The following is a 57671-nucleotide window of genomic DNA, read 5'->3' as shown; positions in this document are numbered from 1 at the left end:
AACGCCCGAATAAGCGCCCCGTTATGTCTGATTTAAGAGAGTCGGGTAGTATTGAGCAGGATGCCGACGTGATTATCTTTATTTATAGAGATGAGGTGTATAACGAGGATTCTGAAGCAAAAGGCGTGGCAGAAATTATCATTGGTAAGCAGCGTAATGGCCCCATCGGAACGTGCCGTTTGACCTTCTTAGGGCAATACACGCGGTTTGAAAATCTTGCAAATGACTCGTACATTGATGATGAGTACTAACTCGACTCATTATTCACGCTAACGAAGTCCTACGTTAAACATGTCTAGCCATACTAAGGTCATTATTGACTTATCAGCATTGAGGCATAATGCTTCCATTGCTCGTCAAGCCGCACCGCATTCAAAGTTAATGGCGGTGATTAAAGCGGATGCATATGGACATGGCATGTTGGCGGTTGCGCAAGCCTTATCTGATGTTGATGGTTTTGCAGTAGCACGGTTAGATGAGGCGATAGCACTTAGAAATGCAGGCATTACCACGCCTATTTTAGTACTGACCGGTTTTGTTTCGGTGGATGAGGTTGTACAGTTTTCTAGCTATGACTTAGACGCCGTTATTCATAGTGAGTATCAGTTGGAGTTGTTGAATTTAAGCAGCCTTTCAACACCAATTTCGGTTTGGTTAAAAATAAATACGGGGATGAATCGCTTGGGTGTCGACAGCTCGACTGTGAGCAGAATTCACGATGCGCTGCAGTTAACGGGTAAAGTACGTTTGCCGATTAAGTTGATGACGCATTTAGCCTGTGCGGATGATATGGATTCAGTGTCAACCGAAAAACAAATTGATTTGTTTGACCAAAGTATAGTGGGCTTAAGCGGTGAGCAAAGTATTGCTAATTCAGCGGGTCTTCTTGGTTGGCAACGTGCACAGCGGCATTGGGTGCGCCCGGGGATTATGCTCTATGGCGGTGGTCCGTTTTGTAACGTAGCGGCGAATACTGATGACTTACAAGCCGTTATGACGCTAAAAAGCAGTGTCATCTCACTTCGAACGGTTAAAAGAGGCGAGTTTGTCGGTTATGGTGCGGTTTGGCAGGCAAAAAGAACTAGTTTGATAGCAACCATTGGTATTGGTTATGGCGATGGTTATCCGCGTCATGCGGCAACCGGAACACCGGTGATCGTTGCTGGACAAAAAGCCCCGCTGGTAGGGCGAGTGTCGATGGATTCTATTAATGTGGATGTCAGCCAATGTGTGAATATCAAAGTGGGTGATGAGGTTGTTTTATGGGGCGATGGACTGCCGGTTGAGGAGGTTGCTGAAAAAAGCGATACGATTTCCTATGAGTTGATGTGCGGCATTACCGATCGAGTCACTAGAATTATAAGAGAGTCTGTTGATGGCGAGTAAACCAAAAACCGTGTATAGCTGCCGTGAGTGTGGTTCGAGTGCCTCAAAGTGGGCAGGCCAATGCCAAGATTGTGGTGGCTGGAATACCCTAGATGAATCAATCGTATCGAGCTCTTCGAAAGTAAACCGTTTTAGTGGCTACGCAGATCAAACAAGTTCAGCTGAGGTGCAAATATTATCGGCGGTGGAAGCGCAGTGTATTGAGCGGGCTAAAAGCGGGCTAGATGAGTTGGACCGAGTATTGGGTGGCGGTATTGTGCCTGGCTCAGCTATCCTCATTGGTGGTGATCCTGGTATTGGTAAATCAACGTTATTGCTGCAGTCGTTAGCCAGTTTAAGCCAACATACTAATACGCTATATGTTAGCGGTGAGGAATCTGCTCAACAGGTGAGTATGCGGGCGACCCGGCTCCAACTTTCGGTTGATAAAGTAAATATTTTATGTGAAATTTCACTGGAAACTATTTTGGCAACGGCTGAAAAAATGTCGTCAAAGGTGTTGGTGATCGACTCAATTCAAACCGTGTTTAGTGATGAGTTGGCATCTGCCCCAGGCTCAGTTGGTCAAGTTAGAGAATGTGCTGCGCGCTTGGTTCGTTTTGCTAAACGGACTAATACGACTATATTTCTAGTAGGCCACGTGACGAAAGAGGGTGCGATCGCAGGGCCGCGAGTACTGGAACATATGGTGGACTCTGTTTTATATTTTGAGGGTGATTCAGGCAGCCGCTTTCGAGTCATTCGCGCAATCAAAAACCGCTTTGGTGCGGTTAATGAATTGGGCGTTTTTGCAATGACTGAGAAAGGGCTGCGAGAAGTAACGAACCCGTCGGCGATCTTTCTTTCACGACACGAACAAGAAGTGCCTGGTAGTGTGGTGATGGTTACTCGTGAAGGGTCGAGGCCATTATTGGTTGAGGTGCAAGCGCTGGTGGATGAGTGCCGGCAAGGCAATCCTAAACGAGTCACCGTGGGTATGGATCAAAATAGGTTGGCAATGTTGCTGGCGATTTTGAATCGACATGGGCAGTGTTCTTTATTAGATCAAGATGTATTCGTGAATATTGTAGGTGGTTTACGAGTTATGGAAACGGGCAGTGATTTAGCGGTAGTAGCTGCGTTATTATCCAGTTTTAAATCTAAAAATATCCCGAAGGACTGGGTCGTGTTTGGCGAGCTGGGCCTGTCAGGCGAAGTACGCCCTGTGCCGAATGGTGAAGAGCGCCTGAGGGAGGCTGCTAAACACGGCTTTAAGTTTGCTTTAGCGCCGAAAGGTAATATTCCTAAAGGCGGCATTGATGGTTTGAAAACTCACCCAGTGAGTGTGCTGCGAGATGCCTTAGAGTTTTTCTAAGGGTCTTCATCTGATCCAAGTGAGCTAAGAGATAATAAGTTTCTTTCTAGCATGGAGGTGTCGCCCATATTGAGTTCCACCAGTTTTCTCAATGCGGTAACGCTATCAATATCAATTTCGTCAAATTGAAAGCCTAGCTGCTTGTATTTGCCGATGAAGACGATGTGCGCTGATACTTCAATACCGATCTGTTCGCCTAATATAATGTCGATAGTGAGCTTGTCTTGTACTTGAAAGTTAGCCGTGTATTTACTACCAGATATTAAACAGCCGTTAAACGAAATATCCAATAAATTGCACTGTACGGCGCTGCCATCCTCGGCAATTAAGTGAGTGCTTGCATCATGGAAGATGCGCTTGAAGCGTCTTTTTTCTTTATGATCATCGTTCACATTTATGTCCTATTCTATGAAGTAAATATATTTCTTTTCGCCAATTTGTATCGGGGTGTTGTTATTTAATATTGTCTCAGCTGAGATGGCGACACCATCAACATGGATCTCTACATCATCCGCCAATCTAGAGATATAGTAGCCATCGTTTCGTTTGACAATAATGGCTGGGGTGCTGTCGGCAATATTTATTTCGTTAACAACTTTATTCAAGCTAACGACTAAGCCGATATCAGCACCGTTCATAATTTGTATGTTAGCTGTACCTAGGTTGCTTGCTGACTTAGGGGCGAGTTGCTCAGTTGCTGAAGAGTTTTCTGCTTGAGTGTTGTCCAGTATTGAGAAGTCAGAGGTGTGTGAGTAAAAAAGTGTGTGTTTTCCGATAGTGATTTTGTCACCTTGCCGGATGACACTTCTATTAATAAGGTGGTTATTTATGAGTGTTGAAAACTGCTCAGATGAATTTTCGATAAAATACTCATCGGCGATAAGTGTTATTTTTAGGTGTGTTGGAGCAATGGCAAGGCTGTCGATAACAAACGTGTTAGACGAATCTCTACCGAGCGAGGATATACTTTGTTCTAGATGAAAAACGTCAATGGGTCTATTGTTGAAAAAAAGGGTTAGCTTTGCCATAGGTGGTATTCCATTATTTTCCTAAGTATAGATCAGTTAAATCATAGCGCTATTTTTTTAATGACCTTATCTGATTGAAATTTAGCAAGTTTAACGGCGTTGCCTTCCATTTGAACAATTTCAATGGGGTGGTTGTATAGTTTAAGACTAGTTCCTTGTTTTGGAATAGACTCGAGGTACTCGATAATAAGCCCATTTAATGTTTTTGGCCCGTTTGTTGGCAAGTCCCATTCCAATGAACGATTTAGTTCTCTGATGGTTATATTGCCACTGATTAGCAATGTGCCATCGGCTTTTTTCTGAATGTCTGGTGAGCTGTCTGAAGGGTCCGTGGTGAATTCGCCAATGACTTCCTCTAAGACATCTTGTAATGTGATTAGGCCAAGAAGAGAGCCGTATTCATTCACAACAAAAGCAAACCGTTGCTTATTCTGTTGGAAGTTAATCAGTTGCTTGTAGAGGCTGGTATTGTTTGGAACAAAGTATGCGTCTCGTTGCACATCGAGTAACTTTTGCTGGTTGAAATCCTCGTCATGTATCAAGCTAAAAAGATCTTTTGTTTTTAGGTACCCTTGAATGGAATCCATGTTGGTTCTGAAAATAGGCAAATTTGAGTATGAGGAACTCAATAATTGCTTTTTGATATCACTTACATCGTCATCAAGGTCAATGCCATGTATTTCATTAATGGGCGTCATGATGTCTTCAACGGTCGCTTGTTGAAGATCCAGAATACCGAGCAACATGTCCTTGTGTTCATCAGGGATAAGACTGCCAGCCTCAGTGACGACCGTACGGAGTTCTTCATGCTGCATTGCTGTGTCGGCATCATGACGCACATGGATGCCGAAGGCTTTAAGCAGTAAGTTGGACAAGGTATTAATGATCCAGACAATCGGATACAGCAGTTTTAATAGCGGCGTGTAGATGATGGAAGCGAAAAATGCGAGTCGCTCAGGGTGGCTTGCGGCCCATGTTTTTGGTGCGACTTCTGAGAAAATTAGAATCACGAAAGTAAGTAACCCTGCAGCAATGGCTATACCTGCTTCACCATATAAGCGTAACGCAATAATCGTTGAAATGGACGAAGCCAAAATATTAATGAAATTATTGCCGAGTAAAATTAGGCCAATTAAACGGTCGGGTTTTTGAAGGAGTTTGTGTGCTAGTTTTGCACCCAAGTGCTCGCCCTTAATAAGGTGTAATAGGCGGTAGCGATTTAAACGCATTAAGGCAGTTTCAGAGCCTGAAAAGAATGCAGATAATAAAATGAGGATGGCTAGGGTACTAAAAAGAAAGCCCAATGAAAGATCAGTCACAGCGTAGCTTGGATTAAATATTAATATAATTACTTTCTAAAACTTGTTCGGTTAACTGTCAAGCTAAAACGTAATTCATGTACTAAAGTCGGTGTTAGTTTATAAAAACCTGCAAATAGTGTCGGTTTTTTGACATACTAAAGGACATACGGATATAAAAAAAATAATAGGTTGTAGGTTTATGGCATTACAAAAAGTGTTTGTGATAGATGATGATAAAAGTCGTCGTTCTGAGGTGTCCACAATACTGAGTTTCTTAGATTACAAGGTTAAATTATTAACACTTGATAAGCTGAAAGCGGCTGTTAATATCGATGATTCTCCTCTTGTCGTGTTGGCAGAAGGGGTCGATGTCGACGCTGATGTGATTCATGCGTTTTTTGCTGAGCGTAAACGCCAGCAGCCATTTTTATATATCCACAACAAAGGTAAAGCACCAAAAATAGCCAAAACATTGTTGGGTTATTTAGTCCCTCTAGAATGGCCAACGACCTATCAGAACTTTGTAAATGGCATCCGTCAGTTGCAGTCTGCAGCAAATTCACTGAACGAAGACTTGTCTCAAAGGGCTTCTGAGCTCTTTAGAAGTTTGGTGGGTAATAGCCAGGAAGTGAAACGTGTTAGACAGTTGATCCAACAGGTGTGTGTTTCAGATGCGACGGTTTTAATTCTGGGCGAGTCAGGCACTGGTAAAGAAGTGATTGCACGAAATATTCACTATCACTCGACTCGTCGACAAAAAGCATTCGTGCCTATCAATTGCGGTGCGATACCGGCTGAGCTGATTGAAAGTGAGTTGTTTGGTCATGAAAAAGGAGCTTTTACGGGCGCGTTAACAGCTCGGCAAGGGCGTTTTGAGTTGGCAGAGGGAGGCACGTTATTTCTTGATGAAATTGGTGATATGCCCATGCAAATGCAAGTTAAGCTATTGCGCGTATTGCAAGAGAAAGTTTTTGAGAGAGTGGGTGGTAATAAGACTATTGAGTGTAATGTTAGGATCCTGGCAGCGACACATAGAGATCTCAAAAAAGAGATTGAAAAAGGTAGTTTTCGTGAAGACCTATTTTATAGGTTGGATGTGTTCCCGATTACTATCGCGCCATTAAGAGACCGGGCTGAAGATATTCCTATGCTGGTGAGTGAGTTAGTGCAGCGGATAGAAAAAGATAAAAAAGGTTCTGTGCGCTTTACCTCTGGTGCGTTAATGGTGTTATGTCAACACGACTGGCCGGGCAATGTAAGAGAGTTAGCCAACATGGTTGAGAGGCTCACGATTATTCATGCCTATGGTGTGGTTGATGTGAAGGATTTACCTGATAAATTTCACAAATATTCCGATCAGCCTGTTATCAGGCAAGAAGAACTTAGCCTCGAGCCGGATATGCCTGTGGCGCAAAGTATATCCGGCAATGATTTCTCTGCGCAAGAGAACAGTCATGCCGCAACGGGTATTTTACCTGGGCAGGGAATTGATCTAAAAGAGCATTTGAATAAGTTAGAGTGCTCGTTGATTCAACAAGCGTTAGACGATTCGAAAGGTGTGGTGGCTCATGCGGCAAAGAAGCTTAATATGCGCCGTACAACGTTAGTCTAAAAAATGCGAAAACATGATATGCAGCGTCATGATTGAGTGACTGTTATTTGACGGGGTATGAAATAGATAAAATAACATCATGTTTTAGAAGTAAAAAATAATCTGGCACGTTTCTGGCATTGGGTCTAGTACCTTAATTGAGATGACAGAAAATGAGCTTACTTGCTACACCAGAAACGCCCCATAAGAGCCAGCCTCTCGAAGATGCGTTTCTTGCGTTTAATCAAATTTCTCAACACCTAACAGACTCTTATCAACGTTTAGAGCGGCAAGTCAGTCTGCTCGGCAAAGAGTTAGCGCAGTCAAACTCGGAAAAAAGTCAGTACCTATCAGATAAGGAAGCCTTAGCTAGTCAACAAGAAGGTTTGATTGAAGCGATCCCCGGAGCATTGGTAGTTTTAAATACTCAGCACATTGTTATAAAGGCAAATGCCTGCGCAAGGTATTGGTTAGATGATGACATTATTGGACTAAGCTGGGGCGCTGTACGAACAAAACATTTGATCAGTCAAGACACATTCGGTGATCAGTTTAGTCTGAAAAGCGGACAGGTTGTGGCGCTATCAACAACCAAATTAATGGGGCAGTCAGGGTATGTTGTTTTATTAAGTGATATTACTCAGCAACAAGAGTTGTATCAGCAGCTTGAGCATAAAAAGAAATTGGCGGCGATGGGTGAATTTTCAGCAAGTTTAGCTCACCAAGTCCGCACGCCCCTAGCCTCGGCATTGTTATATGCCTCTCAACTCAATACGGACGCATTAAGCGCTGATGCGCAACAAAAATTCTCTGCAAAGTTACTTGAGAGCTTGAGGTTTTTGAATTCACAAGTGACAGATATGCTGAATTATTCACATTGCGGTGAATTTATAAAAGAGTCGATTACCTTAGAACGGTTTATTGAACACATAAAAGCACTTTATCGAGATAAAGCTGTTGATTTTCAATTCGCCGATATTAATAAGCCAGCGCTGGTTTACATCAATAAAGAAGCACTCAGTGGAGCGGTGAGCAATTTGCTCGACAATGCGTTAGATGCCATTGGCTACGATGCTCGTGTGACATGCAACATTGGCTTAGACGATATTAATAATCTGACCATTGAAGTTGTGGATCTAGGGGTCGGTTTAACGATAGAGCAGCAGCAACGAATATTTGAACCGTTTTATACCAACAAAACGAATGGTACTGGATTAGGGCTAGCGGTTGTTAACGAGGTTGTTAACGCGCATGCCGGTGAGATCAAATGTTTGTCAACAATTGGTGTTGGAACAACCATGGAATTACGGTTACCAGTGGTGGCCTCTTCAATTAAGAAATTAAACAGGAGTTTATAGCGTGATAAAACAAATAGATGTATTAATTGTTGAAGATGATTTGCCGTTGCAAGAAGCCATTAACGGTGCGCTAACAACCTATGGTTATAAAACCAAGTGTGTTGCGAATGGTGTTGAAGCGTTAAAAGCGTTAGAAGTGTATCAAGCGCGATTGGTCATCAGCGATGTTCAAATGGATCAGATGGGCGGTCAGGAGCTTCTTGTGGAACTCAAGGCGCGCTTCCCCAGTTTACCCATTTTATTGATGACGGCGCATGCGACGGTTGAAAAAGCGGTTAAAGCAATACAATCGGGCGCAGCAGATTATCTAACGAAGCCTTTTGAAGTGGACCAACTAATCGTTAACGTCGAGCAGACCATCGCGCCAGAAGCAACGACATTTGGTGAATTGCCCAGTAATGACAGCAGTATGAAAGACATCGTTGCTTTAGCCGGTAGGGTCGCTAAGAGCGAGGCGACGGTTCTTATTCAAGGTGAAAGTGGAACGGGAAAAGAGGTGCTGTCACGCTTTATTCATAAAAACTCAAGCAGAAGTAAAAAATCATTTATTGCCATTAATTGTGCGGCGATTCCTGAAAATATGCTCGAAGCAATGTTGTTTGGTTACGAGAAAGGCGCGTTTACGGGTGCCTATCAGTCATCAGCGGGTAAATTTGAGCAGGCTCAAGGCGGCACCATCCTGCTTGACGAAATATCAGAAATGAATATTTTATTACAAGCTAAGTTATTGCGTGTTTTGCAAGAAAAAGAAGTGGAACGATTGGGTGGAAAGAAAACGATCGCTTTGGATGTACGCGTGCTAGCGACGACCAATAAGAACCTTAGAGAGATGGTGAACGAAGGTAAGTTCAGAGAAGATTTGTTGTACAGAATTAATGTTTTTCCTATCAATATTCCGCCACTAAGGGAACGTAAGTCAGACGTTTTGGCGCTATCTAAAACGATGATCGCTCGGCATTATAGCGGCGATCAATCTACGCCTAAGTTATCGGCAGGCGCTATTAAACTGCTTGAGAACCACAGCTGGAAAGGTAATGTAAGAGAGTTGGAGAACGTTATTCAACGAGCTTTGATCATGGCGACAAGCTCAATTATTGACGCGAACGATTTAATTTTCGAGTTAGGGCAAACGGTCTCCATGCCGCCGTCAGAAAACGTCAGTTTAGCTGTTGAAAGTGACTTGAGTGATGGAGTCAGAGCGGTTGAAGACAAGCTTATTCTTGAGACCTTAGTGAATTCAAACGGTAGCAGAAAGAATACGGCAGAGCGCCTAGGTATTAGCGCTAGAACATTGCGTTACAAAATTGCGCGGATGCGTGACGCGGGTGTAGAGATTCCAGCGTGAGATATTTAACGAGCATTAAAAAATTTAAGGGGAATAATGATGAGTGATATGCAAATAAGTGGTGTGCTAGCCCAAATGAGAGCGATGTCAGTTCAGGCTTCAAGTGCTGTGGTTGAAACAAAACCAACGAACTCATCGGATTTTTCCACCATGTTAAGTCAGTCTATAGAGGCGGTGAATAAAACGCAGAAACAAGCTGGCGCACTGTCAACGGCGTTCACTACTGGCGAAACAGATGCTAGTTTGGCTGAGGTGATGGTGTCGTTACAAAAGGCTAATTTATCTTTTCAGACAGTTTTACAAACTCGAAACAAATTGGTCGATGCGTACAAAGATGTGATGCGGATGACAATGTAGGTTCGATCAATTATTTCATAGACAGATTAAAATAAGGACAGGTTTAAAATTATGGGAACTCCCGCAGGTCAAATGCAAGTGCAGATACCCCAAGGCAATATGATGGTGCGTCAGCTAGGCGTCATGGTGGCACTAGCGATTAGTGTCGCATTAGGCGTTGCGGTCGTGTTGTGGTCGCAAACGCCAAACTACAGTTTGTTATACAGTAATTTAGGTGATCGTGAACTGAGCGCTGTGGTGTCAGGTTTGCAGCAGTCAGGCGTTGAGTACAAGTTAGACGCGGGTTCAGGTGCCATTTTAGTACCGTCATCAAAAGTGGATGAATTACGCTTACAGTTGGCAGGCTTAGGTTTGCCGCGCGGTGGTGGTCAAGGGTTTGAGCTGTTAGAAAAAGATACAGGTTTTGGTGGCAGTCAGGCGATTGAGAAAGCGCGTATTCAACGTGCGCTTGAAGGTGAAATTGCCCGATCAATTGTGACCATTCAAAGTGTGCGCTCGGCCCGTGTTTTACTGGCGATACCGAAACAATCAGTTTTTTTAAGGCACCGTAAAAAACCGAGCGCGTCTGTTGTTGTCGATATGCATCAAGGGCGTGAGCTTAAAAAATCTGAAGTAGCTGCTATTTTACATTTAGTGTCTTCGGCTGTACCAATGCTTGATGCTACGCAGGTCACGATCGTTGATCAAAAAGGCTCGCTTCTAAGTTCTAAAACGTCAAATGACACGATGTCTATGACGAGTAATCAATTTGAATATAAGCAAGGTGTGGAAGAGCATCTTATTGGGCGTGTTGAAAATATCTTATTACCGATTGTAGGTATGGGGGCTATTCGTGCATCAGTCTCTGCGGATGTTGATTTTACGATAACAGAACAAACGCAAGAACAATACAATCCTGATTTGCCGGCCTTGAGAAGCGAACAGGTGACCGAAGAGCAGAGCAGTTTGGCCGGAGCGCACGGCATTCCAGGGGCCTTATCAAATCAGCCGCCAGTTGCGGGAGTGGCGCCAGAAGTAGTCGCTGGTGGTGAAGCGGCAAATGAGGCGCCTGCTGCATCGATGAACGTCAATAAGAGGGCGATTAAAAATTATGAATTGGATAAAAAGATTAGTCACACCAAGCTATCAACGGGGCGTATAAAACGGGTGAGCGTTGCGGTGGTTATTGATAATAAACAAGGTGCGGTGACAGCTGAAGGTGTAGCAGGGGCATCGGTGGCGTATACGACTGAAGAAATCGCTAAGTTCACCCGCCTAGTTAAGGAAGCTGTTGGTTTCGATGAACTGCGTGGTGACAGTGTTACCGTGACTAATTTAGCTTTTATCCAGCCAGAGGTGCCGGCCGCTTTACCTGAAATACCTTTATGGGAGCAAGCGTGGGTGCTGGATATCGCTAAACAAGCTGTAGGTGGAATCTTTGCACTGATCTTAATATTCGTTGTGTTAAAGCCAACCATTAAATCATTATTAGAAAAGCCAACCGTTGCAATGGTGACTGAGGGAGCGCAAGGTATGGTAATGGGGGCGGATGGAAACATGGTGGCAGCTGGCGGTGGAATGGCGCAAGGCAATATGGCTTCAGCCTCGGCAGGTGGTGCACCATTAGCGCTTGAGTCGGATGAAGAGTTGATGATGTTAGAGGCACCTAAAAGTTATGAGCAACGGCTCGAAATGGCGCAAAAGATTGCAGGGGAAGACCCTAAACGAGTTGCACAAGTTATGAAAACATGGATACAAGAATAATGGCTGAAGAACAAGCAACAGAATTGAGTGGTACGGCAAAAGCTGCTGTGTTGTTGTTGTCGCTGGGTGAAGATCACGCGGCGGGTGTGATGAAACATATGGGGCCGAAAGAAGTTCAACAAGTGGGTTCTGCGATGGCGACCCTGGAGAACATCACCACAGAAACACTCGATTCAGTAGTTGGGTATTTTATTACTACTATTGGTGGTCAGACAGCGTTAGGCATTGATTCGGATAAATACATCAAAAATGTATTAACCAATGCATTGGGCGTTGATAAGGCCGGCGGTGTGATTGATCGGATTTTATTGGGTAGAAATTCTAAAGGTTTGGAGCAATTAAAATGGATGGATCCTCGTACGATCGCTGAATTAATCAGGCTAGAACATCCGCAGATTATTGCCATTGTTTTATCGTATTTGGATAGTGATCAAGCGGCTGAAACGTTGGGTTACCTTGCGCCAAGACTGCGGCCTGATGTGCTAATGCGTATTGCTGTATTGGAAGGGGTGCATCCGGATGCGTTGCAAGAGTTAGACGCTATTATGGAGAAACAACTGTCGGGTAATTCTGGCGCGCAAACCGCTCAAATGGGCGGTATTCAAACGGCGGCAAATATTTTGAACTTTATGGAAGGATCTGTGAGTGCTGAATTGATTGATGCAGTGGTCGATTCCGATGATGAAATTGGGCAGTTAATTCAAGATAAAATGTTTGTGTTTGATAATCTTATTGACGTGGATGATCGTGGTATTCAAGGGTTATTAAAAGAAGTTTCAACAGACGTGTTAACGCTTGCGCTACGTGCTGCAGAAGAAGCGTTGAAAGAAAAAGTATTTGCCAATATGTCTAAACGTGCGGCGGAAATGCTGCGTGATGACATGGAAGCAGCGCCTCCCGCAAAAGTGAGTGACGTTGAGGCGGCACAAAAAGAAGTGTTGGTTATCGCAAGGCGTTTAGCAGATTCAGGTGAAATTTCATTAGGTGGCGGCGGAGGTGATGATTTTGTCTAAATCATCAGAAAAAGAGGATATTACCTCATGGAACTTCCCTTCATTTACAGGGGCGACATCCGTTGATGTTGAAATTGGCAATGTGAAAGCGCCGACTGCCGGTGAGCTTGAAAAACTACAGCAACAGACCGTACAAGAAGCGTCTAAAAGAGGCTATGAAGAGGGCTTTGCGAAAGGTTTGAAGGCGAGTGAATCGCAAGTTGCGCAGCAGGTGGCATCACTCAAATCGGTTGTTCAGTCATTAGCAAGTCCATTTGAAGAGTTTGATGAGCGAGTAGAGAATGAAATTGTAGCGTTAGCGATTCAAATTTCAAAACAGTTGATTCGGCGAGAGTTGAAAGTAGATTCTGGACAAGTAGTGGGTGTGGTTAAAGAGGCGTTAAAGGCGCTGCCTTCAAGTTCTCAAAACATACAATTATTTTTACACCCTGATGATGCTAACTTGGTTAAATCAGCTTTTTCTCTAGATGATGAAACTCGCTGGAAAGTGGTTGAAGACCCCGTTATTACACGTGGTGGTTGTCGCGTATCGACTGACGCTTCTACGATTGATGCGACGATCGAAAACAGGCTACTAGCTATTATTGCGCAAGCGCTTGGTGATGAAAGGGCGACTTCGTGAACGCTCAAACTTTTGTAAAACAGCGTGCCAACAAATGGCTTTACCGTCTGGAGGGCTATAAAGAGCGGATAAAAGACCCCCAGCCCATGTTGGTAGAAGGGCGGTTGACCCGTATGGTGGGTTTAACGTTGGAAGCGGTGGGCTGTCGTTCAACAATTGGTGGTCGTTGTATGATCGAAACAGTCGACGGTAATCGTACGGAAGCGGAAGTGGTTGGTTTTTCAGGCGAGCGCCTTTATTTAATGCCAACCGGCGATATTAGAGGTCTTGAGCAAGACTGTCGTGTTATCCCGATGGGCTTAACCAGTATGGCGCACGTAGGTCCTGGGTTATTGGGTCGTGTGATAGATGGTGGCGGCAAGCCGTTGGATGGAAAAGGCCCAGTTCACACGACCGACACCATGCCTTTGCATGGGCGAGCTATGAACCCATTGGGCAGGAGAGCCATTACAGACCCGCTTGACGTGGGAATTGGCGCGATCAATTCTTTGTTGACTGTTGGCCAAGGGCAGCGGATAGGCTTGTTTGCTGGTAGTGGAGTGGGTAAAAGTGTGTTGCTGGGCATGATGACAAAATATACTAAGGCCGACATTGTCGTTGTTGGTTTGATCGGCGAACGTGGTCGAGAAGTAAACGAGTTTGTGAGTAAAACACTTGGTGCAGAAGGGATGGCGCGTGCTGTTGTTGTGGCTTCACCAGCTGATGCTCCGCCACTAATGCGGATGCACGGTGCGATGCTGGCGACGAGTATTGCAGAATACTTTCGAGATCAAGGTAAAAATGTTTTATTGCTGATGGATTCGTTAACGCGATATGCGCAGGCGCAGCGTGAAATTGCTTTAGCCATTAATGAACCACCTGCTACCAAAGGTTATCCACCTTCTGTTTTTAGTAAGTTGCCCAGCCTAGTAGAGCGTGCGGGTAATTCGGATGTGGGTGGGGGCTCTATTACCGCCTTTTATACGGTGTTAACAGAAGGCGATGACGCTAATGACCCTATTGCTGACGCAAGTCGAGCGATCCTAGATGGGCATATTCACTTGTCTCGAAGTTTGGCTGAAGCGGGGCACTTTCCAGCAATAGACCTAGAGGCGTCGGTCAGCCGCTTGATGACAGAGGTAGTTCCTGAAGAGCACCAAGATATGGCGCGTGAATTTAGAAAAATAAACTCAAGGTATCAACAAAATGCAGATTTAATTAATGTGGGTGCGTATCAACCCGGTACAAATTCGCTGGTCGATCAAGCCGTTGATATGCATGAATCGATGCTAGAATTTCTTCAGCAGCGAATAACAGAATCGGTCAGTTTTGATGAAAGCATTAATGGCTTGCAAGCCGTGTTGAAACAAGGGAGGTCGGTTGCTATGCCGGTGGTATCATAAATGGGAACGGTATTGAAAAAATCAAAAAGATTCGAGCCAGTCAAAAGAATTGCTGAAAATAACGAAACAGCCGCGGCTGTAAAAATGAGTCAATCGGTTCAAGAGCAAAAAAATTCTCTTAGTCAGTTGGAAAAACTAAAAGAGTACCGTGATGACTACGTTGCCCAGTTTAAGATTAAAGGGCAAGGCGGTATGTCGGCGTCAAGGTTACAGGGCTACCAAGCGTTTGTACAAAAGTTGGATGGTGCTATAGAGGAACAGATAGGGGCCGTTCAAAGAATGAAGGTGAAAGTTGGGGAGCACCAACAGGCTTTCCAAAAAACAAATAGTAGAAAAAAAGTGGTCGAAAAACTCATCGAGAAATCTAAGCAAGAAGAGTTAGCCGAAGTAGGCCGCCAAGAGCAGAAAGACGCTGATGACCGAGTGCTTAAGGGTGCTCAATTTGATTGAGGGTCATGTGTTGCGCAACTAATTCATTAAACGGGCGTATATTTATTTTATATTTCTGCGGTTGGTGCCTTATAATGCTCGAATGAATGTTTCAAATTTATTAGAACAAGGTGTCGAACTAATGATGCTTGGGATGGGGATGGTTTTCTTTATCTTGGGCTTGTTAGTTTTTGTTATTAAAGCAGTTTCTTTTTTTGTTGAGCGATACGAACCCGTCGTTGAACACAGTGCTAAAGTTCCTGTTTCCAAAGGTATTAATGAAGATGTCGTTGCGGCAATTACCATTGCTGTTCAACGTTTTCGCTCTAAATAAACTCAAAAATCATAATGAACCCATTAAAAATTACTGACGTCGTTTTACGCGATGCACACCAATCCCTTTTTGCAACACGCTTGCGAATTGAAGACATGTTACCGATTGCAGAAAAGCTGGATAAAATCGGTTATTGGTCACTAGAAACATGGGGTGGCGCAACATTTGACTCCTGTATTCGTTACTTAGGCGAAGATCCTTGGGAGCGTTTGAGGTTGTTAAAAGCAGCTATGCCTAATACACAACAACAGATGTTATTACGTGGCCAGAATTTACTCGGTTACAGGCATTACGCTGATGACGTGGTTCGGAAATTTGTTGAACGTGCGGCTGAAAATGGTATGGATGTGTTCCGTATTTTTGATGCGATGAATGATGTGCGCAACTTGGATACTGCTATTAAAGCAACGGTAGAAGTTGGTAAGCACGCGCAAGGTACTATTTCGTATACTGAAAGCCCGGTGCATACCCTCGATGGTTGGGTTGATATGGGTAAACGTTTAGAAGATGCGGGCTGTCATTCAATTGCGATTAAAGATATGGCCGGTCTTTTAAAACCTTATGTGGCAGAAGAGTTGGTTAAGCGCTTAAAAGCTGAGTGTGACGTGCCTATTGCGTTGCATAGTCATGCTACAACAGGGATGAGTGTTGCTACTTGTTTAAAAGCAGTTGATGCTGGGCTAGATATGCTGGATACGGCTATCTCGTCTATGAGTATGACCTATGGTCACTCACCAACAGAAACCTTTATCGCGATGCTTGAAGGAACCGATCGTGCAACAGGGTTAAATATTGAAAGTGTTGAAGAAGTGGCTGCATACTTTAGAACTGTCCGCCCGAAATACGCAGAGTTTGAAGGCTCACTGAAAGGTGTGGATTCAAGGATCTTAATTGCTCAAGTACCTGGTGGTATGTTGACCAACCTTGAGAGTCAATTAAAACTACAAAATGCGGCTGATAAAATCGATGAAGTATTGGCTGAAATCCCATTGGTTCGTAAAGACCTAGGGTATTTACCATTGGTAACACCGACATCGCAAATTGTAGGTACGCAAGCGGTGATGAATGTTTTGATGGGTGAACGTTATAAATCAATCAGCAAAGAAACCGCGGGTGTCCTAAAAGGCGAATACGGCGCAACACCTGCAGCTGTAGATGCAGAGCTTCAAGCACGCGTTTTAGAAGGGGCAGAAGTGATCACTTGTCGCCCAGCTGACTTAATAGATGATGAGTTAGATAAATTAGCATCAGAGCTAGAAGCTAAAGCGAAAGAAGAAAACTTAGAGTTAGCGGACCAAGTGATTGATGACGTACTAACGTATGCGCTATTTCCTCAAGTTGGTTTGGACTTTATTAAAAATAGAAATAACCCAGACGCTTTTGAACCCGTACCAACAGGTGTTGTTGCAGTTGCTGCGGCTGAGCCTGTGGGTAGTGAAACATATGACGTGGCTGTTAACGGCAAGCTCTATCAAGTTGAAGTGGGCCCAAGCGGCTCAATCGACAACCTGAAAGCGGTAGCTGCTCCTAGTACTCCTGCTGCTGCCCCAAAAGAAGTTGAAGCATCGGGTGCTTATTGCCAAAATGAGCCTTTGTTGTCTCCTATGGCTGGCAATATTATTAGAATAGCAGTCGCAACAGGTGATGATGTGCATGAAGGTGATGTAGTTATCACCTTAGAAGCGATGAAGATGGAAACGGAAGTAAGAGCGCATATTGAAGGCCAAATATCCGATGTTTTTGTTAAAGAAGGTGAATCAGTTCCTGCTGGTGCACCATTGATCCTAATTTGTTAAGGGTTTAGATAATGGATAGCGGCATATTACAAATTTGGCAATCGACTGGCATCGCAAATTTCGAATGGGGAAATATCTTAATGATAGCCATTGGTCTATTATTAATTTATTTAGCGATTGCTAAAAACTTTGAACCTTTATTATTACTACCGATTGGTTTTGGTGGTATTTTAGCGAATATTCCCATTGCGGAAATTAGTGGGCCAGAGGGCTTGTTAGGCATGTTGTACCACATGGGTGTTGATACGGGTTTGTTTCCGTTACTGATTTTCATGGGAGTGGGGGCGTTAACAGACTTTGGTGCGCTTATTGCGATGCCAAGTTTATTAGTGCTTGGTGCGGCAGCACAATTTGGCATTTTTGCCACTTTGCTCGGCGCATTAGCCATGAATATGATTCCGGGTATGGAATTTAGTTTAGCAGATGCTTCGGCTATCGCCATTATTGGTGGTGCAGATGGGCCGACGGCTATATTCTTGGCGTCCAAACTAGCACCTGATTTATTGGGCGCTATCGCTGTGGCGGCTTATTCTTATATGGCTTTAGTACCGCTTATTCAACCACCGATAATGCGCTTTTTGACAACTGAATCAGAGCGTAAAGTTGAAATGAAGCATCTAAGGCACGTCAGTAAGAAAGAAAGGATTATTTTCCCCTTAGCAATACTGACCGTTGTCATTTTGTTTTTACCGGCGTCAGCGCCACTGATTGGCATGTTGGCCTTCGGTAATTTAATGCGCGAAAGTGGCGTGGTTGATCGTCTAAGCTCAACAGCTCAAAATGAACTGATTAATATCGTAACGATTTTCTTGGGGTTGGCAGTGGGTTCAAAACTGTCAGCTGATAAGTTCTTAACAGCTGAAACACTGGGTATTTTAGTATTAGGTATGGCCGCTTTTTCAATCGGTACAGCAGGCGGCATCCTAATGGGTAAAGTGATGCATAAAGTAACAGGTGGAAAAGTTAATCCTTTAATTGGTGCGGCCGGCGTATCAGCGGTTCCAATGGCGGCGCGAGTGGTGAATAAAGTCGGGCAAGAAGCGAACCCACATAATTACCTGTTGATGCATGCAATGGGGCCTAACGTAGCAGGTGTTATTGGTTCTGCTGTTGCGGCCGGTGTATTGTTAGCCGTAGTAGGCTAGGCTGGTATTCTAAATATTCATTGGCTTAGCGGCTTAATGTATTGGCCTTATTGCTGTCAGCTACCTTGGCGACAGTGAATACAGTGGCTAATCTTTACTCGTAAATAAGCGGGTTCGGTGTATTAGTTAAGATGTTCTGTCTCACTTAACTTTTTATATCGAGCCCTTATTTCGTTCAGTTCGCGAGTTTGCTCAAGCAGGAAACGCTCGCTGGCTTTGTTTGTAGTGAGGTCACGAATGATTAAGTTGTACCGACTGTCACCAGATACACCAGTATCTGCTATCGATAACAGCACGGGCAGCAACCTTAAATTCTTGTGGATAGCGGCGTCTTCGAGGTAAGGCCCTTCGTTGTTTTTTTCAAAGTCACTCTTTTCATTGAGTATGAGTAAGTAGTCAAAGTCGATCGTTAGCAGTGAATTTATGTGTTTATTTAAGAGTTCAGTTTGTGTGTAACCAAATAAATTTGATGCGCCCTCATTAAAAACAGTAATGGTACCCTTGTCATTTGTAACAATGATGGCGTCAAGTGCGGAATCGATAAGGTTTTTATTTAATACTGTTTTTTTAGCTATCAATAGATCACGATCTTTTAGCAGCTGAATAAGGAGTGTTATTAAGCTGATGGCAAAGAGACTTAATAACATGCTAATGAAGAATGTTATTTTTTGATTTTTACTGATACGGTTTTGAAGCTCGTCTAGTATGAGTTTGTTTTCTTGTTCGACCAAATCAACAAAGGCATTTATCAGAGACGTCATTGGGGCTTGGTTAGGAATAGCGGTATCAAATAATAACGACGTAGCTTGAACTTTATGCTCATTGATCAATAAATTGGCAACCTCGATTTGTTTCTTAGAGTTAGCGCCAGTGAGCTCAAGCAATTCATTTAATGTGTGAGTCTGTTGTGCTGTCAACGGAATTTCTTTGAGGGCATCACGGTTAGTTCTAAACAAAAAAGCGGTATGGAAAAGCTTCTGGTTGAGCTTATCTAATACGAAAGGATCCTTTTCGTTCAGCATACTTAATAAAGTATAAGAACGAGAACGGATATTGCTTGCCATGCCATTCACGAAATGGTTTTTTTGCTGCATTTTGATAATCGATATAGTCGACTGTTTCTGCAGTTCGTTCGATTGAAGCTTGATGTAATATAATGCGCCACCAGCAAAAAAAACAAATACAAGTAAGGCTAGAATATATGAGCCTCTATTTGTTTTGCTTGTCGTTCGCGCAGTGGACATTTTAGTAGGATATTCTTATATTCATTTACATATGCTTAATCTTAGCAAAGAAATTTATTATCACACGACACTATTATGAATAAACAGTTATCCGTAGCGCCGATGATGGATTGGACGGATCGGCATTGCCGGTACTTTCACCGTTTACTGTCTCCGCATGCTTTGTTGTACACAGAGATGGTGACCACGGGTGCGTTATTGTACGGCGACAAGCAACGGTTTTTGGAGTTCGATAATGCCGAACAACCGGTAGCACTTCAACTGGGTGGTAGTGATTCTTCTGCGATGGCACAGTGCGCGGAGTTCGCGCAGAAAGCTGGCTACCAAGAGGTGAATATCAATGTGGGCTGCCCGAGTGATCGTGTGCAAAATGGACGTATCGGCGCGTGTTTAATGTCCGAGCCCGACTTGGTTGCGGCATGTGTTAGCGAGATGAAAAACAAGGTTGATATCCCTGTGACAGTTAAAACGCGCATTGGTATAGATGATTTTGATTCGCCTGAGTTTTTATTGCAATTTGTTGAAACAGTTTCTAAAGCAGGCTGTAATACGTTCATTATTCATGCACGTAAAGCAATATTAAAGGGCTTATCACCAAAAGAAAATAGGTCAGTTCCGCCATTAAATTATGATCGGGCGTATCTGGTTAAACGCGAATTTCCGCATTTGTCTGTTGTCGTCAATGGTGGCGTTAATACGGTAGAGGATATTCAACAGCATTGGGCTAAGTTAGACGGTGTGATGATAGGCAGAGAGGCTTACCATAACCCATTTTTCTTGGTAGATATTGAGCATCAATTATGTGCTCAACCGATGAAGGATAGAGTGGATGTATTACACCAATTCATACCTTACGTTGAGCGGCAGTTAAATAGGGGTGTTGGCTTACAAAGTATCACGCGGCATATTCTTGGTTTGTTTGCTGGGCAGCCGGGCGGCAAAATTTGGCGGCGTTATTTGAGTGAGAATGCGCGGTCTAAAAATGCAGGGCCTGATGTTTTGTTAGCGGCACTGAATAAAATGCTTCCTTATCAGCCAAACTTATTGGCTTCAAATAACTAATATAACGGTATACTTGGCAAAATTTTAACGGCCTTTGAATGATGGAAAAACTCTACAAACAAATTATAAAAGATATTGGTGAAGATACTGAGCGACAAGGCTTGGTTGAAACACCGAAACGCGCGGCAAAAGCGATGTCCTTTCTAACCAGTGGGTATCAACAATCGCTTGAGCAGATTGTTAATGGTGCGGTTTTTGATTCTGACGCCGACGATATGGTCATTGTGAAAAACATTGAATTGTATTCAATGTGTGAGCACCATTTGTTGCCATTTATTGGTAAGTGCCATGTGGCATATCTGCCGGCAGGTAAAGTGCTAGGTTTGTCTAAGGTGGCGCGGATTGTTGATATGTTTGCACGTCGCTTGCAAATTCAAGAGCAGCTAACGACTCAAATTGCAGATTCCTTATTAGAAGTAACAGGTGCAAGAGGTGTAGCGGTTGTGGTCGAAGCACAGCATTTGTGCATGATGATGCGTGGTGTTGAAAAACAGAATTCGCAAATGACAACGTCGAGTATGTTAGGGCAATTTCGTAAAAACTCTGAAACTCGGGCAGAATTTTTGAGCTTATTACGGATGGCTCATTAGTTGTGAATGGTATTCTAGAATGAAAAAGACGGCCGTTATACTGATTAATTTGGGAACACCTGAGGCACCTACAGAAGAGGCTGTTAGGGAGTACTTGCGTGAATTCTTGTGGGACCCGCGAGTGGTTCAAATACCGCGCTTGCTTTGGTGGGTCATTCTGAATTTCTTTGTATTGAAAAGCCGTCCTGCGCAATCAGCAAAAGCCTATCAAAAAGTTTGGACCGAAGACGGCTCACCATTAATGGTGTATTCCAAACGCATTCAGCAGGCATTACAGTCAATGTCTGATAAGGAGTCAGAAGGGAAGTATGACGTTAGGTTGGCGATGCGTTACGGCCAGCCCTCAATTTCATCAGTATTAGAAGAGGTTAAAGAGGAAGGCGACGCAGAAAATATTATTGTACTGCCCTTGTATCCTCAATTTGCAACGTCGAGTACTGGAACAGCTTGGTACGCTTTTCGACAAGCTTATCTAAAATGGGAGGGTGCTCCAAGTTGTAGAACGATTACTGATTATCATGATGATGATGGTTATATAGATGCATTGGTAGAGAGTGTTCAACGGCATTGGAGCGAGCACGGCAAAGGCGACTGCTTGCTATTGTCATATCACGGAGTACCCGATAGAACGATTAAACAGGGTGACCCCTATTTGGAACACTGTACGAAAACGACTGAATTGTTGGTTGAAAAGCTGGAGCTAGAGCCACTGGAATGGCGCATGGTTTTCCAATCTCGATTTGGTAAGGCTAAATGGGTTCAACCCTATTGCGTGGAAACATTAGAAGAGTTGGCGCAAGAAGGCATTAAAAATGTAGATATCATTTGCCCCGGTTTTGTGGTCGACTGTTTAGAGACACTTGAAGAAATTGCTATGCAGAATCGTGATGTTTTTATGAAAGCTGGAGGCGAGAATTACCGTTACATTCCCGCATTAAATGATAATGATGCGAATATTCGTGCGCTTTTTTCTTTAGTGGAAGAAGAAAACAAAGGTGACGACTCAATACCGACTTAGGAGATGGTTGAAATGCCAAAGATTTTTGGACCGGGTTCAGATTGTGGTTTTTGTAGAATGATGCGGAGTATGGCGTTTAGTGGTCTTGGGGCAGCTATGGGTGCTGGTGTCGGAAGCTTATTGGGTTTGCAACGGTCAGACGTATGGTTATGTGCCATTGCGGGGGCTTTTGTAATGGTGTTCCTTGTATTAAGAAAATTGGAAAACTCATGAAATATATAGTGTTACTGGCTGTGATATTGCTTGCTAGTGGTTGCTCTGAAGAGCAGCAAAATAAAATTTCTCGCTTGGGCGTTAGTTGGCTTGAAGGTGACTATGAAGTGACCTTTTATGAAGGGCAGCATAAAAAGTCATGGATGGTTTTAGACAGTAAAGTAACGTCTGACCCACAAAAAGGCTACTATTATTTTTGGGTTACAAAAGACGGTAAGAAAAAATACATTCAAGTTCCGATAGCACGCACAGTGATAGAGGAGTTGTAATACTGCAGTATGTGCGAACTGTTAGGGATGAGTGCGAACGTACCAACGGATATTTGCTTTAGTTTTAGTGGACTCATTAAGCGTGGTGGAGAAACAGGTTCGCATAAAGATGGCTGGGGTATTGCGTTTTATGAAGGCAGAGGATATCGGTCTTTTCATGACCCAGTGGCGAGTGCGGATTCCGAAGTTGCAAAATTTATTCAGCAATATTCAATAAAAAGTACTCAGGTTATTTGTCATATTAGAAAAGCTAATAGGGGCCGTGTGTGTCTGGAAAATACGCACCCGTTTTCACGTGAATTATGGGGTCAAATGTGGTCATTTGCTCATAACGGCCAATTGAAAGGCATTAAAAAGAAAGAGCTTCATGGTTATATCCCGGTTGGGACGACAGACAGCGAATATGCCTTTTGTTGGATATTGGGTCAACTTCATGAAGAGTTTCCCATTAAACCGAAGAGCAAGGTAAAACTTAGAAAAGCCATAGAACGTTTGTGCCGCGAACTGGCTACTCATGGCATATTTAATGTACTCATGAGTAATGTGGATAACTTATATACTTTTTGTAACACTAAATTGTCTTGGTTAACTCGGCAAGCGCCTTTTGTTGAAGCTCAACTAGTCGATGCGGATTTGTGTGTCGACTTTAAAAAAGAAACATCAAACACTGATGTGGTTACGGTGATAGCAACAGAGCCATTAACGTCAAATGAACAGTGGACGAAAATGGCGATAGGTGAGTTTAGTGTCTTTCACCTCGGCTTAAAAGAGTTTACAAGTGTTTGTTAGCTAAAAAACATCGCATAGGTGTGGCTAAACTGTTCATTTACTTGGGCAGAAGCAGGTGTAACGATGCCGTAAGGTATATTGATGTTTTCCCATATTTCATCTTCAGGCAGTATTGTTGCGCTTATTGTTTCCTCGGACGTTGTGTCTGCATGGGCTAGCAGATTTGCAAGGTAGATGATATTGGTTTCATCTTGATTGCTAGTCGCCATTTCTGGTTGATGGTGAAAAGACGCTGCACTTTGAATGGACTCTGGTATTTTCCACATCTCTAGCAATGCGCCACCCAGTTCAGCGTGGTTAAAGCCAAAAGTTGATGACTCTGCTTCAATTTCGCTGACCTTATTGGCTTTGACAAGTAAGGCTGCCGCGCGAGCAAGGTCTGGCGCTTTAGTGTATAAAATTAAACGTCCAATATCATGCAGAAGCCCGCTAATAAAAACAGATGATAGTTGGCGTTTTTTAGGGTGGTTATCAGCAAGGAATTTTGCAAAAAGAGCCGTTTTTAGGCTATGAGCCCAGAACTCGCGCATATCTAAAATGGAATTAGGCATGCTTGAGAATTTCTCAACAACGCTAGTGGTCATAACAAGCATGCGGATTTCACGGTTTCCCAAAATAGCAATGGCGTGATCAATCGTTTTAACAGTAGCGGGAAAGCCAAAAAAAGCTGAGTTAACAATTTTCAACATTCTGGCCGCTAACGAAGGGTCCTGCTCGATAATGTTTGCAACATCTTTAGCATTTTTCATGGGGTCATCAAGCGCTTGTGTAATGCGCATGAAAACCTCAGGTGGGGAGCAAAGTTCTATCTCACCTGTTAAAAAATCGTCAAGAGTACAAATATTTGCTGCTGTCCGTGTCATGTTTTACTATCCTAGTAAGTAATTTTTAAAGGTAATAAGCATAGTGAAAGGTGTAAGTTTATCTAAGCCTCATGAAAGTTATATAGGCTAAATGAAAAGGTGAAAGCTACCCTTACTAATAACGGATATTCTAAGGCCTTCTTATTAGGAATATCAAGCTGTTATGAAATTATTGTTGACATTTGGTTAAGAGTGGGCGTAAAGTTCTTGATAGAAAAGAAAAAAATTATTTCCACATGGTTGTTTCCAGGATGAAATAGCGACTATGTAAACTGAACAAGGCCACTGACATGAAGAGCTTGGGACAAAAAAAGCAGCATATCCTCATCATCGAACACGATGAAGAGCGTTTGTCAGCACTCCAGAAGATTCTGTCGTTGGGTGGTTATAGAAATTTCATCTGCGCTTCAAAACAAGACCAAGTGTTTGAGTTGATACGTCCATTTCAAGGGCGAATTGATGAGATCGGCGCGATCCTTCTCAATTATGAATTACCTCAGAGTGACACACTAAAATTTAGTCAAATACTGACAACCTTAGATGGGCATGACGGTATCCCATTGATCTTTTTGACGAATAAAACAACAAAGATTAATGATGCGTTTATGCTTAAGTGCCACGAGGCTAATGCCGCGACGGCTATTCATTATCCAATGGAAGGTGGTGACCTAATACCGGTGATGGACTTAGCGTTTGCGCTTAAAAGTGAACGTGATGACCGAATTGAAAATGAAGAGAAGTTGGTAAGGGAGTTATCAGAGCGGCGGATTATGGAGGCTCGACTTCAATACTTAGTAGCGCATGATGAACTGACGGGCTTGTCAAATCGAAGCGGTTTGGAGAAAACGTTGGATTTTGCTATTTTAAGGTGTAATAACTTTAAGCAACATGGTGCTTTATTGGATATCGACTTGGATCAATTTAAGGTCGTTAATGATGTTGAAGGGCATGAAGTAGGCGATCGGCTGCTGATAGAAGTAGCGGTGCTTATTCGTTCTGCTCTCGATACCCAAGCTTTTATTGCGCGTGTTGGTTCAAATTTATTCCAGGTTTTTATCGGTAAAACAACGAAAGTGAAAGCATTGGAAATGGCTGAAAAAATTAGACTCACCATTGACGAGTTTGATTTTAAGTCCGGTTCTAATATTTATAATATTTCAGCCAGTATTGGTGTCGCCATGCTGGAGCCACTAGAGTCTATTAAACGCCCGAGTGAACTGATGTCTAGAGCGCATCATGCTTGCTATTCAGCTAAAACATTAGGCCGCAACCGGGTTAACTTGTTTGAAAGCGATAATGATGAGCTGATCATCTTAAGGGATGATGCGAAATGGGTGCCTAAAATACGCCATGCGTTGAGTGAAGATTTATTCAAAATGGTCTTTCAGCCGGTTGTTGACGTTTCAAATGGAAAGGTTTCGCATTATGAAACCTTGCTTCGTATGATTGGTGATGATGGTGAGCTATTAAGCCCAATTAAATTTATTCCAGTTGCGGAGCGTATGGGGCTTATCCACCATATTGATCTATGGGTGGTCTCTCACGCGATCGATTACATTGCAGCCTTACCTAAAACGCAGGAAGATATTTGTTTTACGATCAACTTATCAAGCCATGCTCTACAAGGTGATTACTTGTTACCGGTTATTAAGAAAAAACTTGAAACCACATGGATTTCACCTTCTCGTTTAACGTTTGAGATTACAGAAACCGCTGCGGTATCAAATTTTGATAAAACACGTCAGATGGTGTCAAAAATTCGTGCACTAGGCTGCCGTTTTGCGTTAGATGACTTTGGAGCTGGGTTTAGTTCGTTTAACTATATTAAAAACTTTCCAGTTGACTATTTGAAAATAGATGGTCAATTTATCAGTAACTTAGCGGTTGATCATGCAGATCAAGTATTAGTTAAATCGATGATCGAAGTGGGCGCATAGCTTGGGTAAAAAAGCGATTGCAGAATACGTCTCTAATGCTGAAATACTCCGTGTTTTAAAAGAACTGGGTGTTGATTATGTTCAAGGTTATTTGTTGGGCAAGCCCGAAGAAGAGCTGTTGCCAGAGCAGTTTATTTCGTTAGATAAGCTATTAAATAAACCGCTGGATATTGAGAAATTAATCACCCTGTAGAAACCAGTCTATGACATGATGGCGCAAGTGTTTGCGGTGCAAACTGCTTAACTTTGTGAATCTGTTAAATCGACTATGGCTAAGTCCAGAACTAAAGCAACCCCTCCCAGAAAGAAGCCTGTCCGGCGACAAAAAAAACAATCATCAGGTTTTTTTAAACACGTATTTCTAAAGGCGTGTTTGTTATTCGTGATCGTTTTAACCGTATTTGTTTTCTACTTAGATAATGTTGTTCGAGCTCAATTTGAGGGGAAACGTTGGGAATTACCCGCACATGTTTTCGCTAACCCAGTAGAAATCTATCAGGGCTTGCAACTGTCCACTAATAAATTTGAGGCGCTACTCAAAGACCTGCATTATCAACGCTCCTCTAAATTTACCTCTGGGGGGCAGTATTATCGTTCTGGCTCGACATTTACCATTAAGACGCGTGTATTTAATTTCTTTGATGGACAAGAACCCTCAAAAATGGTCAAGATCAACTTTAGTATTAACCGCGTCAGCGCAATTAGGAACGTTAATTCGGGTTTGAATGAAGCACTGCTTCGGCTAGACCCGGTACAAGTAGGAAGTTTTTATCCAAGCCATAAAGAAGACCGAATACTAGTTAAGCTTGACGGTGTTCCGCGTACATTAATTGATGGCTTAATTGCAGTTGAAGACCGTGATTTTTATTATCATTATGGCGTGTCAGTCAAGTCTATTTTGCGTGCACTGTGGGCGAATATCAAAGCAGGCGGCGTTGTACAAGGTGGCAGTACGTTAACTCAACAACTGGTTAAGAACTTTTATTTAACGTCAGAGCGAAGTTTATGGCGAAAAATAAAAGAGGCCTTGATGGCGGTTATCCTCGAGGTTCGTTACGGCAAGGATGAAATTTTAGAGGCGTATATCAACGAAGTGTTTCTGGGTCAAGATGGCGAACGCTCCATCAATGGTTTTGGCATGGCCAGTGTGTTCTATTTTAATAAGCCGTTGATCGAGTTAAAGCCACATCAAGCAGCTTTGTTGGTTGGGTTGGTGAAAGGTCCGTCTTATTATGATCCGAGACGACACCCTGAGCGTGCAGTAAAACGTAGGAATTTAGTGCTCGATGAGATGACTCGTTTCGGTGTGTTACCTGAGCAACAAAGGCGGATTGCAAAGCGATTTAATGCCGATATTTCGCCATTCAAACAAATTAAAAGTTCGCGTTTTCCCGCTTTCTTAGATCTGGTAAAGCGTCAGCTCAGTCGAGATTATAAAGACGAAGACCTCCGTTCTGATGGCTTAAATATTTTCTCAACGCTCGATTATAATATTCAAACGACGGCTGAAAAGCTGTTTAAGCAGAAGCTTGAAGCGTTGAATAAGCAGTACGGCATTGAGAGGGGAAAACTGCAAGGCGCGATGGTGATTACGCGTCGTGAAGGCGGTGAAATTGTTGCTGTTATTGGCGATAGGAATCCTATGTTTAGTGGCTTTAATCGAGCCTTAGACGCGATTAGGCCGATTGGCTCGTTGGTCAAGCCGGCGGTGTATTTAACAGCACTGTCTCAACCATCCAAATACACATTAACCAGTCTTATAGATGATGCGGCAATAAGCTTGAAGCAACGCTCGGGTGAACTTTGGATGCCACAAAATTATGATAAAGTTGAGCATGGCGAGGTGCCACTGCATGAAGCGCTATCGCATTCATACAATTTAGCGACTGTTCGCTTAGGCATGGAGCTTAAAGTGCCGAACGTAAAGCGAACGCTCGAAGAATTAGGTGTTAGGCGTCCAATTAAGCCGTACCCATCGTTATTACTGGGTGCGTTGTCGTTATCGCCTATTGAGGTAACACAAATGTACCAAACGTTGGCGGGTGAAGGGTTTTTTACGCATTTACGCTCTATTCAATCGGTTACCTCTAGTGAGCATTTGGCGTTGCAACGTTACCCCTTAAGTGTGCGGCAGGTGGCAAACCCATCAGCTGTGTATTTAGTTAATACCGCACTACAAGAGGTGATGACCAAAGGCACGGGGCGCTCAGCTTATAGGCAGTTATCGGTTAATTATAAATTGGCGGGTAAAACGGGTACGACTGATGAATTAAGAGATAGCTGGTTTGCTGGGTTCAGTGGTGATTATTTGGCGGTTGTATGGTTAGGTCGTGATGACAATAAACCGTCCAAATTGACAGGGGCTACAGGTGCCTTGCAAGTTTGGTCAAGTGTGATGAGTGCTATTTCCAAGGAAAGTGTGCAGCTGACTAAACCAGATGACGTGGTGTATAACTGGGTCGACCGGCGGGGCTATCGTGCTAATGAATTTTGTACAAATGCTGTACAATATCCATTTATAAAAGGCTCTTCACCCGTTGAATTTTCACCGTGTGTAGGGGCTGTTGGCAGGACATTGGAGCGCACAAGGAGTTGGTTCGAGAGCTTGGGTAATGACAGATAAAAAAATTATAAAATTAATAGCCCTCATCGTGATGACGTTGGCTTTATCGGCGTGTGCAGATTTTTCGATGTACAACCAAGAGCCCGCGCCCATAGGCCGCTCGGGTGAGGCGGCACGCTACCCATCGCAGACACTCCCGCAGCAGGTAAAAACATTCCCCATTGAAGAACTGCCCGCGCACGGTGATGTTGAACTTCCTTACAGCCAAGCCAGTGATAATTCATTGGGATCTCAGAACCCAGCGGTGATTGCTTTACTGGATAGCGCGTATCAACAAAGTGAAACCGGCCAGCTAGATATTGCGGCCTCTAAATTGGAGCGAGCCGTTCGCATAGCGCCGCGAGACCCAGAAGTTTGGCACGCGTTAGCCAACGTTCGGTATCAGCAAAATAAACACGTATTAGCGATCAGCTTAGCGAAGAAATCTAATTTATTATCAGACGGTAATAGAAAGTTACAGCGTAATAATTGGTTGCTGATGGCTGCTTGCTACGATAGTTTAAGTAACGACAGCGCTGCGCTGGAAGCTCGCACTCATGCGGCTAGGTTGTTCTAAGATGACTACGCCAACGAGTGTTTACTCAGTCGATAAATTGATAGAGCAAGCTAGGCAGTTAGCGACAGACTTTAAACGAATGACTGGTAAACCACTGCCGGGTGTTAGTAATGAAATCGCAGAGCACGATGCCTGCAAGCTACTGGGGCTGGAGTTGTGTGATGACCGCTCACAAGGTTTTGATGCCAATCGTGTAACGACGCGAGGGCCAAAGCGGGTACAAATTAAAGCACGTACCATTTTTAACGATAACTATAGAGGGCAACGGCTAGGGCAGCTCAAGCTTGATAAAGAATGGGACTCGGTAGTGCTGGTTTTGATGAACGAAAACTATCAGGCGTTCGATATATTCGAAGCAACGCGTGATGATATTTTTGATAATCTTAACGAGAGTTCTAGCCGGATGAAACGCGGAGCGATGTCAGTTGCACGCTTCCGCAATATTGCTACGCTAGTATGGACAAAAGAAGACGGTTTGGATGTCACGGCGTGGCGTGATTGGACCTCATAAAAAATTAACGCGGATACTTTCTTGTACGACCTTGACAGCATATTTGGCTCAGATGGTGAGCTAGTAAAACACATAAAAGGCTTCCAGCCACGCCAAGGGCAGTTGTCCATGGCGCGTGCTATTGAAACTGCCATTAGTCAACATACGCACCTTGTGGCAGAAGCTGGGACAGGTACGGGGAAAACGTTTGCCTACCTAATTCCTGCGATTTTATCCGGTAAAAAAACCATTATTTCAACAGGTACGCGTAACCTACAAGATCAAATTTTTGAAAAAGATTTCCCGCTGATTCGTAATGTTTTGAATGTCCCTGTTCAAGGAGCAGTGCTGAAAGGGCGATCAAATTATCTGTGTTTATATCGCCTTGATCAGGCGCAAATGCAAACGACTAGTTTTGATAAAGAGTCAGACGCAGAATTAGCGGAGATAGAACGTTGGTCAAACCAAACAATTGACGGCGATATTGCTGAAGTAACATCGGTGGCTGAAGACTCGTTTGTATGGCAGCAGGTGACATCAACAGCCGATAATTGTTTAGGGCAAGAATGCCCAATGATTAGTGAGTGCTTTCCATTGATGGCTAGAAAAAAAGCGCAAGAAGTCGATGTGCTAATTGTTAACCATCACTTGTTGTGTGCGGATTGGTCTTTAAAGGATGACGGTTTTGGCCAATTATTGCCGGAAGCAGAGCTGATTATCATAGATGAAGCACATCAGTTGATTGATACGGCATCACGGTTTTTAGGGGTGTCGGTGAGTGCGCGCCAAATTCTGTCTTTATTAAGCGACGTGAGTTCTGAACAATTAAAGTTAGCCGCGGATATGCCGTCGTTGATCGATTTAACGCACGTCATTAACGAAGATATTCGTGAAATGCGTAAGCTGTTACCCGAACAGTCGATAAAAGGCTCTTGGGATGAGCTGGAACAACTGAAAGACTTTTTACACGCGCTCGACTGTTTGATTGACCGCATTGAACAATTGTTCAAGGTGTTAACGGAGGTTGCTGTACGTTCGAAAGGCTTGGAAGCATGTTGGAAGCGTTGTGAAGATGTCTTGCTGCGTCTAAGGTTGTTCGCAAATCAGGATACAAGCGACTGGATACAATGGTTTGAAACGTTCCACCGGACGTTTACTTTTAACAGGACGCCATTGGATATTTCAAAAGCCTTTGCTAGTTTCGCTTTTACCAGCGATGCAAGCTGGGTGTTCACTTCGGCTACGTTGTCGGTAAACAATAAATTTGATTTTTTTACTCAACGGCTGGGTTTACAGGAAGCTGAAACCGGCCTCTGGGAAAGCCCGTTTGATTTTGTGCATCAGTCCTTAATGTATGTGCCAACAGGCATGCCAGAGCCTCGGGATTATAACTACACCGCAACGATGATTGAAAAAGTCATCCCAGTACTTGAAGCCAGTGAGGGTAGGGCCTTTATTTTATTTACTTCTCATAAGGCACTTCAAGAGGCGGCGAATATTTTATTGGCGGAAACAAATTTTAAATTGCTTGTGCAAGGCGACCTGCCTAAACAACAAATGCTCGAGTCTTTTAGGCGTTCAGAAAGAGCCGTTTTGCTGGGTACCGCCAGTTTTTGGGAAGGTGTTGATGTGCGAGGTGAGGCGCTATCCTGCGTTATTATTGATAAGTTACCCTTTGCCTCTCCAGGAGATCCGGTGACCAAGGCGCGACTTGAATATATGACTGATAATGGCCAGTCACCTTTTTCAGAGTTTCAATTGCCATCGGCTGCGCTAACCTTAAAACAAGGGGCGGGGCGACTCATTCGTGATATTGAAGATAAAGGCGTGCTGGTATTGTGCGACCCTCGGTTATCAAGCAAGGGTTACGGCAAAGTATTTATTCAATCCTTACCGGCGATGCCGATTACGCAAGATATTAATGATGTGAATCGTTTTTTCCGCCGTATTAATAACTCAAAGCTTAATCTTAAAGACCAAGTAAAAAAATCAGCATGAAAATTTTAGCGATTGAAACCGCAACAGAAGCCTGTTCTGCGGCATTATTAGTAGACGGCGACATCATTGATCGTTTTCAAGTCGCCCCACGTCGGCACGGGGATTTAATTCTATCGATGGTCGACGAGTTATTGAACGAAGCGGGCTTTAAATTACAACAAATGGATGCACTTGCTTTTGGTCGTGGCCCCGGATCTTTTACCGGCGTTAGAATGGCAACTGGTGTTATTCAGGGTCTAGCTTTCGCAACGGATTTGCCCGTCGCCCCAGTGTCAAGCTTAGCGGCTCTGGCGCAGCAAGCTCTCCCCTTGACGGAGGGTAAAACAGTTTACGCGGCGCTTGATGCAAGAATGGGAGAGGTGTATTGGTGTGAATATGAGGTTATTAACGCCGCCCTTAAACAAGTATCGGATGAGTCAGTCATCGCGCCATTAAAAATACAGACGCAAGAGGGCAAGGATGCGGTTGGTATTGGCCATGGTTGGGACACTTATGCCAGCGAGTTGACGGCTTTGGTTAATGCGCAAAGCTTAGTTTTGGCAGCAGACGGTTTACCAAGGGCTAGAGAAGTGGCGCAATTAGCGGTCAGCCTTGTCAATGATGGACAAACGGTGCCAGCCGAGCATGCATTGCCCGTGTATTTACGTGATAATGTGGCAAAGAAAAAGGCACAACAATAAAGATGGCTCAATATTTCAATATCCACCCAGATAACCCACAACAGCGATTAATAAAACAAGCGGCTGATATTGTTCGACGAGGTGGTGTGATCGCCTATCCAACAGACTCTTCGTATGCCTTAGCGTGTCATTTAGGGGATAAGCAGGCGATTGATCGTATTCGCCAAATCCGTCGTATTGACGATAAGCATAACTTTACCTTGGTGTGTCGTGATCTAACTGACATTTCAATGTATGCCCAAGTGAATAATGATACTTATCGTTTACTCAAATCGCTAACGCCGGGTGCGTTTACTTTTGTGTTGAAAGCAACTAAAGAAGTACCTCGCCGTCTTCAGCACCCGAAACGAAAAACGGTCGGTATTCGTGTTCCTGATAATTTGGTGGCACAGAAAATTCTTGAAGAACTTGGCGAACCGATGCTGAGTAGCACCTTGATTTTGCCAGGTGAAACGGAAGCGATAGCTGATCCATACGATATAAACGATCAATTGGATCGAGTACTGGATCTCGTGGTTGATGCTGGCGTTATACCGTATGAGCCAACTACAATGATCGTTTGGGATAACGATTTCCCTGAAGTGGTGAGAGAAGGTAAGGGTGAGGCCGACTTTATTACACGAAAGGACGATAACTAATGCCGATGGATGAGTTGACCTTAGCCGGTCGAATTGCTGTTTGGGCGTTACCCGTTATTTTTGCGGTCACGGTTCACGAAGTGGCGCATGGCTGGGTTGCCAATAAGTTAGGCGATAATACAGCGAAAAGCTTAGGTCGATTAACTTTGAACCCCCTTAGTCATATGGACTTGGTTGGAACAGTAATTGTCCCCGCTGTTTTATTGTTTTTAGGTGGTTTTATATTCGGTTGGGCAAAGCCTGTGCCGGTAAATTGGAATAATTTAAGTAATCCAAAACGCGATATGGTTTATGTGGCAATAGCTGGGCCGCTAGCCAACTTAGTGATGGCTATTGCATGGGGCGTTTTAATGAAGATCGGTTTTATCATTGGTAGCGATAATGAGTCTATTTCGATGCCGCTTATTTACATGGGCTATGCGGGAATTTTTATTAACTCGGTATTAATGATGTTGAATTTATTACCGATTTTACCACTCGATGGCGGGCGCGTATTAGCCGGTTTATTACCTCGTAAGGCAAGTTATGAGTTTAGTAAATTAGAAAGATACGGGCTTCCAATCTTAGTCGTTATAATTGCAATGGGTTGGTTATCTAAAATATTAGGCCCGCCCGTTTATTTTTTACAAACCAGTATTTTTAAAATACTTGGTCTTTAGGAGGCAGTGTGAGTTCAGAAGTTCCAGCGCAGTATCGTCGTGTTCTATCGGGCATGAGGCCAACCGGTCGATTGCACTTAGGTCACTATCATGGTGTGCTAAAAAATTGGGTTGAGTTGCAACAAGAATACAAATGTTATTTCTTTGTGGCCGATTGGCATGCGTTAACAACGCATTATGAAGATCCCTCGATCATTGCTGATAGCACATGGGATATGGTGATTGACTGGTTGGCTGCAGGTGTTGACCATGGCTTAGCCGATTTGTTTATTCAGTCGAGTATTCCAGAACACGCTGAACTGCATTTATTGCTTTCTATGATGACGCCTTTAGGCTGGCTAGAACGTGTGCCAAGTTATAAAGATCAACAAGAAAAATTAAAAGAAATGGACTTGGCTACCTATGGGTTTTTAGGCTATCCATTGCTGCAAAGCGCCGATATTTTGATGTACAAAGCAGGTTTAGTACCGGTTGGGGCCGATCAGGTAGCACACGTTGAATTAACACGTGAAGTCGCCAGACGTTTTAATTATTTATATGGTCGTGGGCTGGATTTTGAAGAAAAAGCAGAAGCCGCGATCAAGAAAATGGGCAAAAAAAATGCAAAAATGTTTAATAAGTTGCGTAGTGCTTACCAAGAAACTGGTGATCAAGAAGCCCTTGGTGTGGCGAGAGCTTTATTAGAAGCGCAACAAAATATTACCGTTGGAGATAAAGAGCGCTTGTTCGGTTATTTGGAAGGAAGTGGTCGTGTCATTTTGCCAGAACCTAAAGCGTTGCTCACGAAGGCCTCTAAAATGCCGGGGCTGGACGGACAAAAAATGTCCAAATCCTATAACAATACGATTGCCTTACGTGACGAACCCAGTGATGTTGAGAAAAAAATTCGTACAATGCCGACAGATCCAGCGCGCGTTCGTCGAACAGACCCGGGTGATCCAGCTAAATGCCCTGTATGGCAGTTTCATGAAGTGTATTCTGAAGAAAGTGTTTGCGAGTGGGCTAAGGAAGGCTGCAAAACGGCGGCTATCGGTTGCTTAGATTGCAAACAACCGGTGATAGATGCAGTTCTTCGAGAGCTTAAACCCATGCAAGAAAGAGCGCGCGAATATACAGAACAGCCAGAGCTCGTTCGTTCCATTATTAGCGAAGGGACGGAGAAGGCGCGGGATGTCGCAAAAGAGACACTCGAAGAAGTGAAATCCGCGATGGGTATGAACTATTTGTAATCTAGTGGTAGACAATACTTAAGGAAGCGAAAATGTCAGAATTTAAAAATGTAACAATTGTTAAAAAAGCTAATGTGTATTTTGAGGGTAAGGTTGTTAGCCGAACCGTTAACTTTGAAGATGGCTCAATGAAAACATTAGGCTATATGATGCCGGGTGAGTACGATTTTAATACCGCGGCAGCTGAAGTAATGGAAATATTGGCCGGTCAATTAGATGTGTTATTGCCGGGCTCTGAAGAATGGCTAGCGATTAACGGTGGCGAGTCTTTCGATGTACCTGCTAATTCAAATTTCCAATTAAAGGTTCATAAGGCAACGGACTACTGCTGCTCGTTTGTTGAGTAAAGCGCTTTATTGCTAGGGTTGACATCGAATTGTCATTAACAGTCTATACACTAATGCTTATCTTCAAATGGAAAGTAAGGCATGACTGATTATAAAAAACCTAGACGGACAAAAATTATTGCAACACTAGGGCCAGCAACCGACGACCCTCTCGTTTTAGAAGGTTTGATTAAAGTGGGCGTTGATGTGGTGCGGCTGAATTTCTCTCACGGTGATGCCGAGGAGCAAGTGCAACGTGCTAGAGCAGTTCGGGATATTGCAATAAAATTGGGCCGTCATGTCGGTATTTTGGCCGATTTACAAGGCCCTAAAATCCGTATTGCTCGCTTTAAAAATGACAAAGTAATGTTAGAGGAAGGCGCTAAGTTCACGATTGATGTGGAGTTGGAGGCAATGGCTGGTGATGAAACACAAGTGGGTTGCTCATACAAAGCCTTAGCGAGGGACGTATCTGAAGGTGACCGCTTATTATTGGATGATGGACGGATTGTATTCGATGTTGAGCAGATCGATGGCTCTAAAATACATTGTAAAGTGGCCGTTGCTGGGCTGTTGTCAAATAACAAGGGCATCAATTTACAAGGCGGTGGCTTATCGGCTAATGCGTTAACGGATAAAGACAAACAAGATATCAAGACGGCGGCTGAGATTAACGTGGATTTTGTGGCTGTCTCGTTTCCAAGAAATGCCGAAGATATGCATCAAGCGCGTGCATTGGTGGAAGCGGCGGGGAGTCATGCTCACCTTGTTGCCAAAATCGAGCGAGCGGAGGCGTTAGACGTTCTCGAAGAGATAGTTGATGCGTCTGATGTTGTTATGGTGGCTCGTGGCGACTTAGGTGTGGAAATTGGTGACGCGAACCTGCCACCTGTTCAAAAGAGTCTTATTAGAATGGCGCGTGATAGGAATACGGTGGTCATTACTGCAACGCAAATGATGGAGTCGATGATTCACAATCCAATACCTACGCGTGCAGAAGTGTTCGATGTCGCCAATGCGGTTGCCGATGGCACCGATGCTGTGATGTTGTCGGCTGAAACATCAATCGGAAAATACCCGATAAAAACGGTTGAAGCGATGGGTCGAATTTGTGAAGAGACAGAGCGCCAGCCGAGGACGATTCGCTCAAGGCACCGGGTTGGTAAAGAGTTTGGTAGAATTGACGAGGCCATTGCATTGTCAGCCATGTATGTGGCCAACCATGCAGATATAAAGGCTATCGCGGCATTTACCGAGTCTGGCAGTACGCCGATGAGAATGTCTAGAATTAGTTCTGGAATACCTATTTTTGCCATGGCAGCGGATGAGAATATTTGTCGCCGTGTGACCTTGTATCGCGGTGTTACGCCCATTCTTATTGTTATTCCTCAAGATGGCTTGATGGACGTTAATCAAGCGGCATTGACTAAATTAAAGCAGCTGAAAATAGCTAATCAAGGTGACTTGGTGATTATCACAAAAGGTGAAATGAGCGGCAGTCAGCGAGAAACAAATTCGATGAAAATTTTGCAGGTTGGGTAGCCGCTTTAAGCAGATATTTGCTGTGGTAGACTAAGTGTTTATTGGCCTTTTCTACACTATATAAATGAAAAACATAGCGGATAATGTCGAGCCAATTCAGCAGACTTTGGCCTTGGTTGATGGCAAGCCATTTCAGGAATTACCTGAAGACCTCTATATACCGCCGGATGCCTTAGAGGTTTTTTTAGAAACATTTGAAGGCCCATTAGACTTGTTGCTTTACCTCATTAAGCATCAAAATTTAGATATTCTTGATATCCCGGTGTTAAAAATCACCGAGCAATACATCGAGTATATAGAGTTGATGCAAAACTTGCGTATGGAGCTGGCAGCCGAATACTTAGTGATGGCAGCAATGTTAGCCGAAATAAAGTCTAAGATGCTATTGCCAAAAAAGCCGAGTGATCATGATGAGGAAGAGGACCCACGTTCAGAACTCATCAGACGGCTACAAGAATATGAGCGTTTTAAGCGAGCGGCAGATGATATTGATGCGATGCCTCGTTTATATCGTGATAATTACCTAGCAACAGCGGAACTCATTGTCGATAAAGTGGATAAACCGTTACCTGATGTTGAGTTGAGCGCTATTTTAATCGCCTTTCAAGACGTGCTTAAGCGAGCAGAGAAGTTTAGCCACCACCAAATTCAACGTGAACCGCTGTCGGTTAGAGAGAGAATGTCTAATATATTGCTCGTGTTAGGAGAGGCCAAGGAAGAATTTCTGGCTTTTCACCGTTTCTTTACTCTAGAAGAAGGTAAAAAAGGTGCGGTTGTGACATTCTTGGCTATTTTAGAATTGTGTAAAGAGGGCTTGGTTGAAATAGTACAAGGTGAACCTTTATCTGAGGTGTGGGTGAAGCCAGTCGTTGAATAACGAGTAATAATTATGGAACTAAAAGATATTATTGAGGCATCGCTGTTTGCAGCGAATGAGCCGTTATCAATAGCAGAGATGCAAGGTTTGTTTCTACTTGAGGATAGACCTGACAAACACGCGGTACGCGAGGCAATTAAGCAGTTACAAGAACGGTATTCAACTCAATCTATCGAACTTGTTGAAACAGCCAGTGGTTACCGTTTTCAGGTTAAATCAATTTATTCACCTTGGGTGGCAAGATTGTGGGAAGAAAAACCTGTAAAATACAGCCGTGCACTGCTCGAAACGCTGGCTATTATTGCTTATCAGCAACCCACAACTCGAGGTGAAGTAGAAGAGATCCGTGGTGTTGCAGTCAGTACCAATATTATTAGAACGCTACAAGAACGAACGTGGGTTCGAGTGATTGGTCATAAAGAAGTGCCCGGCAGGCCTGCTTTGTATGCAACAACTAAAGAATTTTTAGATTATTTTAATTTGCAAACACTGTCAGACCTTCCGCCATTAGCAAGTTTGCTAGATATTGATTTGTTGCCGAGCAGTGATGTGCAACTTAACCTGGGTGACGATACCCCAACAGATAGAGATACCATTCAAAATGAAAAAGAACATTCCTCAAAAAAACTCCCCGAGAATTTCCAATAAAACTAAGCGTCAGCAACCAGAGCGAATTCAGAAGTTATTAGCGCAAGCTGGTGTCGGTTCGCGCCGGCAAGTTGAAAAATGGATTTCAGACGGCACTATCCATGTGAATGGCGTGCTTGCAAAACTAGGTGATAAAATTACCACGCGCGACATTGTGAAGCTAAGAGGGCGACCGGTTAAATTGGCAGGTAAGCTTGACGTTCAAACTCAAGTATTGATTTACCATAAACCGGCGGGTGAAATTGTCAGTAAGAAAGACCCTGAGGGTCGCCCTAGCGTATTTAAGCGCCTACCAAGGCTAAAGGTCGGTCGATGGATTGCAGTGGGTAGGCTTGATTTAAACACACAAGGTTTACTGATCTTTACCAACGATGGTGATTTGGCGAATAAGCTGATGCACCCGTCTCAACAAATTGATCGAGAATACGCAGTTCGAGTGATGGGTGTGGTGACGCACGATATGATGGATCGCTTAGTCAATGGCGTTGAGCTGGAAGATGGCAAGGCGCGTTTTGAAGATATCCAAGAGTCGGGTGGAGAAGGCATCAATCGCTGGTATCACGTTGTTGTAGCGGAAGGGCGAAACCGTGTTGTGAGGAGGCTATGGGAGTCACAGGATTGCAAAGTTAGCCGTTTGATTAGGGTACGTTACGGCAGTGTCTTTTTGCCACCAGGTTTGCCGGCGGGACAACATCAGTTTTTAGATAAAAAAGAAGTTGAAGTGCTTAAAATGTTAACGACTGACTAAGTGGAACTAGCTAGATAGTTATTTTATGTAAATAAATGAAGAAAACTTGATGCTCTGTTCTTGATTGATGGAACGCAATGATGGACAATCCTCATCCTGATTTATATCAACGAACAATGGTGACTCATGTCGGTCCCCTCGCAACGTGAAGTCGTGAACTCCGCCAGGCCCGGAAGGGAGCAACGGCAGCGACGGAATCGTGTGCCGGGGTGTGGCTGGCATGAGTTACCACCCATTCTTTTAGTTTCTCTAACCTTCCAAAAATTCGTACAAACACGCAGCGCTTTGTTACCCTATTCAGCTTATGAGTTATAAAGTTTTTGCACGAAAATGGCGTCCTTTGAATTTTGCCCAAGTTGTTGGGCAAGAGCACGTTGTACGTGCATTAGTTAATGGGCTTAAAAATGACCGTTTGCATCATGCTTACTTATTTACCGGTACACGGGGAGTAGGAAAGACAACGATTGCCCGAGTATTGGCTAAAGCGCTTAATTGCCCGAATGTTATCGATGCAGAGCCTTGTGGACAATGTGATACTTGTTTAGATGTAGATCAGGGTTGCTATCCTGATCTAATCGAAGTGGATGCGGCATCTAGAACCGGTGTTGATGATACGAGAGACTTGCTTGAGAACGTTCAGTATTCACCGAGTCGCGGTAAGTACAAAGTGTATTTAATTGACGAAGTTCATATGTTTTCCAAGAGCAGCTTTAACGCGTTGCTTAAAACGTTAGAAGAGCCGCCTGCCCACGTTAAATTCCTATTAGCCACGACAGATCCGCAGAAGATGCCGGTAACGGTGTTGTCGCGCTGTCTGCAATTCAATCTCAAACGCTTATTGCCTGAGCAAATCGAAGGGCAATTTAAGCTGATTCTGGAAAGCGAGGGCATTGACTATCAGCCTCAAGCCACTGAGTTATTAGCGCGTGCAGCAGATGGTAGTATGCGAGATGGTTTGAGTTTGTTAGATCAGGCTATTGTGCACGGCAATGGTGGGCTTAACGAAGCTGAAGTGATTGATATGCTGGGCAGTGTTGCTCGGGAGCCGATGCTTGAGCTGCTAAATGCATTGTTAACGAAGCAAGGTTCTGCAGTGTTAGACAGTATTCAAACACTAGATGAGTTCGCACCAGATTACGCTGAGGTATTGCAATCGTTACTGAGCTATTTGCACCAAATTGCAGTGTGCCAAATAGTAGGTAGTGAGGCGGGAGATGAGTCATTAAATGCATTAGCGGAAGAACTGACTAAAGAAGACGTACAGCTGTACTATCAAATTGCGTTGATGGGGCAAAAAGATCTACCGTTAGCACCTACGCCTAAAGTTGGTTTTGAAATGGTTTTATTGCGTATGTTAGCCTTCGCGCCAGCTCAATTGGGTACTTCCGTTGATGAACCAGTAAGCCAGTTACAGGGCCAACAACCCCCAGCGGTGATTCAGTCAGCGGGTGAACCAGCTCAGATAAAGCAACCAAGCGTTCAACAAAGTCAGGGTGAGAGTCCGAAAAAAAAAGCCCCCAGACTGGTTGTTCCTGAAAAAAAAACACTTGAAAATATAGCGCCTGCAAAAGTATCGCAAAAAGAACCGCTAAATAAGCCCAAAGTAACGCCGGCAGCAGCGCTTTTTGTTAGCCCAAACGAATCGAAGGCTAAAGACGGTCTGCCGTGGCATGAGCTGGTTCCGGTTTTAGGCTTAGACCCCATAACTCTCCAGCTTGCCAATAATGCGACGTTTGTCGCCTTGCGTGAACATGAGTGTGAGTTATTGCTGGTGGGGGGGCACGTGTCGTTAAATAAGAGGTCAGAGCAGAACTTAGAACAAGCACTGTCAGGCTACTATGGCCGTAAATTAGCGCTTAAGTTAACGCAAGGTTCAAAAGACATCGTGACGCCGAACAGCATTGCCAACGGGAAAGTGGCCGATAGGCAACGTCTGGCAGAACAAGAAGTGATGAACAGCCCAGCAGTAAAGAAGATCATTGAGTTGTTTGACGCTAACATTATAGACGGCTCAATTAAGCCAATAGATTAACCAGAATACAGTACGGAGAAATGATGAAGAACCAATTAGGTGATTTAATGCAACAAGCGCAAAAAATGCAGGAAAAGATGCAAGAGGCGCAGCAAAAACTTGCAGAACTTGAAGTAACAGGTGAGTCCGGCGCTGGTCTCGTTAAAATTGTTCTGACGGGCAAGCATGAAGCTCGAAAGCTGACGATTGACCCAAGTCTCATCGAAGATAATGACCAAGAAATGCTAGAAGACCTAATTGTGTCGGCGATTAATGATGCCGTTCGTAAGGTTGAAGTGGAAAACAAAGAGAGTATGGCCGGTATGACAGCAGGTATTCCATTACCCCCTGGTTTTAAATTACCGTTCTAATATGCTGTCAGAACCCGTTCTACAGGACCTTATGCAGGCACTGCGTTGCTTGCCTGGCGTAGGTCAAAAATCGGCTCAGCGGATGGCGTTTCACCTGTTAGAACGTGATCGTCAAGGGGCGTTTAAGTTAGCGCAAAGCTTGGCTGAAGCGGTCGAGAAGATAGGCCATTGTACGGCTTGCCAAACACTGACTTCATCCGAAATTTGTGGCTTATGTTCGGACGATCGTCGTGACCAAGAATTATTGTGTATTGTAGAAACGCCGGCTGATGTCATGGCGGTAGAAGGGGCGACATCGTTTAAAGGCTTGTACTTCGTACTCAATGGTCGTTTGTCACCGTTAGATGGTTTGGGGCCGGCTGAAATTGGCTTAGATAAACTAGTCGACAGATTCAAGTTAGGTGCGATCAAAGAAATTATTTTAGCCACCAATCCAACCGTTGAAGGTGAGGCGACAGCTCACTACATCAGTGAAATGGCTAAGAAACACCATATCAAAGCAACACGGATTGCGCACGGCGTGCCATTTGGCGGCGAACTAGAATATATTGACAGTGGCACACTATCGCATGCGTTTAGTGGCCGTAGTGAAGTGTAAAGGAGGCGAGAATGAGTGATTGTTTATTTTGTAAAATGGCGAACGGTGAGATTACGCCAGATATTGTCTATGAAACGGATTCTATTTTAGCGTTTAGGGATATTAATCCACGGGCACCGACCCATGTTTTAGTGATTCCTAAAAAACATATTCCAACGTTGGCAGATATGGCCGAGGAAGATACGCTGCTAATCGGTGAGATCGTACAAGCCGCTAAAAAAGTAGCGGAAATGGAAGGGCTAGCAGATTCTGGGTATCGAACGGTTTTTAACTGCAAACAGGATGCAGGGCAGGAGGTTTATCATATCCACTTGCATTTATTAGGTGGTCGAGCAATGCAGTGGCCACCGGGCTAATACGATAATTTATCTCTTAATTTTAAATAGCGTAAATAACGCTGTTTTGAAACTTCACCGCTTTCAACACCGTCTTTAACCGCGCATTTTGGTTCTTTTAAATGCATGCAATTTGAATACTTACACTGGTCGGCCAGTTGCTTAATTTCACGGTAGCCATAGGCCAAATTCTGTTCGGTAATGTGAGCTAAGCCAAAAATATTGACACCCGGGCTGTCAATAATGTCACCACCTTCAGGTAATTTATACAGGTTTGTTGAAGTGGTCGTGTGCTTGCCTAAACCTGATGCGGTGGATAGCGTTTTTGTTTGCAATTCCAAGTCGGGTAATAAAGCGTTAGTAATCGTCGATTTGCCCACACCAGACTGTCCCACTAAAATACTGGTTTCATTTCTCAAGCGTTCCCTTAAGGTGTCTAACCCCGTTTTGCTAATGGCACTGATCTCAATGACTTCATAACCTAGATTTCTATACACTAAGACTAAGTCATCGATATATTCTTTGGATTTTTCATCAAGAAGGTCAGTCTTATTCAATACAATGAGCGGCCTTATTTCTTGAAGTTCACAAACGATGAGGTATTGGTCGAGTAGTAGCGGATCTATCGTGGGTTTAACGGCTAGAATAGCAACGATTTGATCTAGATTAGCTGCAACAGGTCGTGTGTTACCATTTTTGGCAGGCCTAGACAGCAAAGACCTACGTTCTAGGATCTTTTCCACGCGTCCAGCGCCGTCTTCTGTTTTTATCCACTCAACATAATCTCCAACGGCAGGCTGTTCGAGTTGTGTGCGTTTTTTACAAAGAGCGGTTTGCCCCTCGTTATCCTCCACCAGTAAGGCTTTGCCCAAGTGGGCTATGATCCTACCTTTTAGAAGTGACGCGCTATCTTGTTTAGTGTGGCTTAACTGTCTATTTTTGCTCATATACCATTAGCCTAATTAGAACGGATATTATTTGATAGCATTATTTATTGTATTCAGTTTTAAAGTGATAAAAGTCTTGGTTTAAATAGGCAACAACATCTGCAATATCTTCATCGAACCACTGCGTGCCTAGTGAAAAGTCGCAACGTTTTACTCGGCTTTCAAGTGTCGCTAGGTCGCGAACCTTGTGATTTTTAGCGGTGTACTTAGTTGTAGTGTGACAGGTTAAGCAATACTCTGTATGCAGAGCTTTTCCGTTATTAATGTCGACCGCGTGGCTGTTAAAAGACAGTAATATCAAATAGCTGATAATGATGCTTTGTTTTATTGTCATGTCACATCTCAATGTTATGACGCTGAATTGGCTAGACTCTTCAGATGGTTAATTCTAACCCCCGCTGGTGGATGGCTATGGTGAAAGCTTGAGTAAAGTGGGTCTGGCGTTAGTGTGCTGGCATTCTCGCGATACAATTTAACCAACGCTTGAATGAGATGTTCAGGTTTAGCCATGGTGCTTGCAAAGGCGTCCGCCTCAAATTCAAATTTACGTTGAAAGTAACTACCGATAGGTTGTAGAAAAGTCGTAAAAATTGGGGTGACAAGAATAAAAAGCAGTAGAGCAATTGCATCATTAATTTGCAACACACCAAGGCCATCAAAAAACCAATTTTGTTGTTTTAGCCAGCCCAAAAGAGCGAAGCCAATGAGCGTTACGCCGGTCGAAACAAACATCTGTTTAGTGATGTGTTTACACTTAAAATGGCCGAGCTCATGGGCCAGTACGGCTTCAATTTCATCGGTATTTAGTGATTCTATTAGCGTGTCAAAAAAGACGATTCGCTTATTGTTACCAATGCCGGTGAAGTAGGCGTTGCCATGACCTGAACGACGTGATCCATCCATTACGTAGATACCTTTGCTGTTAAAGCCGCAGCGTTCGAATAGCTGTGTGATTCGCGACTTTAACGCCTCATCTTCAAGCGGTGTGAACTTGTTAAATAGTGGGGCAATAAAGGTGGGCACAAGCCATGTCATAAAAAAAGTGAAGCTAATGGTTAGTAGCCAAGCATAGACCCACCAATAATCGCCCATTTTTGCCATGACCCAAAGCAAGGCATATAAAAGAGGCAGGCCAATGGTGAGCATTAAGGCGATTTGTAAGAATTGGTCTTTAATAAATTGCCCAACGGTTGTCCGGTTAAAGCCAAATGCTTGCTCGATATTGAATGTTTGGTAGATGGAAATCGGCAGTTCGATAAGGTGGGAAGCAATAAAAACACACATGATCAGGGCAACGCCCGACCAAATATCATTATTAATATAAGCTTGAGAGGCGTCGACAAGGACATTGATGATGCCACCTAATGTCAACACGACTAATAAAGCGCTGCCCAGAATGGTGTTTAAGTTAGCCACTTTAGTCTTAGCGATGGTGTAATCAGCAGCCTTTTGGTGTGCGTCCAGATCAATTTTACCTTTGAAATCATCCGGTACACTGTCTCGATGGTACATAACATGGCTCATCTGACGTTTATTCAGCCAAAGTTTAAGCAATAGCGATGTCACTAAAAAAAATAAAAATATATAGCTAAATTCGTTCATAATTTCATTAATATACCGGTGTAATTTATATTTCTAACTTAAAAGGTCATTAAATGTCTCAAGACAAGCAAAACTTAATTTGGATCGATCTTGAAATGACAGGTTTAGAGCCTGCCACAGATTCTATCATTGAAATAGCGACTGTTGTCACTGATAAGGACTTGAGGATTCTCGCTCAAGGACCCGTGTTAGCGGTACATCAGACAAAGCAAACGATGGATGCGATGGATGATTGGAATCAAAAACATCATGGCCAGTCGGGGTTGATTGAACGTGTATTAAAAAGTCCGCTGACTGAAAGTGATGCTGAGCAACAAACGATCAAATTTCTAGAGCAATGGGTTCCAAAAGGTGCCTCACCCATGTGTGGGAATAGCATCTGCCAAGATCGACGCTTTATGGCCAATTACATGCCAACGCTTGAAACTTTTTTTCATTACAGGAACTTGGACGTTAGCACTCTAAAGGAGTTGGCGAGTCGTTGGGCACCGGATGTTATGAAGGGTTTCAAGAAGAAAGCGACTCATCAAGCCTTAGATGATGTCATTGAGTCGATTGAAGAACTGAAGCATTACAGAGAAAATTTTATCAAAGTCTAAGCAGTGGCATCGGCTTTATACCCCATGCGTACACCACCCCAATGTTGACCATTAACGTATATTGGGACAGATAAGTCGTGGAAAATTTCTCCAGTATCGCGTTTATACGTTTGTAATAAAAAATCTTGGGTGTGTGAACCGCAACGAACTGCTGTTGGGTCTTGGTATATACGTTTACTCCGGCTACTGACCAAGTCGGTTTGATAATCGCCTGTGGGGGCCTTAGCAAATTTATTGTTATGTGTTGGAATGTAGCCATTCGGATCGGTACAAGCTGCGTATATTACTCTTTCATTGTTTAGAAATTTTTCCTGAATTAAAGGTAAGGTCGCATCACAGAAATTATCATATTTAGTGTTGAATTTTTGTGGGTCTGTGCCTGAAATAGCTTTATATTCACGGTCAAATAAATAGTTTTCAGGTATCGTATTATTCTTAATGGAAGATTCAAATAATGACTGTACTTCTTGTGCCATTTGTTTGCCCATTTTTTTCACTTCGTCGTGAAATGTGCCTAGGTTGAACATCGATAAATCATTGTAGATAGTCTCGGATATAGCAGCCAATTGCATCGCCTGATCGGATGCTGCGAGTGACTCTTTTTCTGTGTGTTCAAGTTCTTCACGTATATGATCAATTGAATTGGAAATTTCAGAGGTCGCTAAGACGTGTTCTTCGATCATCTGTTGGATATCGCGTGCTTGCTGCTCGGAGGCAGAGGCTTCGGCGTTAATGGTCTGAAGAGACTGTCCGATGAGTTCGGTTGATCCAACCACCTCATTTACGTCCACTTCTAATTTTTCCATGATGTTGACAGCAGTACCCGTTTCGCTACTAATTTCCCCAAGCATTTTTGCAATGTCACTGGTGGCTGTGGCTGTTTTGTTTGCCAATTCACGGACTTGGTCAGCTACCACGGCAAACCCTCGGCCATGTTCGCCTGCACGAGCAGCTTCAATGGCGGCATTTAAGGCTAGCAGGTTGGTTTGATCTGCAACACTGTTGATAACTTCTGTGATGGACTGTATTTGTTCTGATTTGGCTTTAAGGCTGCGAATTGAATCAGAGGTTGATTGCACTTGATTGTTGACGCTATGAATGGTGCTAATGGCGCTATTAATAGCGAGTTCACCCTCGGTACAAGAGGAATTGGTTCTAGCGGCGGCACTAACGGCTTCTACTAGAAGCTCTGCAATTTGGCTTGTAGATTGTGAGATTTCCTCTGCAGCGCTGGAGATTTGAGTGGCCTTATCAGCTTGACCTTGGATAGTCTTGTTTAGGGTGTCGACAAAACCGGATACTTCAGCAGAGCCAATAGCAATGGTGTTGCCACTATTGCCTAAGCGTTTAGCACGCTGATGGAAATCGCCGACATATTTATTGATGGCGGTATTTAGGTGCTTAACTAGAGAGTTTTTAGCAATGGCGCTGGCTTCTTCTTCCGGTATTCTTTTGTTTGTGTTGAGCGCATCTTCGATGGAGCCAAGCGATCGAAAGGTGGGCCGTAAAGATAAAGTAAAAACAACAGAGAGGGTTGATAGAGCAGAGAATAACGCGATTAAAACGGCGGTTACCATGGCGTTTGTTTGGTCCGGCGTGAGATACCCAATGAGTAAGCCGCAAGCGGAAGCAACGATAATGCTAACAGCAAAGACGGGAAATAAAGTTTGGATAGGGTACTGGCGTGATTTTTCCATTTTTCCTCAGAATATTTTAGTTATTGTTGGTATGTATTAACTTAACGGTCGGTGTGGCTTAAACTTTAGTTTTTTATATTAGAAACGTTTTTTTGTTGTTGAATAGCCCACTGTACGTGTTCTTTGATGATAGGGTTTTGGTCATCTTTTTTCTTATTCAGAGCGTTTAAAATAAGTTCATTGTATGGGGCGTTACCTAAGGCAATGGCGATGTTCCTAATCCAGCTTTCATAACCAATTCTACGAATGGCAGAGCCTTCGGTATTTGAGAGAAAGGTTTTCTCGTCCCAGTGGAAAGTCTCAATTAAGCTGATGGCGTCTAAGCCATGGCGAGCGATAAAATCTTTTTCCCCTGTTAAGTTTGCGAAACGATTCCAAGGGCAAACTTGCTGGCAATCATCGCAACCATAAATATGGTTTCCCATTGAAGAGCGAAACTGCTCGGGAATAGCGCCTTTTAATTCAATGGTTAGATATGAAATGCAGCGTCTAGAATCGACGGTATAGGGAGCAATAATCGCCTGAGTTGGACATATGTCGATGCAGCGGGTGCATTCGCCACAATGTTCCTCGGTGGCTTGGTCGATAGGTAGTGCTAGGTCGACGTATAACTCACCAAGGAAAAACCAAGAACCAGCCTCTTTGTTGAGTACATTACTGTGTTTGCCAATCCAGCCTAAACCGGCTTTTTGTGCGATGGCTTTTTCCATAACGGGGGCGCTGTCAACGAAGGCGCGGTATCCAAAAGGCCCAATTTTTTGTTCAATTAAACTGGCGAGACGCTGTAGCTTTTTGCGGATAACTTTATGGTAATCACGGCCCAGTGCGTAACGAGAAATATACGCTCTAATAGGGTCGTCCATTAGCGCGTTTGTCTGCTTCATCGGCTCGGGTAAGTAGTCCATGCGGCACGATATAATACGTATGGTGCCGCTGTGTAATTCGTCGGGACGGGTGCGTTTGGTACCGTGCTTGTGCATATACGCCATGTCAGCATGCAAGCCCTTATCGAGCCAGTTGTTTAACTGTGTTTCTGCTTCTGAAAGGTCTGTATCTGTAATACCAACTTGCTGAAAGCCTAGGGACTGCCCGAGGGCCTTAATTTCATCGGCTAATTGTTGTAAGTTTGATTCGTCGTCTATGCGCATTAAAAGAACTGGTTGTTTTATTGCAAGTGCTTTATTTCGGTTACTGTTATCAGGAATACAGATTAAACCTATCTCTTATTGATAACTAACCCAAGCTGCTCGATATTGGGGCAGGTTACCATGCACTAACAACTCGCTGCTTTGATATAAACTACTTTTTCGTAGAAAAAAGCATCCCTATGGGCACTATGTTCAAAGCACGACGCGATTTAGCTAGCTAGATAGATTAGAATTAACTTCTTCTTAACCGAGAAATTATCACCATGTCATTTCCATTGTTTACCGTAGAGCAAGTGCGTCAAATGGATCAGCAAGCGACGGCTGCAACCGGAATAACGGGTTTTGATTTAATGCGGCGAGCTGGGCAAGCGCTTTTTCAGCAGCTTCAGCAAATGGTTTCTAAAAATGACACGGTGCATATCTTTTGTGGTGCGGGCAATAACGCAGGCGATGGTTATGTGTTAGCGACATTATTAATTGAATCGGGCGTTAATCCACGAGTTTATACGCTGGTCGACGTGAGCAAATTGAGTGGCGATGGTTTACGTGCCTATGAGAAATACAATGAAGTTGGCGAGCTGAGCACAACACTACCAGCGGTGCTTGACTCGGGTGTTATTGTCGATGCGTTGGTTGGTACTGGCTTGAGTAAACCGTTAACGGGTGCTTTTTTGGCTGCTGTTGAACTAATAAATGCTTCGGAACTAACGGTTCTATCTGTTGATGTGCCTTCCGGTTTAAACGCCAATACCGGCTGTGCAAGTGCTGGATCCGTGCAGGCGGATACAACCTTGAGTTTTATAGCCTTAAAGCGCGGCCTATTTACCGCAGATGGTGTTCAGCACAGTGGGGAAGTGTTGCTTGATGATCTATCCGTAGACTCACAGATACTTGTAAATCAAACCGCTGAGGCACAACTACTCGTCTTCGAGTTAATGAAAAAAAACTTGCTGCCACGGGCTAAAAACACACATAAAGGTGATTTTGGTCATGTTTTAATGCTGGGGGGCTGTTGTGGTTATAGCGGTGCCATTCGGATGACGGGTGAGGCGGCACTAAGAGCCGGTGCAGGCTTGGTCAGTGTCGCAACGCGGCAAGAACACGCGGCCTTTATTAATATTGCGAGGCCTGAGCTGATGTGCCACGGGGTAAATACGTCAGCCGAGTTGTTTGCGTTGGCAGAGCGTTGTGATTTGCTAGCTGTTGGTCCTGGTTTGGGACAAACGCCGTGGTCAGAAACCTTGTTTGAAGCAACGTTAGAACTAAATAAACCGATGGTTCTGGATGCAGATGCTCTTAATATGTTGGCTAAGTCCCCTGAAAAGCGTGACAATTGGGTGTTAACACCACACCCTGCCGAGGCGGCTCGCTTGTTGGGCTGTTCAACAATGGACATTCAGCAAGACAGGTTTGCAGCGATTAAGCAATTGCAACAACAATATGGCGGTGTCGTTGTGTTGAAAGGTGCCGGTAGTTTAGTGAACGACGGTGTGGTTATTTCAGTGTGCACTGCGGGCAATCCGGGAATGGCGTCGGCGGGAATGGGCGATGTGCTAACAGGTATTATCGCCGCATTAGTGGCGCAAAAACACCCGTTGTCAGAGGCAACCAAATTAGCTGTTATGATCCATGCCTTAGCGGGTGACCGAGCGGCAAAAAATGGTGAAAAAGGCTTGTTGGCAAGTGACTTAATGACCTCGATACGTGAGTTAGTGAATGATTATTAAAGATGAACAGGCGATGTTAGATGCGGGTAAACAATTTGCCTTGCAGTTGAAACCAGGCCTGTTAATTTTCTTGGTGGGTGACTTAGGTGCGGGGAAAACAACCTTTGTCCGCGGTGTGCTGAATGGCTTGGGACATCAAGGCTCGGTTAAAAGTCCAACGTATAATTTGGTCGAACCGTACTCGATCAATAACCAGCCTGTTTTTCATTTTGACTTGTACCGATTGATGGATGCAGAAGAATTGGAATATATGGGTATGCGTGATTATTTAAATGACGAGACAATTTGTTTTGTTGAATGGCCAGATAAAGGGGATGGTTTGCTTCCTGCACCTGACACTGTGGTTAAAATAAATATTTACGGAAGTGAGCGAGAACTGTTAATATCTAACTACAAAGACTCATAAAAACAGTTGGTTATGGAACTATTCTCGAATAACTTTAAACTGACTCGGCGTTTTTCGAAGCTGCTTTTACTGGTATTTATGTTGTCTTCGAGCGCTGTTTCTATGGCGGCGCCGAACAAAAAAGTCGAATCATTACGATTTTGGACTGCTCCAGATCATACCCGCTTAGTTCTTGGGTTGACTTCCCCCGTTGAATACAAGGTGTTTACGCTCGATAACCCACCGCGATTAGTGGTGGATTTAGATAACATTAAATTTAACGCAACATTGCCGAATTTTTCGCCGACGCACAAGGTTGTTAGCCTAATGAGGCAGGCGCCGCGTAATAAAAAAGACCTCCGGGTAGTTATCGATTTAAAAACACTCGTTAATGCAAAAAGCTTTTTATTAAAGCCTAACGCGGATTACGGCCATCGTTTGGTGATTGATTTATACCCAAAGTTAAACAAGTCTGGGGTCCCCCCGCGTGCTATAAAAAAAGCTTCTAGTACCAATAAGAAAAACAAATGGATCGTTGCCATTGATGCTGGCCATGGTGGTGAAGATCCGGGTGCAAAGGGGCATAGAGGGACACGTGAAAAAGTAGTGGTATTGGCCATTGCTAAAAAGCTAGCAGCGTTGGTGAATAAACAGCCCAATATGAAAGCCTATTTAGTCCGCAAGGGTGATTACTATATTGGTTTGCGCAAGCGTATGGAAAAGGCACGTAAAGCGAAAGCAGATTTGTTTGTTTCTATTCATGCTGATGCGTTTAAAGATCAGCGTGCAAGAGGTTCTTCGGTGTATGTGCTATCTAATCGAGGTGCTAGTAGTGAGGCTGCGCGTTGGTTGGCGAAAAGTGAAAATGCGGCGGATTTAGTGGGTGGCGTCAGTTTGGATGATAAGGATGATATGTTAGCGTCGGTATTGTTGGACTTGTCACAAAATCATACTGAGGACGCGAGTGCAACGGTAGCTGCCGAGGTCCTTAAAAACCTGAAAGGCCTTGGACACGTGCATAAAAAGCAAGTTCAACGGGCTGGCTTTATGGTGCTGAAGTCACCTGATATCCCCTCCATTCTGGTAGAAACCGCTTTTATTTCAAATAGAAATGAAGAAGCGAAACTGCGTACTCCAAGACATCAGTCAAAGGTGGCGAGTGCTATTTTGAAGGGTATTAAAACCTACTTTGCGCATCAACATCAGCCATCGGCACCGACGATACGTTTAGCAAAGTCCACATACAAAATTAAAAAAGGCGATACGCTGTCGGCTATTGCTCAACGGCATCGAGTCTCGTTGTCATCCCTAAAAAAAGTAAACGCCTTGCGGAGCAGTAAAATTAAAGTCGGGCAAGTTATCCAAATACCGAGTTAGTCAGAGAGTTATTTTTCGATACAATGTGTGTAACCTATACGGTAAAAACATTACAGCTATCGAACGTCCTATGTCCATTAAAAAACTACCGCCACAACTAATTAACCAAATTGCCGCGGGTGAAGTGATTGAGCGCCCAGCCTCGGCGGTCAAAGAGTTGGTTGAGAATTCGCTTGATGCGGGTGCAACGCGTGTTTTGGTGGAAATTGAAGAAGGGGGTTCACGTTTAATACGCGTGAGTGATAATGGTTCAGGCATTGATAAGTCGGATTTGGATTTAGCCTTATCTCGACATGCGACCAGTAAAATTGGTTCATTATTGGACTTGGAATCGGTTCTTAGCTTTGGCTTTAGGGGAGAAGCCCTGCCTAGCATGAGTTCTGTCTCTCGTCTCACCTTAGTTTCGAGACAAGCCAGTGAAAATGCGGGTTGGTGCGTAAAAGCAGATGGTACTGAAAGTGAATTGGATCCGGTTCCCGCTGCGCACCCTATTGGTACTAGCGTTGAGTTGCGTGATCTTTTTTATAATACGCCAGCACGCAGAAAATTCCTGAAAACTGATAAGACCGAATTTGGCCATATTGAAACGGTAATTAAGCGCATGGCACTTAGTCGTTTTGACGTGGAATTTACCCTTAAACATAATCAACGGCAGGTGATAGACCTTAAGCCTGCGTTAAGTGACGAACAAAAAGATCAGCGAGTCAGTTTGCTTTGCGGCGATGGTTTTGCGCAGGAGTCAGTGCGCATTGACGTTGTAAATGGTGCTTTAGCATTGCAAGGTTGGGTTGGCCTGCCAACCTATTCAAGGTCGCAAGCCGACATGCAGTTTTTCTATGTGAACGGTCGTTTAATACGCGATAAACTGATTAATCATGCGGTTCGTTTGGCGTATCAAGATGTTTTATTTCATGGTCGTCACCCTGTTTATGTCTTGTATTTGACTATCGACCCCGTTTTAGTGGATGTGAATGCTCATCCAGCTAAGTTAGAAGTGCGGTTTCGAGAAAGCAAGGCGGTGCATGACTTTGTCTATCGTCGAGTTAAGCAATTATTGACAGACGTGCGGCCGGCAGATCAATATCCAGTGCAGCAACCGCAGGTAGATTCTACATTACCCTTATCCGCACCTAGTAGTATGCAACAGCGGCATATACCGATGTCAGTGGCCGAACCTTCGGTTAGTTATAGTAGTGGCATGGCGTATTCGGCGCCACGGCAGGGTGCAACACCAACCGCTTTTGCTAGCAATAGCGGGCAAACGGACGGGGCGATACCGACGATGGGTTTTGCCATTGCTCATTTACACAATACTTACATTCTTGCTGAATCGGAAAAAGGCTTGGTGCTGGTCGATACGCACGCGGCGCACGAGCGTATTGTGTATGAAAAGATGAAAAAGCAGTATGACGCCGGTGATATGCCATCTCAGCCATTATTGATTCCGCAAAAAGTGCAGTTGTCTGATGAAGAAATGCTGGTGTTTGAACAGCATCAACACATGTTGGATGAGTTAGGTTTGGACTTGAGTTCGTCGGGTCCAAATACCTTATTAGTCCGCGCTATTCCAGTTTTGTTGGCTCTAGACGATGCTGAAAAGCTTGTGCGGGACTTGCTGCAAGACCTTGCGCAAACAGGTGAAACTAAAAGCGTTCAAGATGCCTGTTATACCGTGTTAGGAAATATGGCGTGTCACGGTTCTATTAGAGCCAACCGCCGATTAACTGAAATGGAAATGAATGCTCTATTGCGTGATATTGAGCAAACGGAAAACAGTGGTCAGTGTAATCATGGACGCCCCACTTGGGTTCTGCTTAACGTGCAGCAATTGGATGCGTTGTTTTTACGAGGCCAGTAGCTGATGACTGTCTTACCACGCGTTATTATGTTGATGGGGCCAACCGCGTCAGGCAAAACAGCCTTGGGTGTCGAAATAGCCAAAGCACTGAATGGTGAAATTATTAGTGTGGATTCTGCGTTGGTTTATCGGGGTATGGACATTGGTACGGCGAAGCCTGACGAGCAAGAGCGACAAGGTATTAAACATCATTTGATTGATATATTGGATCCTTCGGAGTCATTTTCTGCCGGTCAATTTCGCGACCAAGCGCTAGCATTAATAAATGAAATTTCTGCCAGAGGGAAAGTTCCTGTGTTGGTTGGCGGCACAATGTTGTATTTTCATGTGTTGCTCAATGGTATGGCGAAACTGCCGGATGCAAATGCACAGATTCGCCAGACTATAAATGAGCAGGCGGCAATAGAAGGTTGGGCTGCCGTGCATAATCACTTAAAAGAAGTTGATCCTGCTGCTGCGAATCGTATCCATCAAAATGATACCCAAAGAACCCAAAGAGCACTTGAAGTCTATTTGGTTTCAGGGAAAAGCCAGACGGATTGGTTGCGAGAGCAGGCGGCAGAACCGCGGCCGTTTGATGCGATTAAATTTGCTATCGCACCAACCGATCGCGCTAAGCTGCACGAAAGAATCGTTTTAAGAATGGATCAGATGTTGGCTCACGGATTCTTGGATGAGGTTCGAACACTCTTTCGGAGAGCTGATTTGGATGCGACAATGCCAGCAATCAGGGCGGTAGGGTATCGTCAAGCGTGGTCCTTTTTAGAAGGGGAGTACGATGAGGCCATGTTCCGAGAAAGGGCGATTATAGCGACTCGACAATTGGCAAAAAGGCAATTTACTTGGCTGCGTCAACAAAGCGATACGACTTTTTTTGAGATGGGTGAGAAATCTGCCTTAGGGCAAGTTTTGAGTGATGTTAAAAATAATAATAAATAGGCTTGAAATGCCGTAATATTGCCACCACTTATATAACAACATAGGCGATTGGTTTAGCGGTTATAATGCTGTCTGAGCTAAAATTCGTTACGCCGTAAGATGGAAGAAGCGGTTATTAAAGTGACTTTGTCAGAGTAAAAATAAAAATTAGGAGCAAAACAATGTCTAAAGGACATAATTTACAGGATACATTTCTAAATACATTAAGAAAAGAACACATTCCTGTCGCCATTTTTTTGGTGAATGGCATTAAATTACAGGGTCAAATTGACTCTTTTGATCAATACGTTGTGATTTTGAAAAACGCAATTAATCAAATGGTTTATAAGCACGCTATTTCAACCGTTGTGCCTGCAAGAGCAGTCAACATGGCTCGCAACGACGAGGAAGGGTAGGCTGTAAATTTGTTTGAATTAGCGATCTTGGGTCGGTTTAACTAATGGAGTTGTTTGATCGCCCTGAAACGGGTGAAAAGGCTCTTGTTGTTCATTTATCTATTAATGAAAGTTACTCAGAAGATGACCTGAGCGAATTTATTCAATTGGTGACCTCGGCTAATGTTGAGCCAGTGGTGACGGTCACTGGTTCTCGACGTGTCCCGGATTCAAGGTTTTTTGTCGGCAAAGGTAAGTTGGAAGAGGTGAAACACTTGTTGCATGAACATTGTGCAGATGTTGTTTTGTTTAATCATAAATTGAGCCCCAGCCAGCAACGAAATTTAGAAAAAGAATTGGAGGTGCGTGTATTAGACCGTACGAACCTGATTCTTGATATTTTTGCCCAACGTGCGCAATCATTTGAAGGTAAATTACAAGTAGAGTTGGCGCAACTACAACACTTATCAACGCGATTAATCAGAGGTTGGACTCACTTAGAGAGGCAAAAAGGTGGTATTGGTTTGCGCGGCCCTGGCGAAACTCAGCTGGAAACAGATCGCCGTTTAATCGGCCACCGTATTCGTCAAATTAAGACTCGTTTAGCAAAAGTGAATAAACAGCGTGACCAAGGACGACGTGGCAGACAACGTGCGGATGTGCCAACGGTGTCTCTTGTTGGTTATACCAATGCCGGGAAGTCCACACTGTTTAATGCGCTGACAGGAGCATCTATTTATGCCGCTGATCAGCTTTTTGCAACATTAGACCCGACCCTTCGACAAGTTAAGTTGCCAGATTATGGTGAATTAGTGCTTGCCGATACAGTTGGTTTTATTCAAGACTTGCCGCATGAGCTAGTTGCGGCTTTTCGTTCAACCTTGCAAGAGACGATAGAGGCGGATTTGTTGTTACATGTGGTTGATGCCAGTAGTCCAAATCGTCAAGAGCAGATACACGAAGTCAACGCGGTTTTAAAGGAAATTGGCGCTGATAAGATTCCGCAACTGATGGTTTATAATAAAATTGATCGCCTTTCTAGTGTCGATTCGCATGTTGATAAAGATAGTACGGGTAAGGTGACGGCGATATGGCTGTCTGCGATGATGAATAGTGGGGTGGATCTTTTGTTGGAAAGCCTGTCCATTCATTGTCATGATGAAAATACACGGACGAGCGTTATTCTAAGACCAAAAGACGCTAGATTGCGTGCCAAATTATTTGAAGTGGCGCAGGTGATCAAAGAAGAAAACACGGACGATGGCTGTTGGGTGATGGATCTAAATATACCGAATAAATATAAATATTTGCTTGATGAGGTTCAGTCGTTTTAGCTCGAATTAATGCTTTAATTCTTGCCTAGCATGGCATAGCACCCTAGAATTAGCTGCTGTAACAAAATAATCTAAATATTGAGGTTTTAACTATGTCTTGGGATGAATCGGATAACGATAAGAATAAGAAGGACCCGTGGAGTGGGCGAAAAAAAGAACAACAAACTCCCCCAGACCTAGATGAGCTAGTGCGCTCTTTGCAAGAAAAGTTTGGTGGTCTATTTGGTGGCGGTGGTTCAAAAGGTACTGCCAACAAAAAAACATCGGGCGGTCCATCAGGCGCCAGCGTAGGAATGTTAATTGGCTTGGCGGCTGTAATATGGCTGGCATCCGGCATTTATATTGTTGATGAAGGCAACAGAGGTGTTGTGTTACGTTTTGGTCAATACTTGGAAACAACGTTGCCGGGACCACACTGGCGTTTCCCTCGCCCAATCGATAGCGCCATCATTATCAATGTTGATCAACAGCGATTTATTGAAATTGGCTACCGTTCAGGTGCAAACCAACAAGCTGCTAGTGGCGTTAGAAAAGAAGCGCTGATGTTGACGGAAGATGAAAACATCATCGATGTTCGCTTAGCTGTGCAATACAAAGTAAAAAGCGCACAGGATTACATCTTCAATGTAAGAGCACCAGAAGTCACCTTGAAACAATCTGCTGAAAGTGCCTTGCGGGCCGTTATTGGTAAAAACAAAATGGATTTCGTTTTGACAGAGGGTCGAAGTGAAGTCGTTGCAAAGGTTGAAACAGCGCTTCAGGAAATGTTAGATGCCTATAATACTGGCTTGATTATATCAACGGTTAACTTAGTCGAAGCACAGCCACCGGAAGAGGTTCAAGGTGCCTTTTCCGATGCTATTAGAGCGCGTGAAGATGAACAGCGTTTTATTAACGAATCTCAAGCGTATTCAAATGAAATAATACCAAAGGCTCGTGGCGCAGCGTCAAGAATTGTGCAAGAAGCAGAAGCTTATGAGCAACGTGTTATAGCAGAAGCATCCGGTGACGCGTCTCGTTTCACACAATTACTGGTGCAATATGAGTTGGCGCCAGAAGTTACTCGTAAACGGCTGTACTTAGAAACCATGGAAGACGTATTAGGTAATTCTAAGAAAGTTATTATGGATGTTAAGGGTGGTAATAATCTTATGTATCTACCCATTGATAAACTAATGGAATCTTC

General features: G+C 43.8%; 59 protein-coding genes and 1 other RNA gene (2 of these 60 only partly in view). 50 read left to right on the top strand and 10 right to left on the bottom strand.

All coding sequences use genetic code 11. The features are described 5' to 3' along the window. The 3 genes in view from dnaB to radA are tightly spaced (at most 40 nt apart) and all read left to right on the top strand, a layout consistent with a single transcriptional unit that may run on beyond the window. Positions 1-251, top strand: the 3' end of a protein-coding gene (gene dnaB / locus AB1Y31_06630) for a replicative DNA helicase (GenBank protein MEW4982841.1). It extends 1147 nt beyond the left edge of the window; only the last 251 of its 1398 coding nucleotides appear in the window; its start codon lies off the left edge, out of view; its stop codon occupies positions 249-251. A 40-nt stretch (positions 252-291) separates the two neighbouring features. After that, entirely contained in the window at positions 292-1386 is a 1095-nt protein-coding gene (gene alr, locus AB1Y31_06625; GenBank protein MEW4982840.1) for an alanine racemase, read from the top strand. After that, positions 1376-2740, top strand: a complete 1365-nt coding sequence (radA, locus tag AB1Y31_06620) for a DNA repair protein RadA (protein ID MEW4982839.1) — start codon at positions 1376-1378, stop codon at positions 2738-2740. The genes alr and radA overlap by 11 nt, the downstream gene beginning before the upstream one ends. Here the strand turns inward: radA and AB1Y31_06615 are convergent. The 3 genes from AB1Y31_06615 to AB1Y31_06605 are packed head-to-tail and all read right to left on the bottom strand — an operon-like array spanning position 2737 to position 5087. Further along, positions 2737-3132: a PilZ domain-containing protein gene (locus AB1Y31_06615; GenBank protein ID MEW4982838.1), complete on the bottom strand. Its 396-nt coding sequence runs from the start codon at positions 3130-3132 to the stop codon at positions 2737-2739. The two genes, radA and AB1Y31_06615, sit on opposite strands and share 4 nt — an antisense overlap. Before the next feature lie 9 nt (positions 3133-3141). Further along, positions 3142-3768: an FHA domain-containing protein gene (locus AB1Y31_06610; protein ID MEW4982837.1), complete on the bottom strand. Its 627-nt coding sequence runs from the start codon at positions 3766-3768 to the stop codon at positions 3142-3144. A gap of 41 nt (positions 3769-3809) precedes the next feature. Next, a complete protein-coding gene (locus AB1Y31_06605; protein MEW4982836.1) occupies positions 3810-5087 on the bottom strand; it encodes an HlyC/CorC family transporter in 1278 nt (425 codons plus the stop codon). Between the two features lie 181 nt (positions 5088-5268). On the opposite strand from AB1Y31_06605, the gene AB1Y31_06600 reads away from it, so the two are divergent. The 12 genes from AB1Y31_06600 (at position 5269) to AB1Y31_06545 (ending at position 18184) form a co-directional block, all read left to right on the top strand. Then, the gene (locus AB1Y31_06600; GenBank protein ID MEW4982835.1) at positions 5269-6681 is read left to right on the top strand and encodes a sigma-54 dependent transcriptional regulator; all 1413 of its coding nucleotides are present in this window, start codon (positions 5269-5271) and stop codon (positions 6679-6681) included. 152 nt (positions 6682-6833) lie between these two features. Further along, positions 6834-8018, top strand: coding sequence for an ATP-binding protein (locus AB1Y31_06595; GenBank protein ID MEW4982834.1), 1185 nt, complete (start codon positions 6834-6836; stop codon positions 8016-8018). 1 nt (position 8019) lies between these two features. After that, positions 8020-9363 carry a sigma-54 dependent transcriptional regulator gene (locus AB1Y31_06590; GenBank protein ID MEW4982833.1) on the top strand — a complete coding sequence of 448 codons (1344 nt, stop codon included), beginning with the start codon at positions 8020-8022 and terminating at the stop codon, positions 9361-9363. A gap of 39 nt (positions 9364-9402) precedes the next feature. Then, positions 9403-9720, top strand: coding sequence for a flagellar hook-basal body complex protein FliE (gene fliE, locus AB1Y31_06585; GenBank protein ID MEW4982832.1), 318 nt, complete (start codon positions 9403-9405; stop codon positions 9718-9720). Between the two features lie 51 nt (positions 9721-9771). After that, positions 9772-11463, top strand: a complete 1692-nt coding sequence (fliF, locus tag AB1Y31_06580) for a flagellar basal-body MS-ring/collar protein FliF (protein MEW4982831.1) — start codon at positions 9772-9774, stop codon at positions 11461-11463. Then, positions 11463-12476, top strand: coding sequence for a flagellar motor switch protein FliG (gene fliG, locus AB1Y31_06575; GenBank protein ID MEW4982830.1), 1014 nt, complete (start codon positions 11463-11465; stop codon positions 12474-12476). The genes fliF and fliG overlap by 1 nt, the downstream gene beginning before the upstream one ends. Next, positions 12463-13098: a flagellar assembly protein FliH gene (locus tag AB1Y31_06570; protein MEW4982829.1), complete on the top strand. Its 636-nt coding sequence runs from the start codon at positions 12463-12465 to the stop codon at positions 13096-13098. The genes fliG and AB1Y31_06570 overlap by 14 nt, the downstream gene beginning before the upstream one ends. Then, on the top strand, positions 13095-14480 hold the full coding sequence (gene fliI, locus AB1Y31_06565; protein MEW4982828.1) for a flagellar protein export ATPase FliI: 1386 nt from the start codon (positions 13095-13097) through the stop codon (positions 14478-14480). The genes AB1Y31_06570 and fliI overlap by 4 nt, the downstream gene beginning before the upstream one ends. A 12-nt stretch (positions 14481-14492) precedes the next feature. After that, positions 14493-14930, top strand: coding sequence for a flagellar export protein FliJ (gene fliJ, locus AB1Y31_06560; GenBank protein MEW4982827.1), 438 nt, complete (start codon positions 14493-14495; stop codon positions 14928-14930). An 82-nt stretch (positions 14931-15012) separates the two neighbouring features. Beyond that, a complete protein-coding gene (locus AB1Y31_06555) occupies positions 15013-15243 on the top strand; it encodes an OadG family transporter subunit (protein MEW4982826.1) in 231 nt (76 codons plus the stop codon). Between the two features lie 14 nt (positions 15244-15257). Beyond that, the gene (oadA, locus tag AB1Y31_06550; protein MEW4982825.1) at positions 15258-17039 is read left to right on the top strand and encodes a sodium-extruding oxaloacetate decarboxylase subunit alpha; all 1782 of its coding nucleotides are present in this window, start codon (positions 15258-15260) and stop codon (positions 17037-17039) included. An 11-nt stretch (positions 17040-17050) separates the two neighbouring features. Next, a complete protein-coding gene (locus tag AB1Y31_06545; protein MEW4982824.1) occupies positions 17051-18184 on the top strand; it encodes a sodium ion-translocating decarboxylase subunit beta in 1134 nt (377 codons plus the stop codon). A gap of 122 nt (positions 18185-18306) precedes the next feature. Here the strand turns inward: AB1Y31_06545 and AB1Y31_06540 are convergent, their stop codons facing one another. Continuing rightward, complete coding sequence (locus AB1Y31_06540) at positions 18307-19428, bottom strand: PAS domain S-box protein (protein ID MEW4982823.1); 1122 nt, start codon at positions 19426-19428, stop codon at positions 18307-18309. 75 nt (positions 19429-19503) lie between these two features. On the opposite strand from AB1Y31_06540, the gene dusA reads away from it, so the two are divergent. The 6 genes from dusA to AB1Y31_06510 are packed head-to-tail and all read left to right on the top strand — an operon-like array spanning position 19504 to position 23369. Then, positions 19504-20490 (top strand): tRNA dihydrouridine(20/20a) synthase DusA, encoded by a 987-nt coding sequence (gene dusA / locus AB1Y31_06535; protein ID MEW4982822.1) that lies wholly within the window; start codon positions 19504-19506, stop codon positions 20488-20490. A gap of 41 nt (positions 20491-20531) precedes the next feature. Next, positions 20532-21080, top strand: coding sequence for a GTP cyclohydrolase I FolE (folE, locus tag AB1Y31_06530; GenBank protein ID MEW4982821.1), 549 nt, complete (start codon positions 20532-20534; stop codon positions 21078-21080). Between the two features lie 19 nt (positions 21081-21099). Continuing rightward, positions 21100-22098, top strand: coding sequence for a ferrochelatase (gene hemH, locus AB1Y31_06525; protein MEW4982820.1), 999 nt, complete (start codon positions 21100-21102; stop codon positions 22096-22098). A gap of 12 nt (positions 22099-22110) precedes the next feature. Continuing rightward, complete coding sequence (locus AB1Y31_06520; GenBank protein ID MEW4982819.1) at positions 22111-22311, top strand: hypothetical protein; 201 nt, start codon at positions 22111-22113, stop codon at positions 22309-22311. Further along, complete coding sequence (locus AB1Y31_06515; protein ID MEW4982818.1) at positions 22308-22580, top strand: hypothetical protein; 273 nt, start codon at positions 22308-22310, stop codon at positions 22578-22580. Before AB1Y31_06520 ends, AB1Y31_06515 begins: the two co-directional genes overlap by 4 nt. A 27-nt stretch (positions 22581-22607) precedes the next feature. Next, complete coding sequence (locus AB1Y31_06510; protein ID MEW4982817.1) at positions 22608-23369, top strand: class II glutamine amidotransferase; 762 nt, start codon at positions 22608-22610, stop codon at positions 23367-23369. Here the strand turns inward: AB1Y31_06510 and AB1Y31_06505 are convergent. Further along, positions 23366-24232 (bottom strand): HDOD domain-containing protein, encoded by an 867-nt coding sequence (locus tag AB1Y31_06505; protein ID MEW4982816.1) that lies wholly within the window; start codon positions 24230-24232, stop codon positions 23366-23368. The two genes, AB1Y31_06510 and AB1Y31_06505, sit on opposite strands and share 4 nt — an antisense overlap. Before the next feature lie 290 nt (positions 24233-24522). Between AB1Y31_06505 and AB1Y31_06500 the strand changes: the two genes are divergently transcribed. From AB1Y31_06500 to AB1Y31_06405, 20 genes are all read left to right on the top strand, one after another. Further along, positions 24523-26169, top strand: coding sequence for an EAL domain-containing protein (locus tag AB1Y31_06500; protein ID MEW4982815.1), 1647 nt, complete (start codon positions 24523-24525; stop codon positions 26167-26169). A gap of 1 nt (position 26170) precedes the next feature. Beyond that, positions 26171-26362 (top strand): EAL domain-containing protein, encoded by a 192-nt coding sequence (locus AB1Y31_06495; GenBank protein ID MEW4982814.1) that lies wholly within the window; start codon positions 26171-26173, stop codon positions 26360-26362. Between the two features lie 75 nt (positions 26363-26437). Beyond that, entirely contained in the window at positions 26438-28792 is a 2355-nt protein-coding gene (gene mrcB / locus AB1Y31_06490; protein ID MEW4982813.1) for a penicillin-binding protein 1B, read from the top strand. After that, positions 28782-29348 (top strand): hypothetical protein, encoded by a 567-nt coding sequence (locus AB1Y31_06485; protein MEW4982812.1) that lies wholly within the window; start codon positions 28782-28784, stop codon positions 29346-29348. The genes mrcB and AB1Y31_06485 overlap by 11 nt, the downstream gene beginning before the upstream one ends. Before the next feature lies 1 nt (position 29349). After that, positions 29350-29859: a hypothetical protein gene (locus tag AB1Y31_06480; GenBank protein MEW4982811.1), complete on the top strand. Its 510-nt coding sequence runs from the start codon at positions 29350-29352 to the stop codon at positions 29857-29859. A 21-nt stretch (positions 29860-29880) separates the two neighbouring features. Further along, positions 29881-31836 (top strand): ATP-dependent DNA helicase, encoded by a 1956-nt coding sequence (locus tag AB1Y31_06475; protein ID MEW4982810.1) that lies wholly within the window; start codon positions 29881-29883, stop codon positions 31834-31836. Further along, on the top strand, positions 31833-32516 hold the full coding sequence (tsaB, locus tag AB1Y31_06470) for a tRNA (adenosine(37)-N6)-threonylcarbamoyltransferase complex dimerization subunit type 1 TsaB (protein ID MEW4982809.1): 684 nt from the start codon (positions 31833-31835) through the stop codon (positions 32514-32516). Before AB1Y31_06475 ends, tsaB begins: the two co-directional genes overlap by 4 nt. A 2-nt stretch (positions 32517-32518) precedes the next feature. Beyond that, the gene (locus AB1Y31_06465; protein ID MEW4982808.1) at positions 32519-33154 is read left to right on the top strand and encodes an L-threonylcarbamoyladenylate synthase; all 636 of its coding nucleotides are present in this window, start codon (positions 32519-32521) and stop codon (positions 33152-33154) included. Continuing rightward, a complete protein-coding gene (locus AB1Y31_06460; GenBank protein MEW4982807.1) occupies positions 33154-33813 on the top strand; it encodes a site-2 protease family protein in 660 nt (219 codons plus the stop codon). Before AB1Y31_06465 ends, AB1Y31_06460 begins: the two co-directional genes overlap by 1 nt. 8 nt (positions 33814-33821) lie before the next feature. After that, the gene (locus AB1Y31_06455; protein MEW4982806.1) at positions 33822-35042 is read left to right on the top strand and encodes a tryptophan--tRNA ligase; all 1221 of its coding nucleotides are present in this window, start codon (positions 33822-33824) and stop codon (positions 35040-35042) included. Positions 35043-35074: 32 nt separating this feature from the next. After that, positions 35075-35389, top strand: a complete 315-nt coding sequence (locus AB1Y31_06450; GenBank protein ID MEW4982805.1) for a pyrimidine/purine nucleoside phosphorylase — start codon at positions 35075-35077, stop codon at positions 35387-35389. 81 nt (positions 35390-35470) lie between these two features. Then, complete coding sequence (gene pyk / locus AB1Y31_06445; GenBank protein MEW4982804.1) at positions 35471-36910, top strand: pyruvate kinase; 1440 nt, start codon at positions 35471-35473, stop codon at positions 36908-36910. A gap of 64 nt (positions 36911-36974) precedes the next feature. Beyond that, the gene (locus AB1Y31_06440) at positions 36975-37787 is read left to right on the top strand and encodes a ScpA family protein (GenBank protein ID MEW4982803.1); all 813 of its coding nucleotides are present in this window, start codon (positions 36975-36977) and stop codon (positions 37785-37787) included. A gap of 12 nt (positions 37788-37799) precedes the next feature. Then, positions 37800-38435, top strand: coding sequence for an SMC-Scp complex subunit ScpB (gene scpB / locus AB1Y31_06435; GenBank protein MEW4982802.1), 636 nt, complete (start codon positions 37800-37802; stop codon positions 38433-38435). After that, positions 38389-39183, top strand: a complete 795-nt coding sequence (gene rluB / locus AB1Y31_06430) for a 23S rRNA pseudouridine(2605) synthase RluB (protein ID MEW4982801.1) — start codon at positions 38389-38391, stop codon at positions 39181-39183. The genes scpB and rluB overlap by 47 nt, the downstream gene beginning before the upstream one ends. Positions 39184-39310: 127 nt before the next feature. Beyond that, an RNA gene (gene ffs / locus AB1Y31_06425) (signal recognition particle sRNA small type) lies at positions 39311-39407 on the top strand. Positions 39408-39487: 80 nt separating this feature from the next. Continuing rightward, the gene (gene dnaX / locus AB1Y31_06420; GenBank protein ID MEW4982800.1) at positions 39488-41215 is read left to right on the top strand and encodes a DNA polymerase III subunit gamma/tau; all 1728 of its coding nucleotides are present in this window, start codon (positions 39488-39490) and stop codon (positions 41213-41215) included. 20 nt (positions 41216-41235) lie between these two features. After that, on the top strand, positions 41236-41565 hold the full coding sequence (locus AB1Y31_06415; GenBank protein MEW4982799.1) for a YbaB/EbfC family nucleoid-associated protein: 330 nt from the start codon (positions 41236-41238) through the stop codon (positions 41563-41565). A 1-nt stretch (position 41566) separates the two neighbouring features. Further along, entirely contained in the window at positions 41567-42163 is a 597-nt protein-coding gene (recR, locus tag AB1Y31_06410) for a recombination mediator RecR (GenBank protein ID MEW4982798.1), read from the top strand. 11 nt (positions 42164-42174) lie between these two features. Then, positions 42175-42519, top strand: coding sequence for a histidine triad nucleotide-binding protein (locus tag AB1Y31_06405; protein MEW4982797.1), 345 nt, complete (start codon positions 42175-42177; stop codon positions 42517-42519). Here the strand turns inward: AB1Y31_06405 and rsgA are convergent. Genes rsgA through AB1Y31_06390 form a run of 3 tightly spaced genes read right to left on the bottom strand, consistent with a single transcriptional unit; the run spans position 42516 to position 45047 of the window. Continuing rightward, complete coding sequence (gene rsgA, locus AB1Y31_06400) at positions 42516-43445, bottom strand: ribosome small subunit-dependent GTPase A (GenBank protein MEW4982796.1); 930 nt, start codon at positions 43443-43445, stop codon at positions 42516-42518. The two genes, AB1Y31_06405 and rsgA, sit on opposite strands and share 4 nt — an antisense overlap. A gap of 40 nt (positions 43446-43485) precedes the next feature. Beyond that, positions 43486-43779: a hypothetical protein gene (locus AB1Y31_06395; protein MEW4982795.1), complete on the bottom strand. Its 294-nt coding sequence runs from the start codon at positions 43777-43779 to the stop codon at positions 43486-43488. A gap of 14 nt (positions 43780-43793) precedes the next feature. Next, positions 43794-45047 (bottom strand): M48 family metallopeptidase, encoded by a 1254-nt coding sequence (locus AB1Y31_06390; GenBank protein ID MEW4982794.1) that lies wholly within the window; start codon positions 45045-45047, stop codon positions 43794-43796. Between the two features lie 53 nt (positions 45048-45100). Here AB1Y31_06390 and orn point away from each other — a divergent pair, with 53 nt between their 5' ends. Next, entirely contained in the window at positions 45101-45646 is a 546-nt protein-coding gene (gene orn / locus AB1Y31_06385) for an oligoribonuclease (GenBank protein ID MEW4982793.1), read from the top strand. Here orn and AB1Y31_06380 read toward each other — a convergent pair. Together AB1Y31_06380 and queG are read right to left on the bottom strand one after the other, a co-directional pair. After that, positions 45643-47343, bottom strand: coding sequence for a methyl-accepting chemotaxis protein (locus tag AB1Y31_06380; protein ID MEW4982792.1), 1701 nt, complete (start codon positions 47341-47343; stop codon positions 45643-45645). The two genes, orn and AB1Y31_06380, sit on opposite strands and share 4 nt — an antisense overlap. 65 nt (positions 47344-47408) lie before the next feature. Next, the gene (gene queG / locus AB1Y31_06375; protein MEW4982791.1) at positions 47409-48491 is read right to left on the bottom strand and encodes a tRNA epoxyqueuosine(34) reductase QueG; all 1083 of its coding nucleotides are present in this window, start codon (positions 48489-48491) and stop codon (positions 47409-47411) included. A 263-nt stretch (positions 48492-48754) separates the two neighbouring features. On the opposite strand from queG, the gene AB1Y31_06370 reads away from it, so the two are divergent. The 8 genes from AB1Y31_06370 to hflK form a co-directional block, all read left to right on the top strand. Then, positions 48755-50218 carry an NAD(P)H-hydrate dehydratase gene (locus AB1Y31_06370; GenBank protein ID MEW4982790.1) on the top strand — a complete coding sequence of 488 codons (1464 nt, stop codon included), beginning with the start codon at positions 48755-48757 and terminating at the stop codon, positions 50216-50218. Continuing rightward, complete coding sequence (gene tsaE / locus AB1Y31_06365; GenBank protein MEW4982789.1) at positions 50208-50624, top strand: tRNA (adenosine(37)-N6)-threonylcarbamoyltransferase complex ATPase subunit type 1 TsaE; 417 nt, start codon at positions 50208-50210, stop codon at positions 50622-50624. The genes AB1Y31_06370 and tsaE overlap by 11 nt, the downstream gene beginning before the upstream one ends. A gap of 12 nt (positions 50625-50636) precedes the next feature. Then, entirely contained in the window at positions 50637-51980 is a 1344-nt protein-coding gene (locus AB1Y31_06360; protein ID MEW4982788.1) for an N-acetylmuramoyl-L-alanine amidase, read from the top strand. A gap of 70 nt (positions 51981-52050) precedes the next feature. Beyond that, positions 52051-53838, top strand: coding sequence for a DNA mismatch repair endonuclease MutL (gene mutL, locus AB1Y31_06355; protein MEW4982787.1), 1788 nt, complete (start codon positions 52051-52053; stop codon positions 53836-53838). A 3-nt stretch (positions 53839-53841) separates the two neighbouring features. Further along, positions 53842-54777 (top strand): tRNA (adenosine(37)-N6)-dimethylallyltransferase MiaA, encoded by a 936-nt coding sequence (gene miaA / locus AB1Y31_06350; GenBank protein MEW4982786.1) that lies wholly within the window; start codon positions 53842-53844, stop codon positions 54775-54777. Positions 54778-54938: 161 nt separating this feature from the next. Then, entirely contained in the window at positions 54939-55172 is a 234-nt protein-coding gene (gene hfq / locus AB1Y31_06345; protein MEW4982785.1) for an RNA chaperone Hfq, read from the top strand. Between the two features lie 44 nt (positions 55173-55216). Beyond that, on the top strand, positions 55217-56485 hold the full coding sequence (hflX, locus tag AB1Y31_06340) for a ribosome rescue GTPase HflX (GenBank protein MEW4982784.1): 1269 nt from the start codon (positions 55217-55219) through the stop codon (positions 56483-56485). Positions 56486-56577: 92 nt separating this feature from the next. Continuing rightward, on the top strand, positions 56578-57671 hold the 5' portion of the coding sequence (hflK, locus tag AB1Y31_06335; GenBank protein MEW4982783.1) for an FtsH protease activity modulator HflK. Its footprint extends 112 nt past the window's final position; the window shows 1094 of its 1206 coding nt (coding positions 1-1094); the start codon lies at positions 56578-56580; its stop codon lies beyond the right edge, outside the window.

The organism is Cycloclasticus sp. (genome assembly GCA_040743155.1).
GTDB lineage: Bacteria > Pseudomonadota > Gammaproteobacteria > Methylococcales > Cycloclasticaceae > Cycloclasticus.
The sequence above is the reverse complement of the archived record's forward strand: the minus strand, read 5'-3'. Positions and strand labels throughout refer to the sequence as shown.

What these genes read in the sequence shown, in the direction of transcription:
- alr (MEW4982840.1), top strand. Translation starts at nt 292, where the DNA reads ATGTCTAGCCATACTAAGGTCATTATTGACTTATCAGCATTGAGGCAT.
- radA (MEW4982839.1), top strand. Translation starts at nt 1,376, where the DNA reads ATGGCGAGTAAACCAAAAACCGTGTATAGCTGCCGTGAGTGTGGTTCG.
- AB1Y31_06610 (MEW4982837.1), bottom strand. Translation starts at nt 3,768, where the DNA reads ATGGCAAAGCTAACCCTTTTTTTCAACAATAGACCCATTGACGTTTTT.
- AB1Y31_06600 (MEW4982835.1), top strand. Translation starts at nt 5,269, where the DNA reads ATGGCATTACAAAAAGTGTTTGTGATAGATGATGATAAAAGTCGTCGT.
- AB1Y31_06595 (MEW4982834.1), top strand. Translation starts at nt 6,834, where the DNA reads ATGAGCTTACTTGCTACACCAGAAACGCCCCATAAGAGCCAGCCTCTC.
- fliE (MEW4982832.1), top strand. Translation starts at nt 9,403, where the DNA reads ATGAGTGATATGCAAATAAGTGGTGTGCTAGCCCAAATGAGAGCGATG.
- fliF (MEW4982831.1), top strand. Translation starts at nt 9,772, where the DNA reads ATGGGAACTCCCGCAGGTCAAATGCAAGTGCAGATACCCCAAGGCAAT.
- fliG (MEW4982830.1), top strand. Translation starts at nt 11,463, where the DNA reads ATGGCTGAAGAACAAGCAACAGAATTGAGTGGTACGGCAAAAGCTGCT.
- AB1Y31_06570 (MEW4982829.1), top strand. Translation starts at nt 12,463, where the DNA reads ATGATTTTGTCTAAATCATCAGAAAAAGAGGATATTACCTCATGGAAC.
- AB1Y31_06555 (MEW4982826.1), top strand. Translation starts at nt 15,013, where the DNA reads ATGAATGTTTCAAATTTATTAGAACAAGGTGTCGAACTAATGATGCTT.
- oadA (MEW4982825.1), top strand. Translation starts at nt 15,258, where the DNA reads ATGAACCCATTAAAAATTACTGACGTCGTTTTACGCGATGCACACCAA.
- AB1Y31_06545 (MEW4982824.1), top strand. Translation starts at nt 17,051, where the DNA reads ATGGATAGCGGCATATTACAAATTTGGCAATCGACTGGCATCGCAAAT.
- AB1Y31_06540 (MEW4982823.1), bottom strand. Translation starts at nt 19,428, where the DNA reads ATGTCCACTGCGCGAACGACAAGCAAAACAAATAGAGGCTCATATATT.
- dusA (MEW4982822.1), top strand. Translation starts at nt 19,504, where the DNA reads ATGAATAAACAGTTATCCGTAGCGCCGATGATGGATTGGACGGATCGG.
- folE (MEW4982821.1), top strand. Translation starts at nt 20,532, where the DNA reads ATGGAAAAACTCTACAAACAAATTATAAAAGATATTGGTGAAGATACT.
- hemH (MEW4982820.1), top strand. Translation starts at nt 21,100, where the DNA reads ATGAAAAAGACGGCCGTTATACTGATTAATTTGGGAACACCTGAGGCA.
- AB1Y31_06520 (MEW4982819.1), top strand. Translation starts at nt 22,111, where the DNA reads ATGCCAAAGATTTTTGGACCGGGTTCAGATTGTGGTTTTTGTAGAATG.
- AB1Y31_06515 (MEW4982818.1), top strand. Translation starts at nt 22,308, where the DNA reads ATGAAATATATAGTGTTACTGGCTGTGATATTGCTTGCTAGTGGTTGC.
- AB1Y31_06510 (MEW4982817.1), top strand. Translation starts at nt 22,608, where the DNA reads ATGAGTGCGAACGTACCAACGGATATTTGCTTTAGTTTTAGTGGACTC.
- AB1Y31_06505 (MEW4982816.1), bottom strand. Translation starts at nt 24,232, where the DNA reads ATGACACGGACAGCAGCAAATATTTGTACTCTTGACGATTTTTTAACA.
- AB1Y31_06500 (MEW4982815.1), top strand. Translation starts at nt 24,523, where the DNA reads ATGAAGAGCTTGGGACAAAAAAAGCAGCATATCCTCATCATCGAACAC.
- mrcB (MEW4982813.1), top strand. Translation starts at nt 26,438, where the DNA reads ATGGCTAAGTCCAGAACTAAAGCAACCCCTCCCAGAAAGAAGCCTGTC.
- AB1Y31_06485 (MEW4982812.1), top strand. Translation starts at nt 28,782, where the DNA reads ATGACAGATAAAAAAATTATAAAATTAATAGCCCTCATCGTGATGACG.
- AB1Y31_06480 (MEW4982811.1), top strand. Translation starts at nt 29,350, where the DNA reads ATGACTACGCCAACGAGTGTTTACTCAGTCGATAAATTGATAGAGCAA.
- tsaB (MEW4982809.1), top strand. Translation starts at nt 31,833, where the DNA reads ATGAAAATTTTAGCGATTGAAACCGCAACAGAAGCCTGTTCTGCGGCA.
- AB1Y31_06465 (MEW4982808.1), top strand. Translation starts at nt 32,519, where the DNA reads ATGGCTCAATATTTCAATATCCACCCAGATAACCCACAACAGCGATTA.
- AB1Y31_06460 (MEW4982807.1), top strand. Translation starts at nt 33,154, where the DNA reads ATGCCGATGGATGAGTTGACCTTAGCCGGTCGAATTGCTGTTTGGGCG.
- AB1Y31_06450 (MEW4982805.1), top strand. Translation starts at nt 35,075, where the DNA reads ATGTCAGAATTTAAAAATGTAACAATTGTTAAAAAAGCTAATGTGTAT.
- pyk (MEW4982804.1), top strand. Translation starts at nt 35,471, where the DNA reads ATGACTGATTATAAAAAACCTAGACGGACAAAAATTATTGCAACACTA.
- AB1Y31_06440 (MEW4982803.1), top strand. Translation starts at nt 36,975, where the DNA reads ATGAAAAACATAGCGGATAATGTCGAGCCAATTCAGCAGACTTTGGCC.
- scpB (MEW4982802.1), top strand. Translation starts at nt 37,800, where the DNA reads ATGGAACTAAAAGATATTATTGAGGCATCGCTGTTTGCAGCGAATGAG.
- rluB (MEW4982801.1), top strand. Translation starts at nt 38,389, where the DNA reads ATGAAAAAGAACATTCCTCAAAAAAACTCCCCGAGAATTTCCAATAAA.
- dnaX (MEW4982800.1), top strand. Translation starts at nt 39,488, where the DNA reads ATGAGTTATAAAGTTTTTGCACGAAAATGGCGTCCTTTGAATTTTGCC.
- AB1Y31_06415 (MEW4982799.1), top strand. Translation starts at nt 41,236, where the DNA reads ATGATGAAGAACCAATTAGGTGATTTAATGCAACAAGCGCAAAAAATG.
- recR (MEW4982798.1), top strand. Translation starts at nt 41,567, where the DNA reads ATGCTGTCAGAACCCGTTCTACAGGACCTTATGCAGGCACTGCGTTGC.
- AB1Y31_06405 (MEW4982797.1), top strand. Translation starts at nt 42,175, where the DNA reads ATGAGTGATTGTTTATTTTGTAAAATGGCGAACGGTGAGATTACGCCA.
- rsgA (MEW4982796.1), bottom strand. Translation starts at nt 43,445, where the DNA reads ATGAGCAAAAATAGACAGTTAAGCCACACTAAACAAGATAGCGCGTCA.
- AB1Y31_06395 (MEW4982795.1), bottom strand. Translation starts at nt 43,779, where the DNA reads ATGACAATAAAACAAAGCATCATTATCAGCTATTTGATATTACTGTCT.
- AB1Y31_06390 (MEW4982794.1), bottom strand. Translation starts at nt 45,047, where the DNA reads ATGAACGAATTTAGCTATATATTTTTATTTTTTTTAGTGACATCGCTA.
- orn (MEW4982793.1), top strand. Translation starts at nt 45,101, where the DNA reads ATGTCTCAAGACAAGCAAAACTTAATTTGGATCGATCTTGAAATGACA.
- AB1Y31_06380 (MEW4982792.1), bottom strand. Translation starts at nt 47,343, where the DNA reads ATGGAAAAATCACGCCAGTACCCTATCCAAACTTTATTTCCCGTCTTT.
- queG (MEW4982791.1), bottom strand. Translation starts at nt 48,491, where the DNA reads ATGCGCATAGACGACGAATCAAACTTACAACAATTAGCCGATGAAATT.
- AB1Y31_06370 (MEW4982790.1), top strand. Translation starts at nt 48,755, where the DNA reads ATGTCATTTCCATTGTTTACCGTAGAGCAAGTGCGTCAAATGGATCAG.
- tsaE (MEW4982789.1), top strand. Translation starts at nt 50,208, where the DNA reads ATGATTATTAAAGATGAACAGGCGATGTTAGATGCGGGTAAACAATTT.
- AB1Y31_06360 (MEW4982788.1), top strand. Translation starts at nt 50,637, where the DNA reads ATGGAACTATTCTCGAATAACTTTAAACTGACTCGGCGTTTTTCGAAG.
- mutL (MEW4982787.1), top strand. Translation starts at nt 52,051, where the DNA reads ATGTCCATTAAAAAACTACCGCCACAACTAATTAACCAAATTGCCGCG.
- miaA (MEW4982786.1), top strand. Translation starts at nt 53,842, where the DNA reads ATGACTGTCTTACCACGCGTTATTATGTTGATGGGGCCAACCGCGTCA.
- hfq (MEW4982785.1), top strand. Translation starts at nt 54,939, where the DNA reads ATGTCTAAAGGACATAATTTACAGGATACATTTCTAAATACATTAAGA.
- hflX (MEW4982784.1), top strand. Translation starts at nt 55,217, where the DNA reads ATGGAGTTGTTTGATCGCCCTGAAACGGGTGAAAAGGCTCTTGTTGTT.